The 56,460-nt window shown below is 71.3% G+C and carries 50 protein-coding genes and 1 pseudogene (2 of these 51 running past the window's edge); 23 read left to right on the forward strand and 28 right to left on the reverse strand.

Translation table 11 applies throughout. The annotated features are described in order from the left end of the window. Positions 1-651, reverse strand: the 5' portion of a protein-coding gene (hpnD, locus tag NE235_RS18740; RefSeq protein ID WP_252804648.1) for a presqualene diphosphate synthase HpnD. 207 nt of this gene lie to the left of the window's left edge; 651 of the gene's 858 nt are visible here — the first part of the coding sequence; its start codon is at positions 649-651; its stop codon lies beyond the left edge, outside the window. A 4-nt stretch (positions 652-655) separates the two neighbouring features. Further along, a complete protein-coding gene (gene hpnC / locus NE235_RS18745; protein WP_308206105.1) occupies positions 656-1,546 on the reverse strand; it encodes a squalene synthase HpnC in 891 nt (296 codons plus the stop codon). A gap of 203 nt (positions 1,547-1,749) precedes the next feature. On the opposite strand from hpnC, the gene NE235_RS18750 reads away from it, so the two are divergent. After that, positions 1,750-2,892, forward strand: coding sequence for an MGDG synthase family glycosyltransferase (locus NE235_RS18750; protein WP_252804652.1), 1,143 nt, complete (start codon positions 1,750-1,752; stop codon positions 2,890-2,892). On the opposite strand, the gene NE235_RS18755 is transcribed toward NE235_RS18750, so the two are convergent. Beyond that, positions 2,849-3,739, reverse strand: a complete 891-nt coding sequence (locus tag NE235_RS18755; RefSeq protein ID WP_252804654.1) for a DMT family transporter — start codon at positions 3,737-3,739, stop codon at positions 2,849-2,851. The genes NE235_RS18750 and NE235_RS18755 overlap by 44 nt on opposite strands. Beyond that, entirely contained in the window at positions 3,736-4,614 is an 879-nt protein-coding gene (locus NE235_RS18760) for a DMT family transporter (protein ID WP_252804656.1), read from the reverse strand. Before NE235_RS18760 ends, NE235_RS18755 begins: the two co-directional genes overlap by 4 nt. A 242-nt stretch (positions 4,615-4,856) precedes the next feature. On the opposite strand from NE235_RS18760, the gene NE235_RS18765 reads away from it, so the two are divergent. Next, entirely contained in the window at positions 4,857-5,072 is a 216-nt protein-coding gene (locus tag NE235_RS18765; RefSeq protein ID WP_252804658.1) for a hypothetical protein, read from the forward strand. 40 nt (positions 5,073-5,112) lie between these two features. Here the strand turns inward: NE235_RS18765 and NE235_RS18770 are convergent, their stop codons facing one another. Beyond that, entirely contained in the window at positions 5,113-5,967 is an 855-nt protein-coding gene (locus NE235_RS18770) for a GNAT family N-acetyltransferase (RefSeq protein WP_252804661.1), read from the reverse strand. A 399-nt stretch (positions 5,968-6,366) separates the two neighbouring features. Here NE235_RS18770 and NE235_RS18775 point away from each other — a divergent pair, with 399 nt between their 5' ends. Then, complete coding sequence (locus NE235_RS18775; protein WP_252804663.1) at positions 6,367-7,095, forward strand: SDR family NAD(P)-dependent oxidoreductase; 729 nt, start codon at positions 6,367-6,369, stop codon at positions 7,093-7,095. A 47-nt stretch (positions 7,096-7,142) separates the two neighbouring features. Further along, the gene (locus tag NE235_RS18780) at positions 7,143-7,952 is read left to right on the forward strand and encodes a M15 family metallopeptidase (RefSeq protein WP_252804665.1); all 810 of its coding nucleotides are present in this window, start codon (positions 7,143-7,145) and stop codon (positions 7,950-7,952) included. Between the two features lie 10 nt (positions 7,953-7,962). Here NE235_RS18780 and NE235_RS18785 read toward each other — a convergent pair whose 3' ends face one another. Together NE235_RS18785 and NE235_RS18790 are read right to left on the reverse strand one after the other, a co-directional pair. Then, on the reverse strand, positions 7,963-8,886 hold the full coding sequence (locus tag NE235_RS18785) for an MBL fold metallo-hydrolase (RefSeq protein ID WP_252804667.1): 924 nt from the start codon (positions 8,884-8,886) through the stop codon (positions 7,963-7,965). A gap of 44 nt (positions 8,887-8,930) precedes the next feature. Beyond that, on the reverse strand, positions 8,931-10,181 hold the full coding sequence (locus NE235_RS18790; protein WP_252804668.1) for a CynX/NimT family MFS transporter: 1,251 nt from the start codon (positions 10,179-10,181) through the stop codon (positions 8,931-8,933). Positions 10,182-10,204: 23 nt separating this feature from the next. On the opposite strand from NE235_RS18790, the gene NE235_RS18795 reads away from it, so the two are divergent. After that, positions 10,205-10,876, forward strand: coding sequence for a FadR/GntR family transcriptional regulator (locus NE235_RS18795; protein ID WP_252804670.1), 672 nt, complete (start codon positions 10,205-10,207; stop codon positions 10,874-10,876). 23 nt (positions 10,877-10,899) lie between these two features. Here NE235_RS18795 and NE235_RS38700 read toward each other — a convergent pair. From NE235_RS38700 to NE235_RS38260, 3 genes and pseudogenes are all read right to left on the reverse strand, one after another. Beyond that, positions 10,900-11,091, reverse strand: a pseudogene (locus NE235_RS38700) (epoxide hydrolase N-terminal domain-containing protein); the annotation flags it as partial. 194 nt (positions 11,092-11,285) lie between these two features. Then, complete coding sequence (locus NE235_RS38255; protein ID WP_252804672.1) at positions 11,286-11,576, reverse strand: ArsR family transcriptional regulator; 291 nt, start codon at positions 11,574-11,576, stop codon at positions 11,286-11,288. Next, on the reverse strand, positions 11,573-12,253 hold the full coding sequence (locus NE235_RS38260; protein ID WP_252804674.1) for a hypothetical protein: 681 nt from the start codon (positions 12,251-12,253) through the stop codon (positions 11,573-11,575). Before NE235_RS38260 ends, NE235_RS38255 begins: the two co-directional genes overlap by 4 nt. 59 nt (positions 12,254-12,312) lie before the next feature. Between NE235_RS38260 and NE235_RS18810 the strand changes: the two genes are divergently transcribed. The 3 genes from NE235_RS18810 (at position 12,313) to NE235_RS18820 (ending at position 15,308) form a co-directional block, all read left to right on the forward strand. Then, positions 12,313-13,512 (forward strand): MFS transporter, encoded by a 1,200-nt coding sequence (locus tag NE235_RS18810; protein ID WP_252804676.1) that lies wholly within the window; start codon positions 12,313-12,315, stop codon positions 13,510-13,512. Between the two features lie 65 nt (positions 13,513-13,577). Continuing rightward, positions 13,578-14,528, forward strand: coding sequence for a DNA polymerase domain-containing protein (locus NE235_RS18815; protein ID WP_252804678.1), 951 nt, complete (start codon positions 13,578-13,580; stop codon positions 14,526-14,528). An 84-nt stretch (positions 14,529-14,612) separates the two neighbouring features. Then, positions 14,613-15,308 carry a nucleoside triphosphate pyrophosphohydrolase gene (locus NE235_RS18820; RefSeq protein ID WP_252804680.1) on the forward strand — a complete coding sequence of 232 codons (696 nt, stop codon included), beginning with the start codon at positions 14,613-14,615 and terminating at the stop codon, positions 15,306-15,308. A gap of 9 nt (positions 15,309-15,317) precedes the next feature. Here NE235_RS18820 and NE235_RS18825 read toward each other — a convergent pair whose 3' ends face one another. Beyond that, the gene (locus NE235_RS18825; protein ID WP_252804682.1) at positions 15,318-15,815 is read right to left on the reverse strand and encodes an LURP-one-related/scramblase family protein; all 498 of its coding nucleotides are present in this window, start codon (positions 15,813-15,815) and stop codon (positions 15,318-15,320) included. A gap of 105 nt (positions 15,816-15,920) precedes the next feature. Between NE235_RS18825 and NE235_RS18830 the strand changes: the two genes are divergently transcribed. Next, positions 15,921-17,963, forward strand: a complete 2,043-nt coding sequence (locus NE235_RS18830) for a translocation/assembly module TamB domain-containing protein (RefSeq protein ID WP_252804684.1) — start codon at positions 15,921-15,923, stop codon at positions 17,961-17,963. A gap of 62 nt (positions 17,964-18,025) precedes the next feature. Here the strand turns inward: NE235_RS18830 and NE235_RS18835 are convergent, their stop codons facing one another. Together NE235_RS18835 and NE235_RS18840 are read right to left on the reverse strand one after the other, a co-directional pair. Then, the gene (locus NE235_RS18835) at positions 18,026-18,982 is read right to left on the reverse strand and encodes a hypothetical protein (protein ID WP_252804686.1); all 957 of its coding nucleotides are present in this window, start codon (positions 18,980-18,982) and stop codon (positions 18,026-18,028) included. 124 nt (positions 18,983-19,106) lie between these two features. Further along, positions 19,107-20,048 (reverse strand): hypothetical protein, encoded by a 942-nt coding sequence (locus NE235_RS18840; RefSeq protein WP_252804688.1) that lies wholly within the window; start codon positions 20,046-20,048, stop codon positions 19,107-19,109. 165 nt (positions 20,049-20,213) lie between these two features. On the opposite strand from NE235_RS18840, the gene NE235_RS18845 reads away from it, so the two are divergent. After that, entirely contained in the window at positions 20,214-21,209 is a 996-nt protein-coding gene (locus tag NE235_RS18845) for an aldo/keto reductase (RefSeq protein ID WP_252804690.1), read from the forward strand. A 127-nt stretch (positions 21,210-21,336) separates the two neighbouring features. Here the strand turns inward: NE235_RS18845 and NE235_RS18850 are convergent, their stop codons facing one another. Further along, positions 21,337-22,275: a hypothetical protein gene (locus NE235_RS18850; RefSeq protein ID WP_252804692.1), complete on the reverse strand. Its 939-nt coding sequence runs from the start codon at positions 22,273-22,275 to the stop codon at positions 21,337-21,339. Between the two features lie 328 nt (positions 22,276-22,603). Between NE235_RS18850 and NE235_RS18855 the strand changes: the two genes are divergently transcribed. Then, positions 22,604-24,337 carry an ABC transporter ATP-binding protein gene (locus NE235_RS18855; RefSeq protein ID WP_252804694.1) on the forward strand — a complete coding sequence of 578 codons (1,734 nt, stop codon included), beginning with the start codon at positions 22,604-22,606 and terminating at the stop codon, positions 24,335-24,337. Positions 24,338-24,414: 77 nt separating this feature from the next. Beyond that, positions 24,415-26,313, forward strand: a complete 1,899-nt coding sequence (locus NE235_RS18860) for an ABC transporter ATP-binding protein (protein WP_252804814.1) — start codon at positions 24,415-24,417, stop codon at positions 26,311-26,313. Positions 26,314-26,331: 18 nt separating this feature from the next. On the opposite strand, the gene NE235_RS18865 is transcribed toward NE235_RS18860, so the two are convergent. Continuing rightward, positions 26,332-27,255, reverse strand: coding sequence for an NADP-dependent oxidoreductase (locus NE235_RS18865; protein WP_252804696.1), 924 nt, complete (start codon positions 27,253-27,255; stop codon positions 26,332-26,334). Between the two features lie 158 nt (positions 27,256-27,413). Here NE235_RS18865 and NE235_RS37515 point away from each other — a divergent pair, with 158 nt between their 5' ends. Further along, positions 27,414-28,277, forward strand: coding sequence for a helix-turn-helix transcriptional regulator (locus NE235_RS37515; protein WP_289848826.1), 864 nt, complete (start codon positions 27,414-27,416; stop codon positions 28,275-28,277). Positions 28,278-28,295: 18 nt separating this feature from the next. Here NE235_RS37515 and NE235_RS18880 read toward each other — a convergent pair whose 3' ends face one another. Next, the gene (locus NE235_RS18880; protein WP_252804697.1) at positions 28,296-28,943 is read right to left on the reverse strand and encodes a GNAT family N-acetyltransferase; all 648 of its coding nucleotides are present in this window, start codon (positions 28,941-28,943) and stop codon (positions 28,296-28,298) included. A 229-nt stretch (positions 28,944-29,172) separates the two neighbouring features. Here NE235_RS18880 and NE235_RS18885 point away from each other — a divergent pair, with 229 nt between their 5' ends. Beyond that, positions 29,173-30,402: a cytochrome P450 gene (locus tag NE235_RS18885; protein WP_252804699.1), complete on the forward strand. Its 1,230-nt coding sequence runs from the start codon at positions 29,173-29,175 to the stop codon at positions 30,400-30,402. 19 nt (positions 30,403-30,421) lie between these two features. Here the strand turns inward: NE235_RS18885 and NE235_RS18890 are convergent, their stop codons facing one another. Next, entirely contained in the window at positions 30,422-31,390 is a 969-nt protein-coding gene (locus NE235_RS18890; RefSeq protein ID WP_252804701.1) for a hypothetical protein, read from the reverse strand. Between the two features lie 65 nt (positions 31,391-31,455). On the opposite strand from NE235_RS18890, the gene NE235_RS38265 reads away from it, so the two are divergent. Together NE235_RS38265 and NE235_RS18900 are read left to right on the forward strand one after the other, a co-directional pair. Continuing rightward, entirely contained in the window at positions 31,456-32,358 is a 903-nt protein-coding gene (locus tag NE235_RS38265) for a carbohydrate kinase family protein (protein ID WP_252804703.1), read from the forward strand. 66 nt (positions 32,359-32,424) lie between these two features. Beyond that, on the forward strand, positions 32,425-33,567 hold the full coding sequence (locus NE235_RS18900; protein WP_252804705.1) for a hypothetical protein: 1,143 nt from the start codon (positions 32,425-32,427) through the stop codon (positions 33,565-33,567). A gap of 99 nt (positions 33,568-33,666) precedes the next feature. On the opposite strand, the gene NE235_RS18905 is transcribed toward NE235_RS18900, so the two are convergent. Beyond that, positions 33,667-34,524 (reverse strand): GON domain-containing protein, encoded by an 858-nt coding sequence (locus NE235_RS18905; RefSeq protein WP_252804707.1) that lies wholly within the window; start codon positions 34,522-34,524, stop codon positions 33,667-33,669. Positions 34,525-35,191: 667 nt separating this feature from the next. Here NE235_RS18905 and NE235_RS18910 point away from each other — a divergent pair. The 3 genes from NE235_RS18910 to NE235_RS18920 all read left to right on the forward strand — a co-directional run bounded on the left by NE235_RS18910 (position 35,192) and on the right by NE235_RS18920 (position 40,289). Continuing rightward, positions 35,192-35,965: a dienelactone hydrolase family protein gene (locus NE235_RS18910; RefSeq protein ID WP_252804709.1), complete on the forward strand. Its 774-nt coding sequence runs from the start codon at positions 35,192-35,194 to the stop codon at positions 35,963-35,965. Positions 35,966-36,066: 101 nt separating this feature from the next. Continuing rightward, positions 36,067-38,166: a protein kinase domain-containing protein gene (locus NE235_RS38270; RefSeq protein ID WP_252804710.1), complete on the forward strand. Its 2,100-nt coding sequence runs from the start codon at positions 36,067-36,069 to the stop codon at positions 38,164-38,166. Further along, the gene (locus NE235_RS18920) at positions 38,166-40,289 is read left to right on the forward strand and encodes a serine/threonine-protein kinase (RefSeq protein ID WP_252804712.1); all 2,124 of its coding nucleotides are present in this window, start codon (positions 38,166-38,168) and stop codon (positions 40,287-40,289) included. Before NE235_RS38270 ends, NE235_RS18920 begins: the two co-directional genes overlap by 1 nt. 41 nt (positions 40,290-40,330) lie before the next feature. Here the strand turns inward: NE235_RS18920 and NE235_RS18925 are convergent, their stop codons facing one another. The 4 genes from NE235_RS18925 to NE235_RS18940 all read right to left on the reverse strand — a co-directional run bounded on the left by NE235_RS18925 (position 40,331) and on the right by NE235_RS18940 (position 42,426). Continuing rightward, on the reverse strand, positions 40,331-40,888 hold the full coding sequence (locus NE235_RS18925; protein WP_252804715.1) for a dihydrofolate reductase family protein: 558 nt from the start codon (positions 40,886-40,888) through the stop codon (positions 40,331-40,333). 226 nt (positions 40,889-41,114) lie between these two features. Further along, a complete protein-coding gene (locus NE235_RS18930) occupies positions 41,115-41,714 on the reverse strand; it encodes a DUF6879 family protein (RefSeq protein WP_252804717.1) in 600 nt (199 codons plus the stop codon). Next, positions 41,714-42,115 carry a hypothetical protein gene (locus tag NE235_RS18935; RefSeq protein ID WP_252804719.1) on the reverse strand — a complete coding sequence of 134 codons (402 nt, stop codon included), beginning with the start codon at positions 42,113-42,115 and terminating at the stop codon, positions 41,714-41,716. Before NE235_RS18935 ends, NE235_RS18930 begins: the two co-directional genes overlap by 1 nt. 2 nt (positions 42,116-42,117) lie before the next feature. After that, positions 42,118-42,426 (reverse strand): hypothetical protein, encoded by a 309-nt coding sequence (locus tag NE235_RS18940; RefSeq protein WP_252804721.1) that lies wholly within the window; start codon positions 42,424-42,426, stop codon positions 42,118-42,120. 144 nt (positions 42,427-42,570) lie between these two features. Here NE235_RS18940 and NE235_RS18945 point away from each other — a divergent pair, with 144 nt between their 5' ends. The 3 genes from NE235_RS18945 to NE235_RS18950 all read left to right on the forward strand — a co-directional run bounded on the left by NE235_RS18945 (position 42,571) and on the right by NE235_RS18950 (position 44,345). Next, positions 42,571-43,398, forward strand: a complete 828-nt coding sequence (locus tag NE235_RS18945; protein WP_252804723.1) for a helix-turn-helix domain-containing protein — start codon at positions 42,571-42,573, stop codon at positions 43,396-43,398. Positions 43,399-43,400: 2 nt separating this feature from the next. Further along, complete coding sequence (locus NE235_RS38705) at positions 43,401-43,595, forward strand: DUF397 domain-containing protein (RefSeq protein WP_406567596.1); 195 nt, start codon at positions 43,401-43,403, stop codon at positions 43,593-43,595. 459 nt (positions 43,596-44,054) lie between these two features. Beyond that, complete coding sequence (locus tag NE235_RS18950) at positions 44,055-44,345, forward strand: hypothetical protein (protein WP_252804724.1); 291 nt, start codon at positions 44,055-44,057, stop codon at positions 44,343-44,345. Between the two features lie 10 nt (positions 44,346-44,355). Here the strand turns inward: NE235_RS18950 and NE235_RS18955 are convergent, their stop codons facing one another. Both NE235_RS18955 and NE235_RS18960 read right to left on the reverse strand, forming a co-directional pair. After that, positions 44,356-45,849: an FAD-dependent monooxygenase gene (locus NE235_RS18955; protein ID WP_252804726.1), complete on the reverse strand. Its 1,494-nt coding sequence runs from the start codon at positions 45,847-45,849 to the stop codon at positions 44,356-44,358. A 128-nt stretch (positions 45,850-45,977) separates the two neighbouring features. Further along, complete coding sequence (locus tag NE235_RS18960; RefSeq protein ID WP_252804727.1) at positions 45,978-46,631, reverse strand: TetR/AcrR family transcriptional regulator; 654 nt, start codon at positions 46,629-46,631, stop codon at positions 45,978-45,980. A 183-nt stretch (positions 46,632-46,814) separates the two neighbouring features. Here NE235_RS18960 and NE235_RS18965 point away from each other — a divergent pair, with 183 nt between their 5' ends. Beyond that, positions 46,815-47,351 carry a dihydrofolate reductase family protein gene (locus NE235_RS18965; protein WP_252804729.1) on the forward strand — a complete coding sequence of 179 codons (537 nt, stop codon included), beginning with the start codon at positions 46,815-46,817 and terminating at the stop codon, positions 47,349-47,351. A 55-nt stretch (positions 47,352-47,406) separates the two neighbouring features. Here NE235_RS18965 and NE235_RS18970 read toward each other — a convergent pair whose 3' ends face one another. The 4 genes from NE235_RS18970 to NE235_RS18985 form a co-directional block, all read right to left on the reverse strand. Further along, on the reverse strand, positions 47,407-49,458 hold the full coding sequence (locus NE235_RS18970) for an alpha-L-rhamnosidase-related protein (protein ID WP_252804732.1): 2,052 nt from the start codon (positions 49,456-49,458) through the stop codon (positions 47,407-47,409). A gap of 125 nt (positions 49,459-49,583) precedes the next feature. Continuing rightward, a complete protein-coding gene (locus tag NE235_RS18975; protein ID WP_252804734.1) occupies positions 49,584-52,586 on the reverse strand; it encodes a glycosyl hydrolase in 3,003 nt (1,000 codons plus the stop codon). A gap of 48 nt (positions 52,587-52,634) precedes the next feature. Next, positions 52,635-54,041, reverse strand: a complete 1,407-nt coding sequence (locus NE235_RS18980) for an L-fucose/L-arabinose isomerase family protein (RefSeq protein ID WP_252804735.1) — start codon at positions 54,039-54,041, stop codon at positions 52,635-52,637. Between the two features lie 71 nt (positions 54,042-54,112). Then, positions 54,113-56,460: the 3' portion of a family 78 glycoside hydrolase catalytic domain gene (locus NE235_RS18985; protein WP_289848828.1), read on the reverse strand. It continues 838 nt past the right edge of the window; 2,348 of the gene's 3,186 nt are visible here — the last part of the coding sequence; its start codon lies off the right edge, out of view — the gene reads right to left on this strand; the stop codon is at positions 54,113-54,115.

The following is a 56,460-nucleotide window of genomic DNA, read 5'->3' on the forward strand; positions in this document are numbered from 1 at the left end:
GGCCCGGTCGGCCTCGAACCGCAGCAGGGCCGCCAGCCGGTCCGGCGGGTCGGTGAAGGCGCCGTCGCCGTCGAGGCCGAGCGTGCACCCGAACCGGTCCAGGTCCTCGGCCGGGAGGTAGATCCGCCCGATCAGGCGGTCCTCCCGTACGTCCCGCAGGATGTTGGTGAGCTGCAGGGCGATGCCGAGGGAGTCGGCCAGCGGCGCGGCGGCCTCGACGTCGTCGGCGCCGAAGACGCCGAGCGAGAGGCGCCCCACCGACCCGGCGACGCTGCGGCAGTACGTGACGACGTCCTCCGCGCGGGCGTACGTCGTGCCGCGCACGTCGGAGGCGCACCCGTCGATGAGCTCGTCGAACGCCGTCAGGGGGATGGGCAGGCGGCGGGCGGCATCCCGGAGGGCGACCAGCACGGGGTCGCCGGGGTCGGGCGCGCGGCGGTGCAGGGCGGCGCGCTCCTCCTCCAGGCGCGCGAGCCGCCGGTGGGCGGGCCCGTCGCCGTCCCCGATGTCGTCGATCCGGCGGGCGAAGGCGTAGACGGCGCTGAGCGCGCGGCGCTTCGGCCCCGGCAGCAGCCGGATGCCGTAGGAGAAGTTGCGGGCCTGTGTGCGGACGATCTGCTCACAGCTTCGATAGGCGTCGGATACGCTCACCGGCTCACCTTCCTGTCGCGAGGACGCGCAGCCACGTCGTCAGCAGCCGCGTCCGCCGGGGGCGGACGGCCCGGCCGAGGACGTCGTGGTCCGCGGCCACGAGCGCGGTGATCGTGGCGCGGCCGCCCGCGATGTAGCCGGCCACGGCGACCCGCGCCGGGCCGGTCAGCTCCGAGACCAGGCCGGTCCCGGCGTCCAGGAGCGCGCCGGCCCGGGTCGTCTGCAGGGCGATCGTGCGGCGGAGCCGGTCCGGGGTGGTCGCGCGGGCGAAGTCGTCGTCCGTGCAGCCGAACCGGCGCAGGTCGGCGCCGGGCAGGTAGACACGGCCCCGCGTGTAGTCCTCGCCGACGTCCTGGCAGTGCTCGATCACCTGCAGCGCCGAGCAGACCTGGTCGGAGAGGGCGCAGCGCCGCCGGTCGGCGACGCCGAACACGTGCAGGACGATGTGGCCCACGGGGTTCGCGGACAGCTCGCAGTAGCCGAGCAGGTCCTCGAAGCTCTCGTAGCGGGTGACGGCCTGGTCGCGCCGCCCGGCCCGGATCAGCCGCCGGAACGGCTCGTCGGGGATGGCGAACTCGCTGACGGTCCGCTTCAGCGCCCCGACGGCCGGCACCCGCGCGGCGCGCCCGGCGTAGAGACGTGCCAGGTCGTCCTCGACGACGTCCAGCAGGCGGAGCCGGTCGGCCGGCGGGGCCTCGTCTCCGATGTCGTCGATGAACCGGGCGAAGCCGTACACCGCCATCAGGTGTCGGCGGTACCCGCGCGGCAGCAGCCGCGACGCCACCGGGAAATTCTCCCGGCGCGCTTTGTATATGACACCCTCTGCCGATGACACGGCTTCACGATTTCCCTGGGGAGGCGACGTAAACGACTGGGCGGCCGATAACAGCCGCACCAAACCTCATATCGACGATGATTTGACTGTTCAGGGATCCGTCGGTTGCTCTCATCAGGGAGAACTCATACTGACGACCACTGACGACGCCGCCGTCGGCATGTGGAAAAGGCCCGCCAACAAGGACCCACGGAACCATGATGAAACGCGCCGATAAATACCGCGGACACCTTCTCGGAATCGGATCCGGCGCCGGTCGCCGGGTGCTGATCCTCAGCGCCGGGATGGGCGCCGGTCATGACGCCGTCGCCGTCGAACTCGCCGGCCGTCTCGCCGCCGCCGGCCACACCGCCGACGTCGCCGACGTCCTCGGCCTGCTCCCGCTGGGCCTCGGGCGCGCCCTGCGGGGCTGGTACGGCTGGATGATGCGACGGGCCCCCTGGTCGTACGCCCTGATCTACCGGGTGTTCTTCGTTCCGGGCCGGGCCCGCGCGGCATCCGGCGGGCGCGGGCCGGCGTCGCTCGCGTCCCCGCTGACCGTGCTGGCCGCCGCGCGGGTCCACCGCCTGCTGCGGCGGCACCCCCCGGACCTGGTCGTCTCGACGTTCCACCTCGCCGCGCAGGCGGCCGGGCACCTGCGCCGCACGGGACGGTCGCGGGTCCCCAGCGTGGTGCTGCTCACCGACTTCGCCGCCCACCGGCTGTGGCTGCACCCGGGCACCGACCGCTACCTGTGCCCCTGCCCGGAGACGGCGCGCGACGTCGCGGCCGTCTCGGGCCGTCCCGCGCTCTGCCACGCTCCGCTCACCCGCCCGGCCTTCCGCGAGGCCCGGGCCGGCGCGGCGGCGGTCCGCGCGCGGCTCGGCACCCGGCCGGGGGGCCGCCTGGTCCTGGTCTCGGCGGGTTCGTGGGGCGTCGGCGAGGTCGAGGAGACCGCGCGGGTGCTCGCGCGCTCCGGCCGGTACGTGCCCGTCGTCCTGTGCGGCCGCAACGAGGCGCTCCGCGCCCGGCTCGGTGCCACCGAGGGGGCCGTCGCGCTCGGCTGGCGTACGGACCTGCCCGAGCTGATGTCCGCCGCCCACGCCCTGGTCGACAACGCGGCGGGGCTGACGTGCCGGGAGGCGTTCGCGGCGCGGCTGCCCGTCGTGTCGTACCGGCCGATCCCGGGCCACGGCCGGGACGGCGTCCTGGCGATGGCCCGCGCCGGGCTCGGCGTCCACGCCGGCGACGCGGGGCGGCTGCTCACCGAACTGGACCGGCTCGCGGACCCCGTCGTACGGGCCCGGCTGGTCGCCCGCGCGGCGGCGCTGTTCGACGCTCCCCCGGCCGAGGACCTGCTCTTCGGGCCGCACGCCGTGCGCGTCAGTGACCCAGACGGGTCTCGCTCTCCGGACCGGGCGGGTTGACCTGCGGCTCGTCGCGAACCGGCGGGGACTGGGCCAGCAGCCTGCTGCCGTACAGGAGCAGGCCGACGCCGAGGAGTTCCAGGACCACCCACCCGCCGAGCCGGATCTCCTCGCCGAACAGACCGACCCCGTACGCGATGCTGGAGACGGGATCGGAGACGTTGAGCGCGGGCTGCACGGCGACGAGGGTGCCGCTGTGCAGGGCGTTCTGCAGGAGGAAGAGGCTGCCCAGCCCGGCGGCGACCATCGCCCACACCGCCCAGGAGGTCAGCAGCGCGACGGGGCCCGCGGGCAGGACCTTGGTCGCCTCCTTCATCAGCGCGGCCGTGAACGCGAATCCCAGGCCCGAGGCGACGCCCAGCAGCGCCGCGCGGCTCGCCCCGCGGGTCACCTTCGCCACCGAGACGAGGTAGGCGGCCAGCCCGAGGGTGACGAGCGTGGCGACCGCCCACTCGATCCGGTCCGGGTGCCGGTGACCGGGAGACGGGGCGGCGGAGGCCAGGAGGGCGGCCAGCCCGACGGTCAGCGCGGCGACCGCCCGCCAGGACTCCGTACCGAGCCGGATTCGGAAGAGTCCCGCCAGCAGCAGCATCGTGATCGGCAGTTCGGTGACGAGGATCGGCTGCACCAGGGACAGCTCCCCGGTGGTCAGCGCGGCGGCCTGGAACAGGAACCCGAACATCAGCGCGACGATGCCGCCGAGCCAGTCCGGGCGCCGGACGAGGTCCATGATCAGCGCCAGCCGGAACGCCTCCTCCTCGGGCGCCGCCCGCGCCGCGTGCCGCTGCAGCACGGACGCGAGGGCGTTGCTCGCCGCGGCGAGGAGCGCGAACACGACGGAGATCATCCCGGCCCGCCGTCCTGCCGCGCGGCCGACGGTCCCGGCTTGTCAAGGAAGGACGAGCGGCCGAGCACGCCGATGCCGGTGACGATCATCAGCAGGCCGAGGACCTCCGCCACGACCGCGGCCCCGGTGAACCGGAGGTGCTCGGCGAAGACGGAGATGCCCAGGATGATGCCGATGATCGGCTCGACCGCCGTCATCGCCGGCAGCGAGATGCCGATCGGCGCGGCGTCGAACGCGCTCTGCGCCAGCAGCAGGGACAGCACGGCGATCACGATCAGGGCGTACGGCTGCCAGCTCCGCAGGGCGACCGTCGCCCCCTCCCCCAGCTCGAGCAGCGAGCTCCGGGTCAGCGCGTCCTGAACGCCGAACAGCATCCCCGCCGCCGCCGCGAACAGCATCGCCTTGGTCCGCAGGGAACGCGGACGCGCGGCCAGCACGAGCCCGGCCGCGATCACCACCACGGCGCCGGCCACGAGCCAGCGGAACGACGCCGGTCCCGTGGTCCGTCCCCCGTGCGGCTGCCCGAAGGCCAGAAAGATCACCGCTCCCCCCGTGACGAGCGCCCCGCCCAGCCATACCTCCCGGCTGAGCGGCTCCTTGTAGACCCCGTGGGCGATGACGAGCGCGAAGATCAGGTTCGTCGCCAGCAGCGGCTCGACCCTGCCCAGGTCGGCCTCGTCGAGCGCCACCGCACTCAGAATCTGCCCGCAGATCATCGCGGCGATGCCCAGCAGCCACACCGGCTGGCGGATGAGGTGGGCGAGCAGCTTGAACCGCAGCATCTCGTCCAGCGGCTCGCGGTACGCCACGTGCTGCTGGGCGACGAATCCGATGCCGAGGAAGCAGGCCGCCGCGAGAGCGAGGAACGTCTTCATCGGCCGCCCCCCGAACCCACGTAGGGGTGGTACCCGCGCGCCTCGTCCCCTACCGGCCGACCTGGGAGCCCACCCCTCGCCCCGCCCCGCTCGACGCCCAGCCCCGCTCCGAACGAGGCGGCCGAGGCCGCCGCGGGCGCCGTGGATCGTCGTCGCCGATGGCACTGCAATCTTCGGCGCAAGACTCGCCTGCCGTCTTAACCACTCGACATCGGCTCGGATCTCGCCGCAAAGTAGTACGCATGCGCATCGCGTTAACGGGGATCGGAATCATCGGCGCGGGTCTGTTCATCTACTGGATCACGGGGCCGTACGGCGCCGTGGCGTTCACGTTCTTCGGCCTGTGGGCCATGCTGCTGACGCTGTCGGCCGCGTTCGTCTCGGGGGAAGCGCTGACGGACGAGGTACCGAGCGAGGCGCCCGCCGGAGAGGGGAGCCGCGTGACCGGCGGGTCGTGACGGGGGCCGCCGCGCCTCCGCGAGCCGGAGGCGCGGTCCCTCAGGAACCGCGCCGCGACGTTCCGAAGGAGATCACCAGGTAGTCGTCCAGGGGCTGGAAGCCGATGCGCCGGTGGATCGCGTTGATCCCCGGATTGGCCAGGTCGGCGAAGACGACGACCTCCTCCGCCCCCGCCTCGACGGCGGCCCGGCCGACCGCGGCCGTCACGGCGGCGCCGTACCCGTGGCGCCGGTGCTCCGGCGGGGTGTAGACGGGGGCGATCCGGACCGTCCCGGCGACCATCCGGGTCCGGCCGGCGAGCGCCACCGGCACCCCGTCACGCTCCCACACCGTCAGCCCGCCGTACGCGATGCGGTCGTCGACCGCGGCTCCGTGGTCTCCGGGCCGCTCGCGGATCTCCCGCTCGGCGTCCTGATACCACCCGAGGAGCAGGTCACGGTCGGCGGGCCCGGCGAGACGGGCACGACCGGGCACTTCCGGAGTCCGGACCTCCTCCAGCCGGTAGAGCCGCCGGCGTTCCCAGATCTTGAAGTCGGAGCCGGTCTCGAGGCGCCAGCGGTCGGCGAAGATCTCGGCGAGTTCATGGCGGCCCGTGACGCCCGGCAGGCGCCGCCCGTCCGCGGCCAGGGTCTTCGCCAGCTCGATGACGGCCTGGTCCGGCATCGCGCTGAGCAGCAGCGGGAACGGTGGCGTGTGCACGAACGCCCCGGCCACGCACCCGGTGGAGATGAACGATCCCATCACCGCGGGCGCGTTCCCGTACGCGGTGAGCCCCCGCGCCCGCAGGGACTCGAGCACGGTGACCAGAACCGTGTTCTCGACGGGCCGGGACCGCAGGAAGTGCCCCGCGGTCGCGTCATATTGCGCGATATCTCCGGTCGTAATCCAGCCCATGGGCTCCATACTGCCCAGTATTCGACCGGGAACGCAGGTCAACCGGCGATTGTGACCAACGCGTCACGCTCGACAACGGCGAATCCGCAATCAGCGAGGGTGGCATAAATGGCGCATATCATGCAGCCTGGATATATGACCGGCCTTGACCAGGCCGCAGCGCTGTCGGCGCGCGATCGGGCTCTGGTTGGCGTCAAGGGTGGTGCCGACTTGTTGGGAGGCATCCACTGAGGCGCGAATCATAATCATCTCGCCTTAGTAGATGACTGCGGAAACAGGGCGCCCTCGGTGGCGCCCGGCCTGTCCCAGATGGTGCGGTGTGTCCCTCCACCGATCACGAAACCTGAGCCGGCGGCGAACGCCGGGGTCAGTCGCACACGCTCGGGGAACGGTTGAGGCATGCGGCTGAGCGGGGCGCGGGTGCTGATCACCGGGGCGTCCTCGGGGATCGGGGCGGCGACCGCGCGGGAGATGGCGCGGGCCGGGGCCCGGCTCGTCCTGGCGGGGCGGGACCGGCGGCGGCTCGACGCCGTGGCCGCCGAGACCGGGGGGCGGGTGATCGCGGTCGACCTGACCTGGGACGTCGCCCGGCTGGCCTCGCGCGCCGGGCCGGTCGACGTCCTGGTGAGCAACGCCGGCGCGGGGTGGGCCGGGCCGCTGACCCGCATGCCGGGCAAGGCCGTCGACCGGTTGGCCGCGGTCAATCTCACCGCGCCGATTCAGCTGACCCGGCTCCTGCTGCCCGGCATGGTCGAGCGGGGCTGCGGCCACGTCGTGTTCGTGTCGTCCATCGCCGGCGCCGTCGGCGTACGGGAGGAGGCGGTGTACTCCGCGACCAAGGCCGGGCTGATCGTCTTCGCGGAGGGCCTCCGCCAGGAGGTACGCGGCGTGGGGGTGTCGGTGGTGCTGCCGGGCGTCGTGGACACGCCGTTCTTCGCCCGGCGCGGCCGGCCGTACGCCCGCCGGTGGCCCCGGCCGGTCCCGCCCGAGCGGGTCGCGCGGGCCGTCGTCGCCGCGGTCGAACGGGACCGCGCGGAGTGCTACGTGCCGTGCTGGCTCCGCCTGCCCTCCCGCCTGCGGGGCGCGGCGCCGGGCGTGTTCCGTTCGCTCAGTGGCCGGTTCGGCTGAGCGATGGGAGGGTTCCGTCTGGCGCGCCGACCTGATAGGCCAGAGGGATGCTGAGATCCGCCACCGTTCTGCGCCGCCTGACCGTCGCGCTCGCGGCGCTGCTGGCCGTGTCCGTCGCGTCCCCGGCGGCGCAGGCGCGTACGGAGCCGAAGGCTCCCAAGCAGTTCGTCGCGCTGAGCGACGTCGACTCGACGATCATTCAGGAGATGCGCTACCCGACGAGGCACAACTTCGTCGGGCGGCCGATCAACGGGTACCGCCAGCCGATCTGCATCCTGACCAGGACGGCGGCCCGTGCCCTGCACGATGTGCAGCGGAAGCTGCTGCGCCGGGGCTACTCGCTGAAGGTGTACGACTGCTACCGCCCGCAGCGGGCGGTGAACGACTTCGTGAAGTGGGCCGAGGATCCGAAGGCCACCCAGATGAAGGCCGAGTTCTATCCGCGTGTCGACAAGTCGCGGCTGTTCGCGGACGGCTACATCGCCGAGAAGTCCGGCCACAGCCGGGGCAGCACGATGGACCTCACCGTCGTGAAGCTGCCCGCGCGGCCGACGCTGCCGTACCACCCTGGGCAGCGGCTCGTGCCCTGCTACGCGCCGCGGTCCGAGCGGTTCCCGGACAACTCGATCGACATGGGCACCGGGTTCGACTGCTTCGACACGCTCGCGCACACTCTCGACCCGCGGATCAAGGGCGCGCAGCACGCGAACCGGCTGCTGCTGAAGCACGCCATGGAGGCCGCCGGGTTCGTGAACCTCGCCGAGGAGTGGTGGCACTACACCTACAAGCCCGAGACGTTCCCGAACACGTACTTCGACTTCCCGGTCTCGCGCGCCTCGCTGTCCGGACGGAGGTGAGCCGCGCCGCTCAGACGGCGCAGCGGAGCGGGCCGCCGTTGTAGTCGATGGCGTCGGTGAAGGCGGCGATCAGATCGAGGTCGCCGCCTTCCGCGTCCGCGTACGCGCGGTGCAGGTTGAGGACGAGCCGTTCCCGGTCCGGCCACCCGGCGAACGGCCCGAGGTCGCACGCGCGGGCGGCCTGCAGCGGGGTGAGCCCCTCCGCCCGGCCGCGCCGCGCGGTGTCGAGGATGAGCCGGTAGTACGCCTCGTGCGCGGCGAGGACGGGCGCGAGGTCGCCGGTGATGAGCGCCCCGTGGCCGGGCACGACCGTACGGGCGCCGAAGGCGGCCAGCCAGTCCAGGGAGCGCAGCGCCCCCTCGACGGACCCCATCAGGACCAGGGGCGTCACGTCGTGGAAGATCAGGTCGCCGGTGAACAGCACCTGCTCGTCCGGCAGCCACGCGACCACGTCCCCGGGCGTGTGGGCGGGGTGGCCCGGGTGCCGGAGTTCGATCCGCCGCTCGCCCGCGTACAGGGTCAGGGCGTCGTCGAGGACGACCGTCGGCGGCCGGATGTCCGTGACGCCCCAGTCGGGGGACGGCGACCAGATCGGCGGGGTGGACCGCAGGATGAAGTCCGCCAGGAGTTCCTCACGGGTCGCCCGGTGCCCGACGATCACGGCGGAGCCGGGGAGCAGCGCGTTGCCGTAGGCGTGGTCGCCGTGGAAGTGGGTGTTCACCGCCATCCGCACGGGAGCCCCGCCGATCGCCGCGCCGAGCGCCGCGAGGAACCGCCGGGTGCGCTCGGCCGTCGCGCAGGTGTCCACGAGGATCACCCCGTCGGTCCCTTGCACGGCCCCGGCGTTGTTGATCCACCAGGAGCCGTCCGGCTGCAGCCAGGCGTGCACGCCCGGCGCCACCTCGGTCAGTCGCGGCTCCGCGCCGTCGGCCATCGTCTCCTCCTCGCTCCGCGTCCGGCCGATCCTAACGAGCGGGGTCAGCCGATCCGGCGGTCACGGCCCGCGAGGAGGCCGGCGGCGAGCTGCAGCACCATGAGGACGACCATGAGCGCCAGCGGCGTCCGCCAGCCGCCGCTGTGCTGGTAGAGCACCCCGACGAGGATCGGCACCGGGATCGAGATGAGGTAGCCGGTGCTCTGCGCGAAGGCCGACAGCCGGGTCACCGTCGGGCCGTCATGGCCCCGCATCCCGATCATGGCCAGGGCCAGCGGGAAGGCGGTGTTGGACAGGCCGAGCAGCAGTGCCCACAGCCAGGCCGCGCCGGCCGGAGCGGCCCACAGCCCGGCGAATCCGGCCAGACCGCACACGGCGAGCCCCGCCGCCAGGCCGCTCTGGCTCCGCAGGCGGCCCGCGAGCGCGGACAGCGGATAGGCCAGGGGCACGCTGAGCAGGGAGGTGACCGCGAAGAGCAGGCCCGCGGCCTCCGCCGACAGCCCGGCGTCGCGGAACATCTGCGGCAGCCAGCCGATGATGACGTACGCGCCGCCGGCCTGCAGGCCGAAGAACACCGCGAGCGCCCAGGCGGTGGGGCTGCGGGAGATGCGCACACCGGGCGCGGCCTCCGGCGCGCCGAGTGCGAGGCCCGGCGCGGGAACGGCCGGCTCGCCGCGCCGCCGGCCGAGGAGGAACCAGGCGGGAACGGCGAGGACGGCGAGGACCGTCCAGGAGCCCAGACCGGCCTCCCACCGCCCGCCGAGCGCCCGGGCCAGCGGGACCGTTCCGGCCGCGGCGGCGCAGGCGCCGACGTTGAGGGCCATGGAGTACACGCCGGTCATCGCGCCGACCCGGTCGGGGAACCGCTGCTTGACCACCACCGGCAGCAGCACGTTCGTCACCGCGATGCCGGCCAGCGCGACGGCGCTGAGCACGATGAAGACGGCCGTACCCGACGCGAAGGGCCGCACGACCTGGCCGAGCGTGAGCGCCACGGCCCCGATGGCGATGACCCCATCCGCGCCGTACCGGCGGGCCAGCCGTGGCGCCGCGAATCCGACGAGCGCGAAGCACACCTCAGGCAGTGAGGTGAGCAGCCCGGCGACGGTGCCGCTCATCCCGAGCGCGGAGCGCACCTCCTCGAGCACGGGTCCCAGGCTGGTGACGGCGGGGCGCAGGTTGAGCGCGGCGAGGACCAGGGCCACGATCGCCAGGCCGCGTCCGGGGAGCGGCGACGCGGCGAGGCCCTGCGACGGTTCGCCACAATGCGGACGAACCGCCTCATGATTCGACATAGCGCTAATCGTAGAATCATAGGATGAATCTCGCACCAGTCCCCCGACGGGGCGCGCTCTCGGACGAGGTGATCGCCCGGCTGCGGCAGCAGATCACCTCCGGCGCCTGGCCGGTCGGTTCGCGCATCCCCACCGAACCGGAGCTGGTGGAGCAGCTGGGCGTCGCCCGCAACACCGTCCGGGAGGCCGTACGGGCGCTGGCGCACAACGGGATGCTGGACATCCGCCAGGGCTCCGGCACCTACGTCGTCGCGACCAGCGAGCTGTCCGGCGTGATGCAGCGCCGCTTCGCCGAGGTCGGCGGGCGCGACGTCATCGAGGTACGGGGCGCCCTGGAGGCAGCCGCGGCGGGGATGGCCGCCCTACGGCGCACGGACGAGGACCTGCGGCGCCTCGACACGCTCCTGGCCCGGCGGGAGAAGGCCTGGGCGTCCGGCGACCGGGACGCCTTCGTCGACGCGGACGCGGCCTTCCACCTGGCGGTCGTCGCCGCGTCCCACAACGAGGTGCTGGCCGAGCTGTACGCCGACCTCGGCCAGGTCATCCGGGACTCCCTGCGCGAGCACTTCGGCGCCGAACTCTCGCCCGAGGGCTACATGGACCACTCCCGCCTGCTCGACGCCATCCGGGCGGAGGACGCCGCCACGGCCACCGCCGAGGCCGCCTCCCACACCGCCCACCGCTCCGACCCCTGACCCCGGCTACCTGCGCGAGCTCGTCACGTAGCCACGGGCAGCATCTCGACGAAGCTGCTCGGCCAGCCGTGCGTCAGGACCAGCGGGAGCGGTTCCGGCCCGCCCTCGGGGCGCACGCCGCGTACGTGCACGAAGTGGACCCGCCGGCCGGCGACCTCGGCGAGGTGGTGGGGGAAGGAGTTCAGCGCCGTCCCGGCGGCGCGCCAGTCGAACGCGTCAGCCCAGTCGGCGCCTCGCCGACCCGGCCGCGTACGGCGGTGACCCCGCCGACGCCTTCGACGTCGTGATCCCCTCGCTGCCCGGCTTCCTGTTCTCCGAACTCCCGGACGGCCCCTACACCCGCAGGTGACCGCCGACCTGCGCGCCTTCTTCCGCCCCCTGCGGACCGGGACCTGACACCCCGCCGCCGTCATCGGGGCGCCTGGGCGCGGATGAGGACCTCGCCGGCGGCGGTGCGGTCGTAGAGAACGGCTCGTCCGGCGCGCCTGCGCCGGACGAGCCGGGCGTCCAGCAGGATCCGCAGGTGGCGGCCGACCGAGCCGAGTCCCTGTCCGGTCAGGGCGACCAGCTGTGTCGTGGTCTTGGGGGTGTCCAGGAGGACGAGGACCCGCGCCCGAGCGGGTCCGAGCAGCGCCCCCAACGCGTCGGGCACCGGGACCGGCTCCAGGTCGGCCAGCACGCCGGAGCACGGGTAGATCACGGCATGGCGCTCGGACCTCCGGGAGACCCAGCCGACGCCGGGCGTGACCGGGACGAACAGCAGCCGCGTCCCGAACAGGTCCTGGGGGGGCGATCCTGCCGGTTGATCTGCAGGCGGCCCTCCCCCAGCCAGCGCATCCCCGGGCGCATCGCGTCGAAGGCGGCGGCCCATCCGGCCCGGCCGAGCTGTGCGGTCCGCGCGACGACGTCGGCCTCGATGACGCGCCGGCGCCGGGCCCAGTCCGGCCGGACCAGCTCCGTCCACGACCACTCGAGCAGGTCCGCGAAACGCCCGGCCAGGTCCGTCCGGCGGAGTTTCGCCGGGACGGGGCCCTGGAGCGCCACCTCGAGATCTCGCTGGACCTGGTCGGCGGGCGCCTGACGGATCGGTACCAGTTCGTCGTGGAAGGCCGAATGCGCGGCGCCGGAGGGCGGGGGGACCACGAAGTCGGCGATCCAGCCGGGGCGCAGCGCCGACCGCACCAGCAGCGCGGTGACCGGGTCGGCGGCCAGGTGGGCCCGGTAGGCGGGCAGATGCGCGTCGAGCCACGCCCGCTCGCCAGGGTGCGCGGCCTCGTTCTTGTGCAGGGAGAGGAGGCTCGCGGTGGTCTCGGCCAGCGCCGAGACGACGAACCGGCTCTCCGCCAGCGTGTCCGTGCCGAGCCGCCACCAGCCCACGTTTCGCCTCCCCGCGAAACATTAACGGGCCCAGCCCGCCGGGCGTGAGACTCCCGATCATGCCGACCACCTACCGAGGGCTCTTCCGCACGCCCGAGTTCGCTCCGCTGTTCGCGACCGCGTCGATCCAGGTCGCCGCGTCCACGGTGAGCGGCCTGGCCCTGGGCACGCTCGTCTACGCGGCGACGCGCTCCCCGCTGTTGTCCGCGCTCAGCATGTTCGGCCCGTCACTGGCCCAGGTGATCGGGGCGACGGCGCTGCTGTCGGCGGCCGACCGGCTGCCGCCCCGCGCCGCGACGACGGGCCTGGCGCTGGCCTTCGGGGCGGGCACCGCCGTCCTGGCCGTCCCGGGCCTGCCGCTGTGGGCCGTCTTCGCCGTGATCATGCTGCTGGGGCTGGTGGGTTCGGTGGGCGGCGGGGTCCGGTACGGGCTGCTCAGCGAGATCGTCCCCGGTGAGGGCTACCTGCTCGGCCGTTCGGTGCTGAACATGTCGGTCGGGACCATGCAGATCTGCGGGTACGCCGTGGGCGGCGGGCTGGTGACGGCCCTGTCCCCGCGCGGCACGCTGCTGACCGGCGCCGCCCTGTACCTCGTCACGGCGGCCGTCGCCCGGTCCGGCCTCACCGCCCGCCCGCCACGGGCGGCGGGGCGACCGTCGATCACCGCGACGTGGCGGACGAACGCGCGGCTGTGGTCCTCGCCGCCCCGCCGGTACGTCTACCTCGCCCTGTGGGTGCCGAACGGCCTGATCGTCGGCTGCGAGTCGCTGTTCGTCCCGTACGCGCCGCGGCACGCGGGACTGCTGTTCGCGTTCGCGGCCGGGGGGATGCTGCTCGGTGACACGCTGACCGGCCGGTTCGTTCCGCCGGGGTGGCGGCGGCGGCTCGACGCGCCGCTGCGCCTGCTGCTCGCCGCCCCGTACCTCGTCTTCGCCGCGCACCCCGGCCTCGGCGTCGCCGTGGCCGCGGTCGCGCTCGCCTCCATCGGATACTCGGCCACCCTGCTGCTGCAGGACCGCCTCATGGCCCTGACGCCGAAGGACGTCCACGGGCAGGCGCTGGGCCTGCACTCCGCCGGCATGCTCACCCTGCAGGGCGTCGGCGCTGCCCTCGCCGGAGCGGTCGCCCAGCACGTCTCCCCCGCGACGGCGATGGCCGTGATGGCGGTGGCCTCCGTGACGGTGACGATCCTGCTCGCCCCCGGGCTGCGCCGTGAGCCGACGCCCGTATCGGAGGGCTCTCCGGAGCCGGTCGCCTGACGCCGGCATGGCGGCTCCCGGCGCGGGCATGGACGACTCCGCCCGGGACGGCGGAGGATGGTGCGATGAGCGGAGACGGCGAGCAGCGGGACGGGGTGGCGCTGACCAACCTGGACCAGCCCCTCTTCGAGGGGGCGGACGCGACCAAGCGGGAGCTGGTGGACTACCTCGACGCGGTCGCCGACCGGATCATCCCGCACCTGCGGGAACGTCCGCTGTCGGTGATCCGGGCACTGCGCGGCCAGCGGCCGTTCATGCAGAAAAACCTCCCGAAGTACGCCCCGTCGTGGATCCCGTCCGTCCGGGTGTGGGCGGAGGCGTCCCATCGCGAGGTGACGTACGCGGTCTGCGACGACCGCCGGACGCTGCTGTGGTTCGCCAACCAGCGCGCCGTCGAGTACCACCCGGCGCTCCTGCGCGGCGATCAGGTCACCCACCTCGTGCTCGACCTCGACCCGCCGGACGCCGGGGCGTTCGGCCTCGCCGTGCGCGCGGCCCGCCTCGTCCGCGAGGTCCTCACGGACGCCGGCCTCACCGGCGTGGTCAAGACCAGCGGCGCCAAGGGCGTTCACGTGTTCGTCCCGGTCGACGGGCGGGTGACCGCGGAGGAGGCCGCCGCGGCGACCCGGGCGATCGGGGCGCGCGCCGAACGCCTGGACCCGGCCCTCGCCACCACGGCCTTCATCCGGGAGGACCGCGGCGGGAAGGTGTTCATCGACTCGACCCGCGCGGGCGGCGCGACCGTGGTGGCCGTCTACAGCCCGCGCGTACGGCCGGGGGTGCCCGTCTCGTTCCCCGTCGCGTGGGAGGACCTGGACGAGGTGACGCCGGCGGACTTCACCATGCGGACCGCGCCCCGCCTGCTCGCCGACGGCGACCCGTGGTCCGCGTGGATGCCCGCTCCGCAGCCGCTCGATCCAGGCCTGGTCGCCGAGGGCCGTACGATCCCGGTCGCCCGGGTCCAGGCGATGCACGAGGGAAAGCGCCGGGCCCGCGCCCGCCGTTCCGGCGCGTGACCGCCGCCCGCCAGGCCGGTAGCGCTGTGCCCCGGGCCCGGCGTTCCGGCGCCTGACGGCCGCCCGCCGGGCCAGACTGGGTCCATGAGTGATGCCGACCAGCCGTACGGTGACCCGTCCGCCGGGGACTCCGGTGTTCCGTCCTCCCTCGACCGGGTTCTCGCGGACGTCGCCGCCGAACGCGCGGCGCAGGACGCGATGTGGGGGGTGCAGGACCTCCCCGACGGTACCGGGACCGAGCACGTGGCGGCGGCCGACGCCGCCAAGCGCGACTGCCGGGAGGCGTGGGCCGGCGCCCGGCTGACCTGGCGGCACATCCTCGCCGAGGAGTTCTGCGAGGCGCTGGCGGAGGACGACCCGCAGGCCCTGCGCACGGAGCTGATCCAGACCGCCGCCGTCGCGGTGAAGTGGGTGCAGGCGATCGACCGTCGTGAGGGAGGCCTGACCCACCGGACCCCGGACGGGCCGGGCCGGCTGGAGAAGCTCGTACGGGACCGGGTGCCGGATCTCATCCGCGCCGACGGCCGCGACCCGGACGTGCGGGCCGCCGGGGACGGGGAGTACCTCATGCTGCTGCGGGCGAAGCTGTACGAGGAGGCCGGGGAGTTCGCGGCGTCCGGAGACGCCGAGGAGCTCGCCGACCTCCTGGAAGTGGTCTACGCCCTCGCCGCCGCGCGCGGCGTCACGGCCGGCGAGCTGGAGCGGCTCCGTGCCGCCAAGGCCGCCCGCAACGGGGCGTTCGAGCGGCGTCACGTGCTCCGCCGTCCCGAGCGACGCTGAGGGCGCCGTTCAGTCGCCCTCGTCCCGGTGCCGGTCGTCCTCGGCGAGCTCGTCGACCGCGACGGCGACGGCGAGGACGAGCGGGACGTCGGGGTGGTCCACCTCGATGCCGTACGTGTCGCGGATGCGGAACCACTTGCGGGAGGTCTGCGCGACGACGCCCTGGTCGGACTCGATCCGGTAGTTCTTCTCGATGAGGTCGCCGGTCGCGGTCCACTCCTGCCCGTCGGCGAGCTCGACCACCATCTTGTGGCGGAGCGGGCTGAACAGCTTCTTGTGCACCTTCGCGACGGTATCCCCGTCGCGTTCGACGAGCATGGTGTCGCGGATGCTGACCATCTTCTTGCGGATGACGGCGAGGACCTCCCCGCCCGGCCCCTTCAGCTCGAACGTCTGGCGCAGCCGCAGCGCCTTACCGTCGACGAGGAACACGCGGTCGCCCGCCTCGTCCTCGATCCAGAAGTCGTCGCCGATGCTGAACATGCGTTCGCGCATCATGAACTTCACGGTGCCTCCTCGGTCGGTCCCTCGCCGGGAGGATCCCCGCCTCGCTGCCGGTCACTCACTCGGAATCGGGTGGCTTTTCCGGTGATACGCCCGGAGAATGGGCCCGTGTCGCTTGATCATTTGACCGAGGCCGAGAAGCTCGTCTGGCGGATGTCCCGCACCGGGGACTGGGCGGACCTGCGCGCCGGCGATCCCGGCGCGGACGACGTGGCCGGTGGCACGTCGTGGGGCCCGGAGCGCACGGTCGACGCGGAGGTGATCCGGGCGCTGCTGCTCGGCGCCGCCGGCGCGGAACCGGGGCACCATCCGGCGCTGCGGCTCCGCGGCGCGCGGGTGACCGGGCGGCTGGACCTGATGGGCGCGTCGGTCGAGTACGCGCTGGTGTGCGAGGGCTGCCACTTCGAGGAGCCGCTGCGGTTCGTCGAGGCGAGCACGAGGACGGTGCGGATCACCGGCAGCCGACTGCCGGCCTTCAACGGCGCCCGGCTGCGCCTCGACGGCATCCTGAATCTCCAGCAGAGCCGGATCGAACGCGGCGTGCGCCTCGACCGGGCGAAGGTCACCGGCGAGGTGTTCCTCCGCGGCGCGACCGTGGGCGCGGACGACGCCGGGGTCGCGCTCGCGGCCGACGGGATGACCGTCGACGGCAACGTCGAATGCGACGAGGGCTTCACGGCCGACGGCGCCGTACGGTTGCGCGGCGCCCGGCTCACCGGCTCGATGTCCCTGATCCGCGCCCGGCTGAGCTGCCCCGGCGGCCGGGCCCTCGACGGGAGCAACCTGACCATCGACGGCTGGCTCGCCGTGCGGGCGGCGACGGTGACCGGGCGGTTCGGGCTGCAGAACGCGCGGATCGCCGGCTGGATCGATCTGGCGGCCGCCCGGTTGAGCAATCCCGGCGGGGATGCCTTCACCGCGGGCGGCCTGGCCGTCGACGGGGGCGTGTGGTGCCATCGCGGCTTCTCCGCCGAGGGCGCGGTACGGCTCGTCGGCGCCCGCCTCGGCGGCAACCTCACGCTCACCGGCGCGCGGCTGGACACCCCGGGTGGCACCGCGTTGAACGTCGCGCGGGCCTCGATGGCCGATCTGGACGCCGACGGGCTCACGGCGCGCGGCGTGGTCATCATGGCCGGCGCGGAGATCGCCCGCCGGGTCACCCTCAGGGACGCCCGGCTCGGCGACGGCCCGGACGACACCGCTCTGGACGCCGACGGCGTCACCACGGGGACGCTCGTGATGCGCGGGCTGGAGGCCCGGGGCGCGGTGCTGATCCGCACCGCGCGGATCAGCGGCCGGATGACGCTGGCCGACGCCCGGCTGAGCGCGTCCGGCATCGCGCTGCGGCTGTCCCGCACCGAGATCGGCGCGGACGTGTTCTGCCACCGCATGACGGTCGAGGGCCGGGTGAAGCTGACGGGCGCCCGGATCGGCCGGGAACTGATACTCGACCGCGTACGGTTCGTTCCTCCCGGCGACGGCGTCGCCCTGGACGCCCGCACGATCACCGTCGGCGAGCTGACACTGACCGGCCCGGTCGAGGGCGCCGTCCAGCTCGACCACGCCCGCGTGGGGGTGCTGCGCGACGATCCGGACCACTGGCCGTCCGCGCTGAGCCTCGACGGGTTCACGTACGACGCCCTGGAGCCGCGCCTGTCCGCCGCCGAACGGCTGACGTGGCTGTCCCGGGACCCCGGTGGCTGCCCGCCGCAGCCGTACGAGCAGCTGGCCGCCTTCTACGCCCGCATCGGCCAGCCGGGCCAGGCCCGCCGGGTGCTGTACGCCCGCGAACTGCACCAGCGGCGCACGATGTCGCGTGTCGGCCGCGTGTGGAGCTTCCTCCAGGACGCCGCGGTCGGCTATGGCTACCGATCCTGGCGGGCCGTGGCCTGGCTCGCCCTCCTGCTGATGGTGGGGAGCGTCGTCTACGGGTTCGCACCTCCCGCACCGCTGAAGGCCGGTGAGGCCCCGCACTTCAACCCCGTCATGTACACCCTCGACCTGCTGCTCCCCATCGTCGACCTGGGCCAGCAGAACGCCTTCAACCCGGCGGGCGCGCAGCAGTGGTTCTCCTACATCCTGGTCGCCGCCGGCTGGGTCCTCGCCACCACGATCGCCGCCGGCGCCGCCCGCGTCATCACCCGCCGCTGACCCGCCTATGGGAGAGGCGTGCCGAACCTCGCCGCGGAGGCCGGGAACACCGCGCTCGCCGGTCAGAACGTGAAGTGGGCCGGGTCCGCCGAGGACCAGCCGCCTTCATGGACGGTCGTCACCGCTGGTGAGAGGTCCGCCACGAACGGGGTCACGTAGAGGGCCTGGTAGGCGGAGAAGTCCGAATCGTGCTGCGCGGTCGAGTACGTGTACGCCTGTGCCGTCACTTCGAAGGGCCTGCCGTGATAATCGACGATCTGGGTGGCGGGCTTGCCGTCCACGAGCAGCTCGAACTGATAGCGGTACCGGCAGTGGTACTTCGTCGTACGCGCGGTGAGGACGAAGGTGGTCGGCTCCCCTGGAGCCAGGTCGTATTCGTGGTCCGGGAAGTAGTTGCCGACGAACTCGGGCCCGGCGCCCTTGTCGACGACGTTCTGGGCGACGGGGTTGGGCTTGTCGAGATCGAACCCGATCTTCGCGCTGTGCGATTCGCCTGCGGTGGGAGAGAAGAAGAGCGTTCCCGTCAAGCGGGCTTCGCATTGCGCGAGCGCTCTGATGTCGGTGATGCGGACGAGGTTCTTCCGGTTTCCCGTCACCGCCAGCGTGGCGGTCTCCACGTTGACGTTCGCGGCGCCTAACGCGCGCAGGCGCTCATCGCCGGCCTCGCTGTAGACGTTCGTCCCAGCGGCGTTCAGCCGGTCCACCACGGCGGCGTTGATCACGGTGCCGGTGGCCATCGACGCCGCGCTCTCGAGGTGCTCGATGCCGATACGGTTGATCATCATGGCCGGCGCCTTGGGCTCGAGTTTCAGGCCGGTGGAGGTGGCGGGCGTCGAACCGCCACCGTCCGTGAGACCGACGACCTTCAGGATCGCCGCCCCGAGGACCGTGACGGCGATGGGCCCGATGAGTGCCGTCTTGGTCCAGGCCGACAGGCTTTTGAACCAGCTCTTCTGCTTGTCCGAAGCCCGGCCCGCGTCTGCCTTACGAGCGGGCGCCCCTTTCTTCTTCACCGTCATCTTCCCTCCTCCGGCTCCGCCTCGATGGTGCGCCGCCCGCCTCCCCGTAACAAGACGCTCACCGGCGTCGCGGTGGCTGCGTCGTCAGCGCAACGGTGAACTCCCCCGCGGCACGCAGGGCTTTTCAGTAGGTGAAGGTCGCCGGGTCGGCCGCGGACCAGCCTTGTGCTCGGCCGTTCATCAGCAGTGGTGACACGTAGAGCGCCCGGTAGGAGGAGAATTCGGTCCGCTCCCGCGCACGCGAGTAGGCGAATGCCTGAGCGGTCACCTCGAAGGGCCTGCCGTGATCGTCTACGACCTGCGTGGCCGGCTTACCGTTCACCAGCAGGTCGAACTGGTAGCGGTACCGGCAGTAATGCTTCGTCGTGCGGGCGGTGAGCACGAAGGTGGCCGGCTCCCCCGGAGCGAGGTCGTACTCATGGTCCGGGAAGTAGGTGCCCGTGAATCTTGGTGGGGTCTCCTCGGTGGGATCGTCGACGACGTTCTGGGCGAACGGATTCGGCTTGTCGAGGTCGAACCCGATCTTGGCGCTGTACGTCGAACCGGCGGTCGGGGAGAAGAACAGTGTCCCGGTGAGGGGGGCCTGGCATTGTGCGAGCGCCCTGATGTTGGTGACGCGTACCAGACTTCCCCGGTTGCCGGTCACCGCCAACGTGGTCATCGATACGTTGACGTTCGCGGCTCCTAACGCGCGCAGGCGCTGGTCGCCGGCCGGGCTGTAGACGTCCCTGTTGTAACCGTTCTGCTGATTGAGCCGGGCTACCTGAGCCGCGTTCATCACGGTGCCGGTGGCCATCGACGCCTCGCTCTCGACGTGCTCGATGCCGAGGCGATTGATCAGTACGGGTGGGGCCTTGAGGTCGGGCTTCGGACCGGCCGCCGGACCACCGCCGTCCGCGAGGCCCACGATCTTCAGGATCGCCGCTCCGACGACGGTGGCCACCACTGGCCCGACGAGTGCGGTCTTGCTCCACGTGGACAGCCCCTTGAACCACCCTGCGCGCTTCTCCGAGGTTCCACCGGCCTTGGTGCCGACGGCGGTCACACGCTTCTTCGCCGGAGTCATCGCTCCCCTCCCGGCCCCGCGTCCGCAGACGCTTTACGCATCTCTCAGTAACAAGACGCTCACTTTAAGGCAATCGACGCACGCCAGAAGTAACGACTTGGAAACGGTGAGTGAGGGCACAAGCGCACTTGCGTTGGAGTGGGCTCTAGGTGATTCAGTGCGTGGATGGACTACGTACATCTGGGACGGACGGGACTCAAGGTCAGCCGGCTGGTGCTCGGCACGATGAACTTCGGGCCGCAGACCGACGAACCCCACAGTCACGAGATCATGGACGCCGCGCTCGACGCGGGCATCAACTTCTTCGACACGGCCAACGTCTACGGCTGGGGCGAGAACAAGGGCCGTACCGAGGAGATCATCGGCACCTGGTTCGCCAAGGGCGGCGGCCGGCGGGACAAGACGGTCCTGGCGACCAAGGTGTACGGGAACATGGGCGCGGACGGCGAGGTGTGGCCGAACCACGACAAGCTCTCCGCGGTCAACATCCGCCGCGCCGTCGAGGCGTCCCTGCGCCGGCTCGGCACGGACCACATCGACGTCTACCAGTTCCACCACATCGACCGGGCGACGCCGTGGGAGGAGATCTGGCAGGCGATGGACGTCCTCGTCCAGCAGGGCAAGATCCTGTACGTCGGGTCGTCCAACTTCCCGGGCTGGGGCATCGCCCGGGCGAACGAGCAGGCGGCCCGGCGCGGCTCCCTCGGCCTCGTCAGCGAGCAGTGCCTGTACAACCTGATGGAGCGGCGGGCGGAGATGGAGGTCATCCCGGCCGCCGAGGCGTACGGGCTCGGCGTGATCCCGTGGTCGCCGCTGCACGGTGGGCTGCTCGGCGGGGCGATCCGTAAGGAGCGCGCGGGCGGCGCGGCCCGTTCGACGTCCGGGCGGTCCGCGGAGGCGCTGGCCGACCCGGCGCAGCGGGAGCGGATCCAGGCGTACGAGGACCTGTGCGAGCAGCACGGCTTTGAACCCGGTGACGTGGGCCTGGCCTGGCTGCTGACCCGTCCGGGCGTGACCGGGCCGATCGTGGGGCCGCGCACACGCGAGCAGCTCGACTCGGCACTGCGGGCCCTCACGCTGAAGCTGTCGGAGGAGTTCCTGAAGTCCCTGGACGAGATCTTCCCGGGACCCGGCCCGGCGCCGGAGGCGTTCGCCTGGTAGGGCCGCGAGGCAGGGTGATGGGCCTCCCGTTGCCGGGGTGTGGTGCGCCGCCCCGTCCCGGCAACGGGAGGCTCGCTCCTTCCCACGGCGGCGTGCTGGATCGGGGCGTGCGTGCGCGGCGGGGCCGTCAGAACACGTATGACGCCGGATCGGCCGCGGACCAGCCGGTGGCCTTACCGTTCGTCAGCATCGGCGATATATAGAGCGCTCGATAGGCGGAGAACGTGTACGCGCCTCGCGCGGTCGAAAGTTCGTAGGCCGGTGCCGTGATCGTCAAGGGCTCGCCGTGGTCGGGGACGATCTGCGTGGCGGGCTTACCGTTCACGAGGAGTTCGAACCGGTAGCGGTACCGGCAGTAGTACCTGGTCGTGGTCGCGGTGAGAACGAAAGTGGCCGGCTCGCCCAGCGCCAGGTCGTATTCGTGGTCGAGGAAGTACGAGCCGGTGAACTTCGGCGCCCCTTCATCGCCGCCACCGGTGACGTTCTGGGCCGACGGAGCGGGCCTGTCGAGGTTGAATCCGATCTTCGCCGTGTACGCCCCGCCTTCGGTCGGGGCGAAGAACAGCGTTCCGGTGAGCGGGCTCTGGCACTGAGCGAGCACCCGGATATCGGTGATCCGCACTCCCCCTTTGCGATTTCCCGTCACCGCGAGCGTCGTGGTGGCCACGCCGACGTTGGCCGCGCCTAACGCCCGCAGGCGCTGGTCGCCGGCCTCGTCGAACGCGTCTCCCCTGATGATCCCGTTCTCCTTGTTGAGCCGGTCCACCTCGGCGGCGCCGACCACCGTGGCGGTGGCCATCGATGCCTCGGCGGGAAGATGCTCCATGCGCAGGCGATTGATCATCACGGCCGGGCTGTGGGGGTCGGGTTTCGGACTCGCCGGCGAACCGCCGCCGTCCGCGAGTCCTACGATCTTCAGAATCGCCGCTCCGAGGACCGCCGCGGCCACCGGTCCGACGATCGCCGTCTTCGTCCAGGCGGACAGGCCCTTATACCAGGGCTTACGTTCCTTGAGAGCCGGGGTTCCGCCGGGTTTGCCGGCGGAGCGCCGCTTCCTGAATGTCATCTTCCTGGCGGTCACCGTTCTTCCCCTCCGGCCGGGCATCGGCAGGGACGGCCGATGCCTTCCCAGTAGACGCGCGCCCGATGACGACGGCAGGTACTGAGCCGGTCACAGACGCGTAACGGATCGCGTGGGCCGGGCTCGCCTCCGCCCACGGCCGATGCTCCGGCCCCTGCCGGCGACCGTCCCTGGCCGATGGATCCGGCGGGCCGGTGAATTGGCCCTGACGTCGCGTCAGGCCGGTATTTTTCCGGTTGCACGTGCTCGAAGTGGTTTGTCACCGTAGAGCCCCTGCGCCTTCTGCCGCCGTCCCCTGCCGAGAGAGTTCCGTGTGCTGATCCGACTCCTTCGCGCCCACTTGCGCCCCTACCGCCGGCCACTCGCCCTGGTGGTGGCGCTGCAGTTGGTGCAGACACTCGCCAATCTGTACCTGCCGACCCTGAACGCCGACATCATCGACCAGGGGGTGGTGAAGGGCGACACCGGTTACATCATGAAGACCGGCGGCGTCATGCTCGCCGTGTCCCTGGTGCAGATCGTCTGCTCGATCGGTGCCGTCTACTTCGGCGCCCGTACGGCGATGGCCGTCGGCCGTGACATCAGGTCCGCCGTCTTCACGCGGGTGCAGTCGTTCTCGGCCCGCGAGGTGGGCAGGTTCGGCACGCCCTCGCTGATCACGCGGACCACGAACGACGTGCAGCAGGTCCAGATGCTGGCCCTGATGACCTTCACCATCATGATCGCGGCTCCGATCATGGGCATCGGCGGCATCGTGCTGGCGCTGAACCAGAACCTCTCGCTGTCCTCGCTGCTACTGGTCGTCGTCCCGGTGCTCGGCGTGGTGATCCTGCTGATCATCTCGCGGATGCGGTCGCTGTTCCGGCGCATGCAGGAGCGCATCGACACCATCAACCGGGTGCTGCGCGAGCAGATCACCGGTGTGCGGGTCATCCGCGCGTTCGTCCGGGACGTCCCCGAGCAGCGGCGCTTCGACACGGCCAACGCCGAACTGCTCGACGTGTCGCTGGGGACCGGCCGGCTGATGGCGCTGATGTTCCCCTTCGTGATGCTCATCATGAACGTCTCCAGCGTGGCCGTCCTGTGGTTCGGCGGCCATCTGATCGACGGCGGGTCGATGGAGGTCGGCGCGCTGACGGCGTACCTCAGCTACCTGATGCAGATCCTGATGGCCGTCATGATGGCGACGTTCATGTTCATGATGGTGCCGCGCGCGGAGGTGTGCGCGGAGCGCATCCAGGAGGTCCTGGAGACCGAGTCCAGCGTGGTCCCGCCGGCGGACCCGGTGCGGGCCCTGGGCGTGCACGGTCACCTGGAGCTGCGGGACGTCGAGTTCCGCTACCCGGGCGCGGAGGCGCCCGTGCTGTCCGGGGTCGACCTGGTCGCCCGGCCCGGTGAGGTCACGGCGATCATCGGCTCCACCGGCAGCGGCAAGACGACGCTGCTCAATCTCATCCCCCGGCTGATGGACGTGACCGGCGGCTCGGTGCTCGTCGACGGCGTCGACGTGCGGGAGCTGGACCCGGTGACGCTCTCGGACGCGGTCGGGTTCGTTCCCCAGCGGCCGTACCTCTTCTCCGGGACGGTCGCCTCCAACCTGCGGTACGGCAAGCCGGACGCCACCGACGAGGACCTCTGGCACGCCCTGGAGATCGCCCAGGCCAGGGACTTCGTGGAGCGGATGGACGGCGGCCTGGACGCCAAGATCGACCAGGGCGGCACGAACGTCTCCGGCGGTCAGCGTCAGCGTCTCGCCATCGCCCGCGCGCTCGTCCGCCGGCCGGAGATCTACCTGTTCGACGACTCGTTCTCCGCGCTGGACTACGCGACCGACGCGGCCCTGCGGGGGGCGCTGACCGCCGAGACCGCCGAGGCGACCGTCGTGATCGTGGCGCAGCGGGTCTCCACGATCCGGCACGCCACCCGCATCATCGTCCTCGACGGGGGCCGCGTCGTCGGCGCCGGCACCCACCACGAGCTGATGGACACCAACGAAACGTACCGGGAGATCGTGCTCTCCCAGCTCACCGAGCAGGAGGCGGCGTGACGTCCCCGACAGGCGAACGCGCGGTACCCCGCCGCGGACCGGGACCGTCCGGCCCGGCCCACGGGCCGGCGCGGTTCATGGCCGGGCAGTCGACCGAGAAGTCGCTGAACTTCCGCGGGTCGAGCCGGCGGCTGCTGCGGATGCTGCGGCCGGAGCGGCCGCTGATCGCCGCGACCCTCCTGCTGGCCGTCGCGAGCGTCGCGACGACCGTGGTGGGCCCGAAGATCCTCGGGCGCGCCACCGACCTGGTCTTCGCCGGGATCACCGGCCGCAGGTTCCCCACCGGGAGGACCAAGGCCGAGGTGGTCGACCGGCTGCGGAGCACGGGTCACGGCACCCTCGCGGACATGCTGAACTCGATGGACTTCGTGCCCGGCCACGGCATCGACTTCGGCAAGGTCGGCATGGTGCTGCTGATCGCGCTGGCGCTGTTCGCGGTCGCCGCGGTCCTCGGCGTGGTGCAGGGGCGCCTGACGACGACGATCGTGCAGCGGTCGATGTTCCGGCTGCGCGAGCAGGCGGAGCTGAAGCTGGCGCGGCTGCCGCTGAGCTACTTCGACCGCCAGCCGCACGGTGAGGTGCTCAGCCGGGTCACCAACGACATCGACAACCTCGCCCAGACGCTGCAGCAGACGCTCAGCCAGATGCTGACCTCGCTGCTCACCATCGTCGGCGTGCTGACCATGATGATCGTCATCTCACCGCTGCTGGCGCTGATCGCGCTGGTGACCGTGCCGGTCTCGGTGCTGGTCGCGGGGAGGGTCGGCAAGAGGGCGCAGCCCCAGTTCATCAGGCAGTGGGCGACGACGGGCCGGCTGAACGGCCACATCGAGGAGATGTACACCGGGCACTCCCTCGTCAAGGTCTTCGGCCGGCAGGAGGAGTCCCTGGAGACGTTCCGGGAGCACAACGACACGCTGTACGCCTCCAGCTTCCGGGCGCAGTTCATCTCCGGCCTGATCCAGCCGGCGATGATGTTCATCGGGAACCTGAACTACGTCCTCGTCGCGGTCGTCGGCGGCCTGCGGGTGGCGTCGGGCTCGCTGTCCCTGGGCGACGTGCAGGCGTTCGTGCAGTACTCCCGGCAGTTCACCCAGCCGATCACGCAGGTGGCCAGCATGGCGAACCTGCTGCAGTCGGGCGTCGCCTCCGCCGAGCGCGTCTTCGCGCTGCTGGACGCGGACGAGCAGGAGCCGGACCCGCAGACGCCCGTACGGCCCGAGGAGGTACGCGGGCGGGTGGTCTTCGAGAACGTCTCCTTCCGCTACAACCCCGACACGCCGCTCATCGAGGACCTGTCCCTGTCCGTCGAGCCCGGTCAGACGGTCGCCATCGTCGGCCCGACCGGCGCGGGCAAGACCACGCTGGTCAACCTCCTGATGCGGTTCTACGAGGTCACGGGCGGCCGGATCCTGCTCGACGGCGTGGACGTCGCCGCGATGACCCGCGAGGAGCTGCGGTCCAAGACGGGCATGGTGCTGCAGGACGCCTGGCTGTTCGGCGGCACGATCGCCGAGAACATCGCGTACGGGAAGGCGGACGCCACCGACGAGGAGGTCGTGGAGGCGGCGCGGGCCACCTACGTCGACCGGTTCGTGCGGCACCTGCCCGACGGGTACGACACGGTGATCGACGACGAGGGCGGCAACGTCAGCGCGGGCGAGAAGCAGCTGATCACGATCGCCCGGGCGTTCCTCGCCCGGCCCACGATCCTCATCCTGGACGAGGCGACCAGCTCGGTCGACACCCGGACCGAGGTGCTGATCCAGCGGGCGATGAACTCCCTGCGCAAGGGACGGACCAGCTTCGTGATCGCGCACCGGCTGTCGACGATCCGGGACGCGGACCTGATCCTCGTCATGGAGTCCGGCAGCATCGTCGAGCAGGGCACCCACGACGAGCTCTTGAAGGCCGAGGGCGCCTACGCCCGCCTGTACCAGGCGCAGTTCGCCCAGGCCGTCGCCGAGGTCGACTGACGGAACCCCGGCCGTGCCTCACGGCACCAGGACGATCTTGCCTCGCGTGTGGCGCCTCTCCAGCTCGCGGAAGGCGTCCCGGACCTGGTCGAGCGGGTACGTGCGGGCGATCGGGATCTCCAGCTCGCCCTTGTCGACCAGCGCGGCCAGTTCGGCGACCACCTCGATGGTGGCCGCCTGCGCGTTCCCGTCGGTCTTGACGCCGTGCTTCGCGGCGGCGGCCAAGTCCTTGATGGTGTCGATCCGCTCCGGGGCGACGCCGAGCTCGAGCGCGAGGTCGACGTAGCCGGAGCCGAACGCGTCGATGAACGCGTCGACCCGGCCGCCGGGAGCCGCGGCCCGGATCCGGTCGGCGACGCCCTCGCCGTACGTGACGGGGATCGCCCCGTGGGCGGTGAGCCACTCGTGGTTGGCCTCGCTCGCCAGGCCGATCACCGTCGCGCCGGCACGGCGGGCGAGCTGGACCGCGATCGTCCCCACTCCCCCGGCCGCGGCGGAGATCACGACCGTGTCGCCGGGGCCGGCGGCGACGGCGCGCACCGCCGCGTACGCCGTCGTGCCCGCGACGTACAGCGACCCGCCCTGCTCCCACGAGACGTTCGCCGGCCGGGGCGTCAGGTTGCCCGCCTCGACGAGGACGAACTCAGCGTGGCTCGCCCGGTCGTCGGTGAACCCGATGACCTCGTCCCCTGCCGCGAGACCGGTGACGCCCGCGCCGAGTTCCTCGACGATCCCGGCCAGGTCGCTGCCCTCCCCGGAGGGGAACGTCGCGGGCCACTTCTCGTGCAGCGCCCCGGTACGGATCGACACCTCGCCCGGGTTGATCGCCGCCGCCCTGACCCGTACGAGGACCTGGCCGGGTCCGGGGACCGGCCGGTCGACCTCCTCGACCCGCAGCACCTCGATGGGGCCGTACTCGTCGAACCGCACCGCCTTGGACATCGCACACTCCTGATCTGAGACGCCGGCCGCCGTCTTCGGCCGGACACCGATCAGGCTGCCAACGAGGCGCGGCGGTGACGAGCGGAGCGGTTTCCCTAGGATCGGCGATCCTTGGCTGAGCGTCCGGACCCGGGCGGAACCTCGGCGATGATGGCGGCATGCAGATGGACCGCCGGCAGCTCGCCGACTTCCTGCGCCGCTCACGGGAACGCCTGCGCCCTCAGGAGGTCGGCCTTCCCACCGGGCCGCGCCGCCGTACACCCGGGCTGCGGCGTGAGGAGCTCTCCCAGCTCGCGGGGATGTCCGCCGACTACTACATGCGCCTGGAGCAGGCCCGCAGCCCGCAGCCGTCCCCGCAGATCCTCGCCTCACTGGCGCACGCCCTGCGGCTGACCGAGGACGAGCGCGACCACCTCTACCTGCTGGCGGGGCACCGGCCGCCCGCCGGCCGGCTCGCGGGGGACCATGTCCGGCCCGGCCTGCTGTACCTGCTGGACCAGCTCAAGGAGACGCCGGCCCACATCACCAACGACCTCGGTGACCTGCTGGCCCGCAACACGATGGCCGAGGCGCTCCTCGGCTGCATCTGCTCGGTCCGGGAGCAGGACCGCAACTTCGTGTGGCGCTGGTTCACCGACCCCACGATCCGGTCGATCTATCCGGCCGAGGAGCGCGAGCAGCAGAGCCGTGCCTACGTCGCCGACCTGCGGGCCTCCCTAGTGCGGCGGGGCAGCGACGCGGCGTCGACCCGGCTGGTCGCCCGGCTGCGCGAGGTCAGTTCCGAGTTCGCCGCGCTGTGGGAGCTGCACGAGGTCGCCGTGAAGCGTACGAGCCGGCTGCGCGTCGACCACCCCGCCATCGGCCCGATCGAGCTGGAGTGCGAGGTGCTGCTGAGCCCGGCCGAGGACCAGCGGCTCACGATCTTCACGCCGCCGCCGGGCACGTCCAACATCGATCATCTCAGCCTGCTGCGCGTCCTCGGCCACGACGACTTCACCCCGGCCACCCCCGAACGCCGCTGACGGCCGGCCGGCCGCTGTTCACCCGTCCAGGCCGAAGAGGGGCAGGCAGGGCGCCAGGCCCTCGATCGTGACGGGCACCGTCCGCCGGGCCTGCCAGGCCGCGCGGTCGAGGCGTACCCGGCGCACCACCATGGGCCGCCCGCGGACGACGCGGCGTTCGATCCCGTCCTCGCGGTACCCGAGCTTGCGGGACACCGCGAAGGACGCCTCGTTGTCGGCGAAGGCGGCGGACACGGCGTACTCCGCGCCCAGGCCCTCGAAGGCCAGGCCGAGCACGGCGGCGCGCATCTCCGTGCCGATCCCCCGCCCCTGGTACCGGCGGCCCACCCAGGAGCCGGTCGAGACCTCACGGAGGACCGGGAAGTCCGTTCCCATCAGCCCCTGCGTCCCCACGATCGTGCCGTCGAGGTCGGCCACGAGGTTCAGCGTCCACGCCGACGGCCGCCAGTCCGCCCAGCACGACCAGTGGAACTGCAGGAGCCCGCGTGCCCGTTCGGCCGGCGGCGCGTCCGTCCAGGGCACGGCGAACGGCTGCGTCTCCGGGTCGTGAACGCCCTCGGCCGCCAGATCGGCGAGCGCGGTCAGGTCTTCGAGCGCCGGCAGCCGTAGTACTAACCGCGGGGTGCGGAGCCGCAGGCCGAACAGGGGCCAGTGTGGTGATGCCATGGGGGCGATTGTGCAGAGGGTCTCCGCTCGCCGCATCCTCTTTTCCCGCACCTCGCCGAACGCCGTTCAGATAAGCAGTCATCCGGACATTCCGTAAAAACGTCAGTCAACTTGGACAGATATGGCCATTGTGACTGAGGCGGGTCTAAGATCGCCGTCCTACGTGCGGCCGGTCACTCTCCGAGTCGACCGGCCCACAGGTGTTGATCATGGTCGAAGGGAGCGCAACGTGACCGCGCCGGAGCCGGAGTTCACAGACCCGCATTCCGGGGCGGTGCCACTGCACGGGCGGCGCTTCGTCGAGGACACCGACGAGCTGTACCGGGAGATGCGGCGCGACCACGGGCCGGTCGTCCCCGTCCTCCTCGAGAGCGGCGAGCCGGCGTGGCTGGTCATCGGCTACCGCGAGGCGCACCGGGTGCTCACCGACGCGCAGTTGTTCGCCCGCGATCCGTACCGCTGCCACGGCCCGGACTACGTGCCACCGCAGGTCCTGGGCTACCTGCCCGGCATCCTGATGTTCCTGGACGGGCCCGCGCACGCGCGCCGGGCCGGCGCGGTCAGCGCCGCGCTCGCCGAGGTGGACCAGTTCGAGATGCGCAGCGAGTGCGAGCGGTTCGCCGACCGGCTGATCGACACGTTCGCCGCCGCCGGCGAGGCCGATCTGATCGAGCAGTACGCCTATCACCTGCCGGCCCTCGTCACGGGCAGCCTGCTCGGCGTGCCCGACGCGCAGCTGACGGCGCTCTCCCGGGACATGAAGATGATGAACGACGGCCAGGAGGAGGCCATCGAGGCGTACGGCCGGTACGTCGTGACGATGACGGGCCTGCTCGCGAGCAAGCGCGAGTGGCCCGGAGCGGACGTGATCTCCCGGCTGCTCGCGTACGCGGTCGATACCACCGACGAGGAGCTGATGCAGGATCTGCTGATCGTGCTCTCCGGCGGTCAGGAGAACACCGCCCACTGGATCGGCAACACTCTCCGCCTCATGCTGACCGACGACCGCTTCTCGCTGACCCTCTCGGGCGGGCGCCGCAGCGTCGGCCAGGCGCTGAACGAGGTGATGTGGGAGGCCTGCCCGGTGAAGACCGCCCCCGCCCGCTGGGCGGTCCGGGACGCGGTCCTCGGCGGCCGGACGATCCGTGCCGGTGACGTGGTCGTCGTCGGGCCGGCCGGTGCCAACGCCGACCCGCGGATCCGGCCCGACGCGCACCGCGACCCGAGCGGCAACCACGCCCACCTCGGTTTCGGCACCGGCGAGTACGGCTGCCCGCATCCGGCTCCGGAGATCGCTCAGGTGATGGCGCAGACCGCCGTCGAGGTGCTCCTGGACCGGCTGCCGGACGTGCGGCTGGCGGTGCCGGAGGACGCGCTCGCGTGGCGGCCGGCCTTCCACGTCCGCGGCCTGACGGCGCTTCCGGTGCGGTTCAGCCCCGCGCACGTCGCCGGCGGCTGAGCGGAGGACCGGTCCGCGGTCAGCTCCCGGTGGCGCTGATCGGGTCCACCCCGCTGGCCACGACGGACGGCAGGCCGGTCGAGGGGACGTGGGTCGCGAACGTCCACAGCCACTCGCCGGTGAAGCGGTGGTAGTAGCGCTTCGGGCCGAGGCCGTAGAAGTCCCGCCCGGGCCGATACCACACGTTCGGCCGCGCCGCCGTGTAGCGCAGCGCCTGGACCACGGCGCTCAGAACGAGTGCGCCGCCGTCGGCCGTCTTCAACGCGTACACCGGCTGCGGCCGGGCCGCCCACTGCGTACGGCCCTGCCACCGGCCGCGGCTGGTGAGCTCCAGGACGGACTTGGCCCAGTTCCTGCCGAGCGTGGAGGTCAAGGGGCCGGAGGCGAACGCCTCCGGGGACTTCTTGCGGTCCGCGGTGTAGGTGAGGTAGGTGGCGAGCCGGGTGCCGACACCGAGGGCCGGCCCGGTCGTCACCGCGGTCGCCGAGCCGTCCGCGCCGCGCGCGATCGCCGGCAGCTTCTGCCCCTTCGCCACCCAGGCGCCGACGGCGGACTTGTACGTGCCCCCGCCCGTGTCGACGAACACGAGGAACTCGGTCCCGCTCTCGCCCTTCACCCGGGCGGAGACCGCGAACCAGGCCGGGCTCACGTTGTGCGGGATGAAGAACCGAGCGCCCTCGTAGTGGAAGGGCTTGATCTTCTTGGCCTGCTTCGCCCGGATGCGCTTGTTGCCGGCCAGGTCGATCTCGAGCATCGGCCCGGTCTCGTTCTGCCGCAGCAGCGCGTCGGAGACCTTACTGTTCGCCTCGTTGTTGACCTTCTCATGATCGGCGAAGATCGCCCGCGCCTGCGCCTCGGTCACCGCGGTGGCCCCGGGCGAGCTGCTCGACGTGGACGAGTGCCGGGGGGTCGGTGTGGTCTCTCCGCCGCACCCCGCGGCGGTCAGCACACTGAGGGCGACAGACCCGAGGACGGTCCCTTTTCGCACTTGAGGCTCCGTAAAAATAAGGTAAAACGATCAAGAGCATACTGAACGTACGGGGAGGCACGCAGGTGGGTCCGGTACAGGAGGCGTACGACGTCGTCGTGGTCGGCGGCAGCGGGGTGGACACGATCGTGCGCGTCGGCTCCCTGCCGGTGCCGCTCGCCGACTCGGTCGGCGTCCCCCCGATCGAGGAGTGGCCCGGTCAGACCGGCGGGAACGTCGCCCTCGGCGCCCGGGCGCTCGGTCTCACGGTCGCGTTGCTCGACTACATCGGGGACGACTGGATCGGCGCGCAGGTACGCGAGCGGCTGGCCGAGGGGGACGTGGAGTTCGCCCCGCTGATCTCCCCCGCCGGCACCCGCCGCGCCGTGAACCTGGTGGACGCGACCGGCCGCCGGATGTCGTTCTACGACGGCCGCGACCCGGCGGACCTGCGGATGCCACGGGAGCACTACCTGCCCTGGATGAGCCGGGCCCGCCACGTCCACCTGGCCATCATGAACTTCGCGCGTTCCCTGTACGACGACCTCGCCGGGCTCGGCGTCCCGATCTCGACGGACCTGCACGACTGGGACGGCCTGAACGACCACCAGCGGGAGTTCGCACTCCGCTCCGACCTGGTGTTCTTCAGCGCCGCGGGCGTGGGTGAGGGCTTTCCCGCGCTGATGCGGGAGATCCTGCGCGAGGGGCGCGCGGAGACCGTGGTGGCCACGGCCGGCGCGGACGGCGCGTACCTCCTGACCCGTGACGGCGGCGCGACCCCGCGGCATGTCCCGGCGGCGGTGCCGCCCGCGCCGGTCGTGGACTCCAACGGCGCGGGCGACGCGTTCGTCTGCGGGTTCCTTTACGGGCGGCTCGCCGGCCGGGACGTGGAGGAGTGCGCCCGCCTCGGCACGGTCGCGGGCGCCTACGCGTGCACGGCCCCGGGTTCGACCGCTCTCATCCCGGCCGATGCGCTCCTGACGGCCTGACCGGCTCGCGAGATCGTCCGCGTACGGCGGGCGGACTGTCGGGGGCCGCTGCCACAATCGCGCGGCATGGCGAAGAGGACGGTACGCCGCCTGGCCGATCTGCTGGTCGGGCTGGGCATGGTGACGGAGGACAGGGCCGCCGCGGTGCTGGCCGACATCGGGTCGTGGCGGAAGGAGCACCTGGACGAGGAGCTCGACGAACGCGACGTGTTCGGCTGGCTTCCCGAGTTCGGCGTCGCCGTCCCGGTGCACATCGAGGATGTCGACTTCGTGGCCGACTACTACCGGTACCTCCTGGAGGAGGAGGTGACGCCCTGCACGGGCGGCGCGGTGGTCCTCTCCGACGTCGTACTGCTGCGCGACGAGGACGGCTACGAGTACCTCCACTTCCTGCGCAACGGCGAGCCGGTCTGGTGGCAGGTCGAGCACGAGTCCGAGGACTACGCGGACACGGCGGCCCTGTCAGGGCAGTTCGGTGATCTGGATCCGGGCGGCGACGATCCGCGCAGGTTCTACCAGCTGCGCCCGGAGAAGGTCGGCGCGCAGGACGACCTCTACGTCCTGGCCTCCCCCGACCAGGCCAGGGCGCTGCACGAGGAGTTCGGCCTGAACTTCTACGACCTGGACGCGGCGCCGCCGCCGCACGGCGAGCCGCCGACGGCACAGCCCGGTACGCCCGAGTGGTACGCCCAGGAGGACCGCCGGCACCTGACCGCACCGGCCCGGGCGTTCCTCGACCGGTGGCGGTCCGGCATGGCCGGCGCGCTCGACGAGTGGCGGGCCCGGTTCCTGCCGGCGGACTTCCCCTTCGACTTCTCCCTCGCCTCCCTGGGCGCACTGGAGGCGCTCGTCCGTGACCGGTACACCGGCTGGTCGGCGGTCCAGGCGGCCGCCGGCGAGCCGTTCGTCGAGGGAGCGGTCCGCTACGTCGGCGAGACGCTGATCCGGACCGGGCCCGGGCACTGGACCTACCGGGACACGGCGGACCCGTTGTACGGCGGCGTTCCGTCGGTCTGCTCCGACACCCCGGCCGCCTTCCGGGGCATCGTCGTCCCGCTGTACGCGCTGAGCCGCGCCGCCGAGGACCGCGAGCCCGGCGTCCTCGCCGCGTCGGCCGAGGACCTGCGCGACGCGGCCGTCCGGTACGCCAAGGCGCTGCGAGCGCTCGACGCGATCCGGCGGCCCGGCGCCGGACCGGCGGAGGGCTGACCCACCGGGAACGCCGCCCGGTCGTCGTGGTCGTTCCCGTGGGGGTGCCGGGCCGGCGTCGACCCGGCCCGGCATGAAGGCGCACGCCGCGAAGGCGTGTCAGGCCACGGCGTGGATCCGGCCGGCGATGTCCGACGCCGCCACCGGACGGCCGTTGTGCCGGACGATGACGAGGACACGCCCGCGTTCCCGTCGCACCTGCGTGGTGAGGCCGGACGGGCCGCCCAGGTGGAGGCAGAGCCGGCGGCGGGCGGGGAGCACGCCGTTCTGCGCGCAGCTGACCCTGAGGTGGTGCATGCCCGGGCCCGCGTTGAACGGGTTGTACAGCGCCGGGGCCGGCGTGACCCAGCCGCAGTAGCCCCCGCCGTGCAGGTTGACGACCTGGCCGTTCGCGCTCGGGGCCGCCGACCCGGAGGCGTTGAACCCGCCGGCGGCGAACGCGTTGTCGACCCGGAACGGCGTGTCCTGCAGGTCGACGTTGCCGACCCCGTTCGGCTGCGCGGTGCACGACATCGCGACCGCGTACGGCATGCCGGTCACGGTCGTCCCGCCATGCCGCAGCGAGCCGGTCGACGTCGCGAAGGTCAGGTCGCCGATGTCGACGGTCAGCGACTTCGGGTCGACGCGGACCTTGGTGAACGCCGTCCGGACGCTCGTGCCGGGTGAGGCGCCGCCGGCGGTGTACTGCGAGAAATTTACGGCCTGCCCGGTCCTGGCGAGGTCGATGTACTCGGCGGGCGCCGTGGCCATGTGATGGCAGTACGCCGTGAAGATATTGCCGTTATTGTACAGCAGGTAGGTCCCGTCCCGCGCGATCGGAATCGCCTGGTGCACGTCCTGGCAGCTGTTGAACAGCTGGATGGGAGCGGCGGCGTGAGCCGGCGCCCCGCCGGCCACCGGGAGGGCGGCACAAAGCGCCGCCAGCAGAGCCGTTTTCCGAATCGAGGATACAGCCATTGACTTTCCCTTGTTCGCGAGCGAGTGGACGACTGCGATCAGAAGGTTAACGCCCGCTTAACAGCCGGCCGATCGATGCACAGAATGTTCCGCATTCCGGAGTGTCGGGCGAGATGCGACGACAAGCGACAACGTCGGCTGGATCGAGAAGTACGGCGAGGCCATCCACGCGCGATTCGGTAACGCCGCGGAATTCACGGAGAGGTTCTCCGTCCCGGTCCGCATCCATCTCACCCGCGTCCGCGGCATTTACATCGACCGTGCCCGCCGGCTCCGCGACCCCATCCGACTCAACCGCCGAAGTGTGCGGCTCAGTGCCGAGGATCCCTGTTCTCGGAACGACGGCGATCCTCGGCGCTGAGGACGCGAGCGTGCCGTCGCGCGGCGGCCGGATACCTCCGCACCAGGAAGTCGAGGCGCAGAAGCTCCCGCGCCTCCGACGGCGACCGCGCCCGATTCGGTGCGATGGTCCACCTCCGGTCCGGAACTGTCTGGCGGGGCCGGGTTCGGGCTGGTAGCCTCCCGGGGGCCGTGACATCACGCAAGGAGGTGAGACCCATGAACGCTGTATCGATGTGGGTGCTCCCCTCGTCTTCATGGTCGGGCGATTGACATAGGGATCGCCGGGAGCGCCGCAGCCACAAGGCCCTCCCGAAAGGCAACACCTATGCATTCTGTGCGTTTCACCGCGGAGACATCGTCCAACGGTGTCCTCGAACGCGACTTCACCGTCGGCGAGGTCACCGGCGTGCTCTGGTCCCCCGTATCCGGCTCCGATCACGCGCCCGTGGTGCTGATGGGGCACGGTGGCGGTCTGCACAAGAAGACGCCGGGACTCGTGGCCCGCGCCCACGACACCGTGACCAGGTGGGGTTTCACCGTGGTCGCCATCGACGCGCCTGGACACGGCGATCGTCCGCGTACGGCGGAGGACGAGCAGGCCCGCGCCGACATTCAGCAGGCGGTGGCGGCAGGCGAGATCGACCGCTTCGAGTCGGTCAGCGTCCGCTACAGCACCTCACTGGCGGAGCGTGCCGTACCGGAATGGCAGGCGACCCTGGACGCCCTTCAGGAACTGCCCGAGATCGGCTCCGAAGCGCCGATCGGCTACGGCGGCGGCATGTCGTTGGGCACCGCGATCGGGATTCCGCTGACGGCGGTCGAGCCCAGGATCACCGCCGCGATCTTCGGTGGCGGGTTCTTCGCGCACCGGGGACTGATCGAGGCGGCGAGACGGATCACCGTCCCGGTCCAGTTCCTGCTCCCGTGGGACGAGGAGTACGTCGACCGCCGATCCGTCCTCGCCTTGTTCGACGCCTTCGCCTCGGAGGACAAGACGTTGCTCGCCAACCCTGGCACCCATCGCCGCATGCGCTGGGTCGGAGTCGACGACGGGTTCCTGGCCCGGCGGCTCGGCCGCGCCGGCACGTCATCGGCCTGACCTGACGGGTATCGGCGTATGTACATCCCCGGGCCATCGTTGGCCGAGAGCACCGGCACTAAACTCTGCAGACACGTGTGTTCTTCTGAGCGGAGGTGCGTGTGCAGTCGCTCCAGCCGGGGGATCTCGAGCACGTCGGCCAGTACCGGCTCCTCGCCCGCCTCGGCGCGGGCGGGATGGGGGTCGTCTATCTCGCCCGGTCGCCGGGTGCCCGCTTGGCGGCTCTCAAGCTCATCCGGCGGGAGTTCGCCGCTGACGGGGATTTCCGGGAGCGGTTCCGCCGCGAGATCGCCGCCGCGCGCAGAGTCAGCGGCCTTTACACGGCTCCGGTGCTGGACTCCGACGTCGATGCGCCACAGCCTTGGTTCGCCGCCGGTTACGTCCCCGCGCCCGCGCTGGACGAGGCCCTCGCGGCCCTCGGGGTGATGCCCGAGCCCGCCGTCCGTGCCTTGGGCGCGGGACTGACCGAGGCGCTGCAGGCCATCCACGGGGCTGGGCTGGTGCACCGCGACCTCAAGCCCGGAAACATCCTGCTGGCCGAGGACGGCCCTAAGATCATCGACTTCGGAATCGCCAAGGTCACCGACGCCACGCAGCTCACCGGCACCGGCGACATGGTCGGCACGCTGGCGTACATGGCACCCGAGCAGATCGCGGGAGGCGGCCATGCCGGGCCGGCGGCGGACGTGTTCTCGCTGGCCGGTGTGCTGGTCTATGCGGCCACGGGTGCCAAGCCGTTCGGCGAGCGGGACTCGACCGCGCTGCTCTATGAGGTCATGTACGGCGAGCCGCGGCTCGACGAGGTGCCCGAGTCGCTGCGCGGATTGCTGGCCGCCTGCCTGCGCAAGGAGCCGGCGCGGCGCCCCGGGTTGGCGACCGTACTAGCGGCCTTGACCCCCGCCGATCCACGGGCGCTGATCTCTCCCGCGCTGCGCCGGGAGGTGGCGGCCAGGGAGACCGAGGCGAACAGGGTGTCCTCCGAGCCGGTCGTGGCTCCCCCACCGCTGCCGCGGATCGACGACACGGATGCGGGCGCTCCCGGGCGGCGCCGGGTCCTGGGCCTGGTCGCCGCGGTCGCTGTGGCCGGTATCGGCGCGGGTACGACGGCCTGGTCGCTGACCCGGGGGAACTCCAAGGCCGCCAAGCCCGCCCCACGTGGGACCGCTCTCGCCACGGCGCCTCCGCCCGCGTGGACCTTCACCCCGCCCAAGCCCTTCTCGACCAGCACGAGTCTGCTGGTGGCGGGCGGTGTCGTTCTGTGGGGCGGGGACGACGGGACCTATGGGGTGGATGCGGGCTCGGGGCGGCGGCGGTGGGCGCCGGACATCGCCCTGGCTTCGAGCGATGCCGTCCATGGATCGACGCTCATCACCGACGGCGAGGGCAAGGACGATGAGGATCGGTCGCTCATTCTGATCGACGTTCCGACCGGCAGGACCACGAAGTTCCCGATGCCCCACGGCACCCTCCTCCTATCCGTCTTCGGCGTGGCCGGTGACACGCTCCTCCTGGAAACGGAGAGCACCTCGGATGACAGCGTCGACCCGACCGTCTGGGCCGTGGACCTGGCCAGCGGAAAGATTCTGTGGCGACGCCCCATCAGCGACGTGGACGTCTGCGGAGCCGTCGACGGGACCAGCCTGTACCTCAACAGCAAACCCACCCTCATCGCGCTCGACGCCGCCACGGGCCGCGAGCGCTGGGTCTACACCTGGCTCAAGGGCGGCGGCACCCGGAACTGGGAGACTCTGGATATCGCGGTCGCCGGCGGCAAGGTGTTCGCCAACTTCGCCGACACCCTTCAGGCGATCGACACCACCGATGGGACGCCCGTCTGGTCGCAGCACACCGACGAGGTCTTCTCCACCGTCCTCCCCGCCGGCGCGAACGTGATCTTCAGGAATGAGGTCCTCCGTGCCTATGACCAGGCGACCGGGGCCGCCAGGTGGTCGCTGGCGGCCCCGGAGACCCTCAGCAGCTGGTCGGGGCACAGCGCCGTGTCCGGCAGTCTCCTCGTGGCCGCGTTCGACGGCTCTACGGGTTCGGCGCACGGCATCTTCGCCGCCAGGACCGACGGCCGGGCGCTGTGGGCACACTGGGGCCCGGCCTCCAGGGGTGATGATTGGGAAGTGGCCATGTCCGGGTCGTCGGTGTTCGCGACCGACCATCGGCGGCTCTACTGCTTCCGGGCAGGTTCGTGATGGCCGCGCTGGAGCCCGACGATCCTCACCACATCGGCCGGTACAGCCTGCTGCGGCGCCTGGGCGAGGGCGGCATGGGGCTGGTCTACCTGGGCGCGTCCCCGGCGGGCCGGGCGGTGGCCATCAAGGTCGTACGACCCGAACTCGCCGGAGACCTCGATTTTCGCGCCAGGTTCCGGGCCGAGGTCGAGGCCGCCCAGAGGGTCAGCGGCGCGTTCACCAGTCCGGTGGTCGACGCCGAGCCCGACGGCACGGTCCCATGGCTGGCGACCGCGTACGTCAACGGCCTCAGTCTCAAGGAGACGATCGACCGGTACGGGCCCATGCCCGAGCCGCTGCTGCGCACGCTCGGCGCCGGACTGGGCGAGGCCCTGATCGCGATCCACGAGGCGGGCCTGCTGCACCGCGACCTCAAACCGGCCAACATCCTGCTGGCCAAGGACGGCCCCAGAGTCATCGACTTCGGCATCAGCAAGGCCGCCGACACCGTCACGCTCACCGCCGAGGGCCAGGTCATCGGCTCCCCCGGCTACATGTCCCCCGAGCAGATCCGCGGCACGCGACTCACCACGGCCGCCGACGTGTTCGCCTTCGGCGCCGTGCTGGCCTTCGCCGCCACCGGCCGCCCGCCGTACGGCAGGGGCGCGGTCCCCACGATCATCCATCGGACCCTGCACGAAGAACCCGACCTGCACGGCGTACCGGCCTCCCTGGCGCAGATGGTGACCGCCTGCCTCAGCCGTGATCCCGACCGGCGCCCGCCCGCCAAGCTGCTGCTACCGCTGCTGGCCGCCCGGCCGGCCACGCCCTGCTGGCTCCCCGACGCCATCGGCGACGAGTTGCAGCAGCGGGAGGACACCCTCGTCCTGGACCTGCGGGCCCTCGCCAAAGCCCGCACCCGCCGGCGGCTGCTGGCCGGCGGAGCCGCCACCGCGGGACTCGCCGTCATCGGCGGCGGAACCGCGGCGGCACTCGCCACGGCCCAAGGCGGAAAGGGGCACCGGCCCGTCCTTCCGAAGCTCCTGTGGCGTACCGCGATCAGAGGCGAGGAGGACTCCGGCCTCGCCGTCCTCTCCCGGGCGATCATCTGCTCCGCCGACCGGGACAGCGTCGTCCGCTGTTACTCACTGGCCACCGGGCAGCAGCTCTGGTCCGGCGAGTTCGGCTACGCGACCACCGGGCCGACACTGATCTACGCCCTGGCGCGCTCCGGCGGCACGCTCACCGCCATGGACGAATCCCGCACGGTCAGGTGGACCTACGAACCGCCGGCAGGCTTCGGAACGTCCGTCCTGGTGGGTCCGACCAACGGCGCGCTGGCCCTCACCGACCAGAGGAAAACGATCATCGGCCTGGACGCCGTCACCGGCGGCCAACGCTGGATTCACCGGTGGCCGGCGGGGACGTCCTATGTCGCTCTCGACGGCATCCAGGGCCGCACCATCATCGCCGCGGGAGTCCAGGGTGAAGGCGGCCCGGCCCTCGCGCTCGACGCCACAACAGGTGCGGTCCGGTGGTCCAATCCGCACTCGACAGGGGCCGTGCTGCCGGGCAGCGGGAACCTCATCTTCGACAACCCCTCACACACCACGCTTGACGCGCTGTCGATCGACACCGGCCAGAAGGTCTGGAGCGCCGACCTCCCCAACGCCGCGGCGCGCCCCGGCGACGACAACGGCGAGCTCTCACTCCAGATCACCGTGGCCAACGGGCTGGTCTGCACCGGCGGGCCGACCATCTACGCCCTGGACGCGGCCACCGGCCGGATCCGGTGGACCTACACGCCGACCTCACCCGGCAGAGGGGAACGAACCCTCCTGGTCAACGGGAGATACGCCTACATCCTGGACAATCCACAACTCGTCGCCCTCGACGCGCGCACCGGCCGACGCCTCTGGTCCGTCAACACCCCCGCGGCCCACACCGCCGGGCTGGTCGCCGCCGGCGGGCTGATCTGCACCGGCGTGGGCACGGGACTCTACGGCTGGAACCCCGAGACAGGGAAACTCGTCTGGAACCACTCCACGGCCGCCGATCCCGCCGCCCGATGGAGACTGGTCGCTCGCGGCCCCATCCTCGCTGCCGCGAGCAACGACACGCTGCTCGCCTTCCATCTCGGCTGAGCCCACGACGACGCCGACGAGCCCGGCGGGACGCCCGCCCGTCAGGCGGTCGCCGCCGGGGCGTAGGTCAGGTGAATGACGCCGTTCTCGAACGCCTCCTGGCCGGTGAGGGCCAGTGAGGTGCGCCGGGTCCCCTGGGGGAAGAGCTCGGCCCCGGACCCGAGGACGACCGGGTAGACCAGGAGGTGCAGCTCGTCCACCAGGCCGTCGGCCAGGAGCGCGCGCACGAGGGTGCCGCTGCCGCTGATGTAGATGCCGCCCGCGACCTCGTCCTTCAGCTTGCGGATCGCCTGCGGGTCGTAGGCGCCGAGCACGGTGGAGTTTCGCCATTCGTCGGCGGAGGCCAGGGTGGACGACACGACGTACTTGGGGGTGTCGTTGAAGAACGGTGCGCCCGGGTCCTCCGCGGCGGTACGGGTCGACCAGGCCGGGGCGAACATCTGGAACGTCGTGCGGCCGAGCAGGATGGCGGAGCTGGACTCGGTCATCCCACCGATCGCCCGCGCCATCCCCTCGGTGAAGCCGTAGTCCGCCGTCCAGCTCGGATTCTCGAACACCCCGTCCAGGCTGACGAACTCGTGCACGCTGATCGCGCCCATGGTGGTCCCCTCTTTTCGGCTGTCATCGGCTGCACAGATGACACCACGGCCGTCCGACAATTCGTGAGCCACGTCGTTCAGGATCGGCCGGCCGCAGGCTCCTGACCATGCACGCCGGCCTCACGGAGCACGCTCGCCGCCTGTACGGCGATGAATGCCGGCCGACGCCCACGTACGGCCTTGAGCGCGAGCCGACGCCCTCGAAGCGAGAACCTGAACTCCCGTGTCAGAGAGCCGGAGGCGGAAGAGCTGCGATCTCCCGCTCGAAGTAATCGAGCAGGGGTTCGGCGGCCAGATACAGGTCGGCGAGTTCCGTCCGGGCCCCTGTGATCGCTCTGGGGTCGTCGATACGGCGAGCGCCGTACGCCGTTCCCTCCGCGTCGTACGAGACCTCGAACAGGACGCGATCACCGAGGATCACGATCTCCGGCAGCAGACGGTCGGCCTCGAGATGACGCACCGCGGATGCGTCGACCACCCGGAGATCCTCGCCCGCCTCGGCGAGGAGCCGAAAGTACTGCATCTCCCACTGGAGGTACGGCGTGACCGGGTGCTCCACCACCCGGAGACGCCGCGACTGGACCCCGAGCCGCCGGTCATCGGCCACCTTCGCTCTCACCGCGTCGCGTTCCCGCTCGTTGAGCTCCAGGGCACGAGCCCAGTCACCCTCCGCGAACGCCTCCCAGCTCGGAACCCCCGGTTCCCGGAAGGTCTGACGCCGTTCCAGCTTCCAGAAGACAATCCCCTCGTACGCCTCGTCGAAGGCGTCCGAGTAGGAGGCCAGGCACAGTTCGGTCCCCGGCAGGTCGGCGATCCGGTCGAGCATCAGGCATCGCCCCTCCGGACGCGGCGTCGAGCCGCACCCGGTGAGCCGTCAAGGTAGGTGTGGAGTTCTTCGGCGGTCATCTCGTCGAACCGCGCCATCGCCACCTCCAGGAAGCGGAGCTGGTCCGGGTCCGTGGTCGCGGCACAGACCGGACCGCGAGCCCACCTCCACAGCGGAAGACCGCCGGTGTCCAGCACCGAAGACCACCCCGGTGGCGCCGGCGTCTCGGGGTGCGTCCGCTGCCGGCGCTGCAGGCTCATCCGCGCGGCGGCCGGATACTTCCGGACCAGGAAGTCGAGGTGCAGGAGCTCCCGCGCCTCCGACGGCGAGCACGCCGCCAAGGAGTCGACGAGGGCGCGGAGCGCGGGAAGCGAGCGCATGAGCCGCTGTTCGGGGGTCATCGTCACATCCCGCTGCGGCGGAGCGGAATGCAGACGACCTTGCTGATCGACCGGACCAGCTCCTGGACGTCGTCGACGTCCAGGAGCCGAGACGAGTCGTCGATGCGGCCGATCGGCGCGCCCCACGACCAGTGCCACCTGAGGTCGCCCTGCGCGTCCGGCCTGCAGGCGATCCGCTCGCTGAGGTGATTGCTTGCACCGTGGATGAGGATTTCCGCCCCGTACTGCTCGGCCCTCAACCCGGCCGCCTGGCATTCCTGGGTGAGCCACTTCGCGTATGCGCGAATGTCCTCTGATGTGTACCGATTCATCCTCGACTCCCGTCGATAAGCCGTTTGGATTCCCGGTGACCAGAATCACAGGATCGGTTACGGTGAGCTACGACCCGACGAACCCCTTTGCGGCACCCGCGGCAGTGACCGTGATCAATGAGTGCCGAAACCAGGAGACACCCGATGTCGCTTCAGCGCGAGAACGACCGTGATCCTCTTCTTGAGACCTTCTCGGATGAACTACGCTTTCGCCGAGAGGACGCAGACCTATCTCGCAACAAGCTGGCCGAAGCGCTGGGATGCACTCCGCAGTGGATCGGGAAGGTCGAATCCTGCGAGAAGCCACCTTCCGAGGCGTTCGCCCAAGACCTCGACACGTTCTTCGGTACGGCCGGGATGTTCCATCGGCAGTGGGAGAAGATCAAGAAGTATCGTCGTAACAGGCTCCTCCTGCCCTGTGTGCCAAGGTTCATCGAACTTGAAGCACAGGCGGGTCTGATACGAGCGTTCACCCCTCAAGTCGTCCCCGGCCTACTGCAAACCGAGGACTACGCGCGTGTACTCATGGACATAGGCCAGAACCCGAGCGCACTCGATGAGATGGTGGCCGGCCGGATGGAGCGCCAGGCTTCGGTGTTCGACCGCGAGACTCCGGCTCAGGCGTGGTTCGTCCTCGATGAGGCGGTCCTGCATCGCGCCGTCGGTGGCCGGGATGTCATGCGGGCTCAGCTCATCAAACTTCGGGATATGACCAGCCGGACGAACGTCCATGTACGGATACTGCCGTTCGAGTCCATCACCTACGCCGGCCTAGAGGGGATGTTCGTCACTTTGACCCTCCACGACAGCACAGAGATCGCTTACCATGAAGGGCCGAGCGTGAGTCACCTCACACAGGACCCGGCGGTAGTGAACGAGTACCACATGCGTTTCGATCTCGTCATGGGTGAGTCCCATCCGCGAACTGATTCCTTTGCAATGATCAGCAAGGCTTTGGACGACCTGGGGTAGTGATGCTCGACAACCTTGTCCGCGCGCAGTGGCGCAAGAGCACCTATAGCAGTCAGGGAGTGGACTGCGTAGAGGTAGCCGACAACGTGAGCACGCAATCAGAGAACAGCTTGGTCTGCGAATCCCAGCCACCCGCTCGGTCTGCGATCCGGCCTGATACAGGGACACGACAGACACCCTCACAGATCACGCCATAGGTGACGCGCCGTCTTCCACAGCTGTCTGCACAGGCGACTGGCCAGGCGCCGGAGGTGCCGGCTTGTTTCTCAAGGACGTCCATGTCTCCCGCCCCGGCGGGCGAACCGTGGAGTCAAGGCAGTTCACTTTTACCCGCTTCCATTACGCGCGCCACTGAATGGGCAACGGACGTTCTGCGCGTCCACCAAAATTGGCGACACCTCTGAACTCCACTCTGAGTCCGCTCGCCGCCCGTCGGACGACCCGACGGGCTTCCGTCGTATCCCTTCGCGGGAGTCCCTCGCCGAACTGCTGGCGCGTAACGAATAAGGACGATCACGACATCGCGCGCCGGCGCGGCCGGTTCCGGCCGTGGGGGCGTGCGGACATTGCCTCGCACTGCATCCGGCCCGCATACTCCTGCTTACCGTCCGAAGCTACGCATAACGGAGCGTAGACGGCGTGAGCGAGGTGGCCTGATGAGGATCAGCAGAGGAGTGGCGGCCGGGGCTGCGGCGTGTCTGGCGGCTACGGCGCCGGGGTTAGTGGGAGCCGCGCCGGCCGCGCACGCGGTCGGGCTGGATCAGGTCTGCGCGCTCAGTGAGGTCGTCACCTACAGCCCGCCGCTGACCACCAGTCCGCAGACGGTGACGTTCACCTCCGACCCGGCGAAGTCGACGGGCACCGGGCTGGAACCGGACCTGACCGCCTGTGGCAGCACCGGTGTCTCCCAGCTCACCGACGTCGGGACCGTGACCATCGGCATCTGACGGTGATGGGTCAGTTCGTGCCGAGCCAGTGGTGCACGGCGTGGCGCACCGGATCAGGCTCTGTCGCGTCACCCGCCCACGCGACGTACCCGTCGGGTCGTACGAGCACGGCGGCCGGCCAGTCGGGGCGCGCCGCCTCGGCGTAGTCCACCACCCGCACCTGCGCGGGCAGGCCCATCGGGGCCACCACCGGGCGCCGGGCGAACAGCACGAAGTTGCCGTCGCGGAACAGCTCGTACAACGGTGTGGCCGCTCCGTCCCGGCTTCGGAGCCGGCCGGGAGGCAGCCGCCGGCCCTCAAGCGGATGTCCTTCCGCGTCGTGCGGCGCGTACTCGATCGCGACGCCGGAGTACGCCCGTGCCAGCCGTGTCTGGACGGGCGGCAGCGGCAGCGCCACGTGGTAGGCCGCCCAGCGCAGCAGGCGGCGCGGCGTCGTCCGCGCGGTGTTCAGCCGGAACTGCCGTCCGCTCAGCCGCAGCACCTCACTGCCGACCGGGTGGCGTTCGCGGTGGTAGGAGTCGAGCAGCCAGTCGGGTGCGCCGCCCCGCACGGCGGCGGCCAGCTTCCAGCCGAGGTTGAAGGCGTCCTGAAAACCGGTGTTGAGGCCCTGGGCGCCCGCGGGGGAATGGGTGTGGGCGGCGTCGCCGGCGAGGAGGATCCGCCCGGCTCGGTAGGACGGAGCCTGCCGGCTCTCGCTGCGGTACCGGCTCGACCAGTACAGGTCGCGCGGGCGCAGATCGCGGCCGGTGATCCGGATGATGCTCTCCCGCACCTCCGCCAGGCTCACCGGCTCCGATACGGGGACTTCGGCACGGGAGTAGTCGTACAGCACCACCCGGCACGAGCCGTCGCGGAAGGGGAAGACGAGGAAGAGCCCGGCGTCGGTGTTCTCGCCGTGGGCGTCGGTCATCGGCAGGTCGTCGATGAACACGTCGGCGAGCGCGACCGAGCCCGGGTTTGGGGCGCCGGGGAACGGTATGCCCGCGCTCTCGCGGACGGTGCTTCGCAGGCCGTCACAGCCGACGACGTACGCCGCCCGCTCGACCGTGCCGTCGGCCAGCGTGACCAGGGCCTCGTCGTCGTTCTGGTCGACTCCGGTGACCGTGGCGGAGCGTACGATCTCCGCGCCGAGTTCGATCGCACGCTCCTCCAGCAGCCGCTCGATCTCGCTCTGCGGCAGGTCGAGCTGGTAGGGGAAGTCCGAGTCCAGACGGTCGAAGCCGATCACGGCGCCCCTGGGCCCGACGGGGAACGACCGGACGGGCAGGCCGGTGTCGAGGAACCGGTCGGCGATGCCCCGGAGCGCGAGCATCTCCATGCTGCGGGCGTGCAGGCAGATGGCGCGCGAGTCGGCCGTCCGGGCCGGACGCCGTTCGAGCACGCGGCAGGGGACGCCGGCGAGGGCGAGTTCTGCGGCGAGGGCGAGGCCGGTGGGCCCCGCCCCAACGATGATCACCCGATCTGACGGCACCGTGTCACCGTCTTCGCCCCGGTTCAACACCATGATCCACTCCTATCAGGCCATCGCCCGACAAGAGCCATAAAGTAGAACTTTTCCGGCAATTGCATCATCCGCATCGCCCGGAGACGACCGGCCCACCCAGTCGATAACAACGGCCGTGAGCGGGGGTGTCAGTCGGAGGGGCGGTAGGCGGCGGAGAAGACGCGGACGGCGGCGTCGGCGTAGTGGTCCAGTTCAGCGGGAGTGAACCGGGTGTCGTCGCCGCAGAACATGACCCTGTTGACCGGGATCGACACGATGAGCCAGGCGAAGTGGTTCGCCGCCAGCATCGGGTCGTCCACGCGAAGCAGACCGCGGTCGGTCAGCTGTTCGAAGGCCGAGGCCAACATGACGTGGACGCGGTCGACGCCGGCCCGGAAGTAGGCCTCGCCGAGCCGGGGGAAGCGGCCCGCCTCGGCGATGACCAGGCGGCGCAGCCGCAGGAGCGACGGCTGCGCGAGGGCGTGCACGAAGTTGCGCGCGACCGTTCTCAATGCCGTCTCCACGTCGTCGGTGCCCGCCAGCTCGGCCAAGGCATCCTGGAACAGCTGGTCGATGCCGCGGCAGCGATCGAGCACGATCTGCTCGAACAGCTTCTCCTTGTTCCCGAAGTGCTTGTAGATCGTCTGCTTCGACGCTCCCGCGGCCGACGCGATCTCGTCGGTCTTCGCGCCGACGTAGCCGTCGCGCAGGAACACGTCCATCGCCGCGTCCATGATCCGGCGCTGCGTCCGCGTGACGGCGTCCTCTCCGGCATCAACGCGCGAAGGGTCGGTTGTCGGCATCGTCGCTCCTCCTGTATCCGGCGTTGACTTCTCCAATACCAGTACCGTACCGTACGGTTCACCGCCCGGTACCGTACCGTACGGTTCACCCCGTTACGGTGCGGCACCGGGCGCCCTCAGGGGATCCCCGGCCCCTGCCGTTCCAGCCGTCCGGCTGGACTTCATCGACGTGAGGAGAGCCTGATGCGTAAGATCATCTCGAGCCTGTTCGTGTCGCTCGACGGTGTGGCAGAGGCGCCGGACACCTGGCACTTCCCCTACTTCAACGAGGAGATGGGCAACGCCGTCGGCGCGGCCATGGCCGGCTCGGACGCGATGCTGCTGGGCCGCGTTCAGTACGAGGAGTTCGCCGCCCACTGGCCGACCAGCGACGACGACTTCGCCGACTTCATGAACAACCAGAAGAAGTACGTCGTCACCAACACCCTCACCGAGGCGAGTTGGAACAACACCGAGATCATCAGCGGTGACGTGCTGGACCGGCTCCGGGCGCTCAAGGCCTCAGAGGGCAAGGACATCGCCATCACCGGCAGCCTCACCCTCGTCCGGTCCCTGCTCAGCGCCGGGCTCCTGGACCGGCTGCAGTTGTTCGTCCACCCGATCATCGTCGGCAAGGGTGCCCGCTGGTTCGACGGCCTCACCTCCATCGAGCTGCGCCTGTCCACGGCCGAGACCTTCAGCACCGGCGTGATCAACCAGATCTACACCCGGGCCGAATGACCACCGGCCACCGGGCGCTTCGCCCGCCTCTCCGAGGAGAGGCGGGCGGCTCGCCTCACTGGCCCCCCAGCGCCTTTGTCTTGATCGTGTAGTGGCCGACGGTCAGGCCCTCGAGGTAGACGTACTCGCCGTCGGTGTGCGCGCCGTAGGCCGTGGCCTTGGTGCCGTTCCAGGCGAGGTGCCCGTTGACGAAGACCTGGATCCTCTTGCCGAGGGTCGGGACGCCGGCCCGGCCGGTCGTCCCCTTCGGCGCGGCGAGGTGCGCGCTGAACTCGCCCTTGTGGATCCGCCAGGAGGCGTCCACGGGGCCGTGCTCGGTGGTCAGCCGGCCCCGGGTGAACGTCAGGTCGGCCACGTGCGGGACGAAGTGGAACGTGTCGCCGCCGGGCGTGTCCGGGGCGACGCCGAGGACGTACGAGGTGAGCGCCGGGGTCGGGCCGGTCGCCCAGCCGTGCGCGAGGCTGACGTAGTTACTGCAGAACAGGCACGTGTCCCCCGCCCGGTAGGACTCCCAGAACGTGCTCTGGGTGCCCTCCGGGTTGTTCAGCATGTAGCCCCACTCGCGGCGGATCAGGTCGACGCCGGCCTGGTCGGCGGCCTGGCCGCCCGCCGCGAAGTGCGCGTTGACCTCAAGGGAGCCGGAGAAGACGCCGGGGTTGCCCTTGTTCTCCGGGGCGGTGGAGCCGACGGCGTTCCAGTTGGTGGTGAGCTGGGCGCTGATCCGCCGGGCCTGGTCCGCGTCGGCGAGGCCGTACCAGACCGCGATGGAGTTGCCGTCCTGCGGGTGGATCGTCTGGGTCGGGTAGTACTTGAACGCCCCGGCGGCGTCGTCCCAGAAGTACTTGTCGATGGCGGTCTTCAGCGCCGCCGCCTTGCTCGCGTACGACGCGGTGAGTGCCGCGTCGCCGCGCGCGGCGGCCAGCTCCGACCCGGTGTGCAGCACCCGCCACAGCAGGGCGTTGGCGGTGAAGTTCTCGCCCTTGGTGAGGATGCGGACCGAGTCGCCGGTGCCGGTGATGGACAGCAGGCCGTTCGCGTCGACCTTGGCGAGGCTGTAGTCGACGCCGAGCCGGTAGGCGTCCCAGACGCTCTGCAGCCAGGCCGAGTCTCCGGTGTAGCGGTAGTAGTCGTAGCTCGCCGACAGCGTCCACAGGTGGTAGGTGTCGGAGCCGTACTTGTTCATCATCGGCCCGGAGTACGGCAGCTCACCGGTGGTCTTCTGGTGCTGGAAGATCGTGGTGAGCGCGTTCCGCGCCGAGACCGTGTCGTTGAACGCGGCGTACGCCGTCGGGATCTCGATGCCGAGGTCGCCCGGCCAGACGGTGCGGTCGCGCTTGGCCCCGTCGACGAGGATGGTGTCGCCCACGCCGACGTCGCCGGTGTTGTCCCACAGCGCGGCCGGCGGCTCCCAGACGCGGCCGGTCTTCGGGTCGATCGTGTTGAGCTGGACGGTGTAGGCGCCCGCGTACCAGATGCGGTTCAGCAGCGGGTCGCTGGAGTAGAAGTAGTTGGCGTACTGCGCGGGGTGCTTCATCGCCGGCGCCGCGGTGAAGTGCACGGAGACGCCGTCGAGATCCACGCCGCCGTCCGAGGCGACGAACAGCGTCAGGTAGCGGAAGCCGCCGCGCTGGTACTGCCCGGGCGTGGTGTAGGTCGTCGGGCCGTTCACGTCGGCGAAGAGGTTGCCGTCGGTCTTGCGCGGCCCGCCGGTGGAGGCGTCGGTGTCGACGCCGACGTAGTCGGAGGACTCGCTGAACGCCAGGCCGACCCGCTGCGCGCCGTCGGAGCCGGCGAAGTGCAGCGTGACCAGGCCCCCGACGTCCTTGCCGAAGTCCAGCGTGACGTAGGAGCCGCTGCCGCTGATCCGGGTCGTCTCGCCGCTCAGGACGGCGGACGGGTCGGACACGGTGCCGTTGGTCTTGTAGATCGCCGTGGGTCGTACGGTCCGGGTCTTCGGCGAGAGGTTGTAGGCGTCCCACGGGTGGGCCTCGACCGCCTTCGCGGCGGTGGTCCCGGCGAGGGCCGGCGGGACCGTCAGGGCCGGCACGGCCAGGGTGGCCAGTCCGGCGACGGTGAGGGCGAGACGGTGTCGCTTCCAGGGGCTCACTGCGACCTCGGGTTTCTGGTGGTGCGGAGGGGTGAATCGGAGAGAGCGGGAGAGCCGGGCCGGGCGCGGGGAGACGGAGGATTCCCGCGACCGGCCCGGGGCAGGGGAACCGGCCAGGGGGCGTCCTAGGCGATCACGGCCTGCGCGTACGGGACCAGGGTGACCGGGCCGAGGAGCCCGTACGCCTGGCGCGACGCGACGCCGTAGACCGCCGGGTCGGAGACCCGCAGCCGGTTGTTCAGGGTCGTCGCGACCTCCACCGTGATGGTGTTGGTCCCGGCCCGCAGGTACGGGCCGGCGTCGATGACCGGGTTGATCTGGTCGACGGGCGGCAGCGCACGGCCGTTGACCGTGACCCGGCAGGTGTCGAAGACCTGGCCGAGCCGAAGGTACGCGCCGTACGCGCCGGTCCAGGGCCGGGGCAGCTCGACGGTGGTGGTGTAGCGGCCGATGCCGGAGACGTCCGCCAGTTCGGGGATGTTGGGCCAGGGCTGTAGCGCGTCCAGCGTCAGCCGGTGCAGGACCGTCGTGGTCTCGGTCGCCGACGCGCCGGGCTGCATGTCCTCGACCTCCAGCCGCCAGCTCGCCGGGGTGATCGGCGCCGGGACGTCCGGAATCTCCGTTCGTACCTTCGTGCCGGTCGACAGGGTGGTGGCGTAGGTGCCGCCCTTCGTCGCGCGCGCCATCAGCCTGCCGTCGGCGAGCACGACCTCGGCGGCCTCGGTGGCGATGGCGTGCGTCCGGCCGGGCGCGTCGCCGAGGCTGCCGGGGCTCGCCAGCGCGACGATCATGACCTCGCCGGGCTGCAGGGCGACCCGCAGGGTGACCTTGTCGCCGTCCTCGGTGTAGAGGGCGACGCGCCGTACCTCACCGGACCAGGGGTCGAGGAGGTAGGGCACCGCGTTCTTGTGGTTGCGGGTGAAGGACACCTGGTGGTCGATCGCGGCGACCGGCGGCTTGACGGTCTCGGCGTGCTTGCCGTTGCAAAGGTAGTAGTAGTCGACGTTGTCCTTGTCGTCGTACCGGTGGAAGTTCAGCAGCGTCGAGCCCTGCGCGTACGACACGTCCGGCGTGACGCCGAGGGCGGCGAGCGCGGCCGGGACGTCGGCCGTGGCGGCGACGGCCTTGACCTTCGGCTGCTTGAGCAGGTCGGCCACGACCGACCGCAGCCGGGCGTTCTCGGCGTCGGACCCCACCCCCGGCACGACCGGCGCGGACCAGTCACCGAGCAGCACGATCGGCAGGCCCGCCCTCGTGAACCTCAGCAGCTTCTCGGCGACGCCGAGCTGCAGCGTGCAGTCCATGCTGGAGAAGTGGTCGCCCTCGATGAACACGGCCTTGTACCGCGGGCCGTCGGGGGCGAGCCGGCCGCTGTGGACGTCGGCGTTCGGCAGGTCCAGCAGCGGCGCGCTGATGAACTGGTGGTTCCAGCCCAGCGTGATGCCGGTGGCGGTGAACCAGGACACGCCGATGCCGGTCTTGGAGTACCCGGTCTGCCGGAAGACCGCCACGTCGACGCGCGGGGTGCCGGTCTGCAGCACCTGGTGGACGCGGCTGAGGTAACCGGAGATGTCCTTGACGTGCCGCCAGGTGGGCTGGCGCGGCCCCCACGACTCGGCGTACCCGATCGACCCGCTGTACGGGGTGAAGGCGGCGTAACCGGGCCACTTCACGCCCGGCGCTGTGGCGTAGGAGAAGCCGTGGATGACGCTGCGGTTCAGCCCGGCGGCGTACGCGCCACCGACGGTGAGCAGGAACTTTTTCCACGTCGTGTTGTACGCGCCGCCCTGGTAGGCGCCCATCTCGCCGGACAGGACCGTGCGGCCGGCCATGTCGCGGCCGCCCGCCAGGGTCCGCCAGTCGTCGAGGTTGTGGAACCCGATCGACTCGCCCTCCGGCACGTCGAGGATCGCGGCCGAGGCGATGGCGTCGGTCTGCGCGCCGTACGGCTGGCAGCGGAACTTCAGGCCGATCGAGTGGGCCCAGTCCTGGAGCGCCGTGATGTGATTCTCGTTGAACAGCTGGGAGACGACGTCCCAGTAGTCGTAGCGGATGCGCCGGGTCAGCGCGGCCTCGTACGCGTAGAGCTGGTTGCCGTTGTCCTGCGTGATCGCGGGCAGGTACGGCAGCACCGAGTAGCCCTTTCGCTGCTCGAATTCCCTGGGCAGGTCCGGGGTCCACATCAGCGCCTTGGTCTCGATCTCGATCGAGTCCTCGAACAGCGTGGCGCCCGCCCGCTCGATCAGCCTGCGCACCGACGGGGTGAGGATGTGCTCCTCCCAGTAGCCGGTCACGGCCTTGGTGCCGGCGGCGCTGAAGTGGTCGACGACGTACGCCGCCGGGACGGTGTGCGGGCCGGACTCCGGCGTCTGTGCCGAGCCCCGCTCCCAGTGGCTGATGATCACCCAGGAGCCGCCGGACGGCGCGGTCCAGGACAGCCGCCCGTCGGCGACCTGCCCGGTGAGGTCCTGGACCGAGGCCAGGTCCAGGCCGGTCTCCTTGCGGGTGGAGTTGGCCGTGTTCACCCGCGCGGCCTGCACGAGGAAGAGCCTCTGCGTCTTCGCCGCGGAGGACGGCGCCCGGCTCGGCGCCGGCACCGGGCCGTCGTAGGTCGCGCCGGCCGCGACGGTCACCGAACCGTACGCCAGCTCCTTGACCGCCGCGGGGTCGTCCGGCGTGATCGTGGGCACGGCTGCGGGCCAGGACGGGCCGATCGTGAGGTCGATCGTCACGCCGCGCCGCTGCGCCTGGTCCAGGGCCGCCTCGACGGCGGCGACCCACGCGGGGGTTCCCCAGCCGTGCCCGGCCGGGTCGAGGACCGACTTGTCGGAGACGCTGTGGTGGACGGCGGCGATCTCCGCCCCGCCGAAGCCTGCGTCGGCGATCTGGTCGACCTCGCGGCGGATCTCGTCGGGGTCGACGTCGCCGTCCGGCCACCACCAGCGGAACTTCGGCGCCACGGCCGCGTCGGGCCGGGCGAACCTCCCGGCCGTTCCGGAGTCCGCGGCGCGGGCGACGGCCTCATCGAGAGGCGAGCCCCAGGCGAGGGCCGCGCCCGCGGCGACGGTGCCGGCCGTCAGGAGGAAGCCGCGGCGGCTGAACCCGCCGGCCGGCGATTCGGTCTTCATGGTGAATCCTTTTGGTGCTGCAGGGGTTGTGCGTAGGGGGTCACCGTTTCAGGGGCGTACGTGGATCAGCTCGGCCTCCATCAGGTCCGCGAGGGCGCGCAGGTCGGCGAGCCGGTGGCCGGTGCCGAGGGCCCAGTGGTGCGAGATGCCGGTGGCGCTCCAGGCGTCGGTCCACTCCCCCGGGTCGCAGCCGAAGTCGACGCGCGAGGTCGTGTTGCCGATCTGCAGGAGCGGCCCGTCCACGACCGCGCCCTCGGAGACGACGAACGCGAACCGGCCGTCGCGGCCCTGGCGCAGGCCGAACGCCGTCACCGGGCCGTGCTTGACGTCGAACTCGACGGACACGCCCCAGCCGCGCTTGCCGTGGTAGACGCCGAGCCCGCGCAGCAGCGGCCGGGAGTCGCTGATGGCCAGGTGCGCCGGGCCGTCGTGCCCCATCTCGACGTGGCCGCGCTGGAAGTCCAGCGCCTGCAGCTCGGTGAAGGAGCCGCCCGCGCCGAGCCGGTCCATGATCAGCATCGCGAGGGACGTGCGCAGCTCGTACTCGCCGACGGCCGGGACACCGCGCGCGGTCAGCAGCGACGCGCCGAGGATCATGCCCGCCCCGAGGCGCTCGTGGACCTCGCCGTCCAGGCCCCGGTGGTAGTAGGCGAGGCTGTCGAGCTCGAAGTCCTCGACGAGCCGGTCGAGACCGACCGCGACCCGCGCGGCCCAGGAGAAGTCCTCGTCGTTGACCGAGTCGGCCAGCTCGAAGACCTCCTCGGCCTCCTTCTTCTTGGCCTCCGCCTCGACGCCGGTGACCTTCTCGACCCGGACCCGCAGGTCGTCGAACTCCACGACCTCCATGTGGCCGCCGAAGTTCGCGGGGACGAGGGTCAGGTCGGTGGAGACGTCGAGCATGCCCGGGTACAGGTGGCCCATGAGCCCGTGCCGGCCCCGGCGCAGCGCCGCGCGTACGCCCGCGGCCCGCACCCAGCGGCCGATCCTCGCCCAGGCCCGCTCGTCCTCGACGTACCCCGACACCGAGCGGAACGGGATGCCGCAGCGCAGGAAGGCGTTGGCCATCTCCGGCAGCGGGCAGGCGCCGCAGTAGGCCAGCCACTGGCCGGTGTCGAAGGTCGCGTGCTCCATCGACTCGGTCGGCTGCAGGTTGATCAGCAGGACGGGCGCGCCGCTGCGCTGGGCGATCGGCACGAGCATCGTCGCGGTCATGTAGGTCGTGAGGAACCCGACGATGAGGTCGCAGTCCGCGACCCGCAGCCTCTCCGCGGCGGCGGCGCCCTCCTGCGCGTCGGAGATGAAGCCGACGTCCACGACGTCCGCCCCGAGCGCGCGCATGCGTTCCGAGACGCGCTCGGCGGACCGCTTCAGCTGCGGCAGCAGTTCCGGGAACTGCGGCCAGTACGCGCCGAGCCCGCCCGCGACCAGTCCCACCCGGACCTTCGTGTCGGTCATCTTCCTTCTCCTTCTTCGTGAGGCGGCGGGCCCGCGGTGGCCGGTTCCGCGGGCCCGCCGCCGGTCTTCACTCAGCCGCGGCCGTCGAAGTGCCAGCGGCCGGAGCCGACGTCGAACACGGCGTAGCCGTCCTGGAAGCGGACGGGCTTCGCGCCGTCCGCGGCGACCTCGCTCGCGTCCTTGGCCGGCACCCACACCTCGGCGGTGGTGTTCACCGGCACGGTGACGTCGAGGGAGAAGCGGTTCCCCGTACGCCGCCACGCGGTGGCGATGTCGCCGTAGGCGGAGCGGTAGGTCGCCGACGCGGAGGTCAGCGACCCGCCGGGACGCGGGCGGATGACCGTCTTCCGGTAGCCGGGCGCGGCCGGGGTGATACCGCCGATGTTCTGGTACATCCAGTCGCCGACCGCGCCGAGCCCGTAGTGGTTGAAGGAGTTCATCCCCGGGTCGTTGAAGGTGCCGTCGGGCCTGATGCCGTCCCAGCGCTCCCAGATCGTGGTCGCGCCGTTCTCGATCTCATAGCCCCACGAGGGGAAGGTCTTCTGGCCGAGGATGCGGTACGCCACGTCCGTGTGCCCGGTCGCGGTCAGCACCGGCAGCAGCGGGCCGGTCCCGAGGAACCCGGTGGTCAGGTGACCGTCGTGGGCCTCGATGTTCGCGACCAGCCGGTCCGCGGCCGGGCCGACCTGCGCGTCCGGCAGCAGGCCGTAGGCGAGCGCCAGCGCGTACGAGGTCTGGCTGCCGTTGCCGACGGTGCCGTCCGGCTTCACGAACCTGGCGTCGAACGCGTCCTTTATCCGGCGCAGCAGGGCCCGGTAGGACGCCGCGCCGGCGGTGTCTCCGACGGCGTCCGCCATCTGCGCCATGAGGTCGGTGGAGTGCGCGAAGTAGGCGGTGCCGATGAGGTCTCTCGGGGTGTCGTCGTTCACGTTCAGCCAGTCGCCGTAGCCCTCGTCGGGCCGGATCAGGCCGTTGCTGTGGCTCTCCAGGTAGGAGATCCACTTCTTCATGGCGTCGTAGTGGTCCGAGACGACCCGCAGGTCGCCGTACCGCTGCCACAGCGTGTACGGGACGACGACGCCCGCGTCACCCCAGGCCGCCGTGCCGGTGCCGGTGTTGCCGACGTCGGGCGCGACGTTCGGGAACGACCCGTCGGAGTGCTGCGCGTCGGTCAGGTCCGTGGCGTACTTGGCCAGGAACGTGTCCGCGTCCATGTTGAAGGTGGACGTGGGCGCGAACGCGGCGATGTCGCCGGTCCAGCCCAGGCGCTCGTCGCGCTGCGGGCAGTCGGTGGGGATGCTGAAGAAGTTGCCCCGCTGGCCCCACACGATGTTGTGCTGGATCTGGTTCACCAGCGGGTCGGAGGTGGTCAGCGTGCCGGCCTGCGGCGCGTCGGCGTTCGCGACGACGCCCGCGATCGCGTCCAGGCCGGGCTTGCCGGGGTAGCCGGTGACCTCGACGTACCGGTAGCCGCGGTAGGTGAAGCGCGGCTCGTAGGTCTCGGTGCCGCCGCCCTTGAGGGTGTAGCGGTCGGTGTCGGCGGCTTTCCGCAGGTTCGTGGTGTAGAGCGTGCCGTCGGGGTTCAGCACCTCGCCGTTACGGATCGTCACCGTGGTGCCGGCCGGGCCGGAGACGGTGAGCCGGTTCCAGCCGACCATGTTCTGGCCCAGGTCGAAGATGTACGTGCCGGGCTTCGGCTCGGTCATCTTCTTCGGGTGCAGCACCGTCTGGACGCGGACGGGCGGGGCGGACTGCGCGACCAGGTTCGCCTTGACACCGGTGCCGGTCTCGGCCGGCTGCCAGGAGGAGTCGTCGAAGCCGGGACGGTCCCAGCCGGCCTGCTCGTCGCGGGCGTCGTAGGTCTCCCCCATGTAGATGTCGGAGGCCGCGATCGGGCTGGGCGCGGTCTTCCACGACCCGTCCGTGCCGACGGTCTGGGAGGTGCCGTCGGCGTAGTCGATCCGCAGCTGCCCGAGGAACCAGGGCCGCTTGCCGTACACGTGCGTGCCCGCGAAGCCGATGTTGCCGGAGTACCAGCCGTCGCCGAGCAGCGCGCCGATCGCGTTGTTCCCGCGCCGCAGGAGCGAGGTGACGTCGTACGTCTGGTACTGCACGCGCTTGGTGTAGTCGGTCCAGCCCGGGTTGAAGTGATCGTCGCCGACGCGGCGGCCGTTGAGACGGGCCTCGTAGAGGCCGAGCGCGCTGACGTACAGGCGGGCGGCGGCGACGCGTTTGGTCACCGTGAAGCCGCGCCGCAGGTACGGGACGGGCTGTGACGGCTCGATGACCTGGCTGCCCCACGGTCCCTGGCCGTAGGCGGCGGTGTCCCTGGCGGCGGGCCAGGAGGAGTCGTCGAAGCCGGGCTGCTCCCAGCCGTCCGCGGCGTCCTTGGCCGCCTTGAACGACCCGTCGGTGATGA

The organism is Actinoallomurus spadix (assembly GCF_024055725.1).
In the GTDB taxonomy this organism is placed as follows: domain Bacteria; phylum Actinomycetota; class Actinomycetes; order Streptosporangiales; family Streptosporangiaceae; genus Actinoallomurus; species Actinoallomurus spadix.

Bases quoted from the DNA above. Each gene is read 5' to 3' on its own strand.
- NE235_RS18940 (WP_252804721.1), bottom strand. From the start codon at position 42,426: ATGAATCGGTACACATCAGAGGACATTCGCGCATACGCGAAGTGGCTC.
- NE235_RS37515 (WP_289848826.1), top strand. From the start codon at position 27,414: ATGCAGATGGACCGCCGGCAGCTCGCCGACTTCCTGCGCCGCTCACGG.
- NE235_RS18845 (WP_252804690.1), top strand. From the start codon at position 20,214: ATGGACTACGTACATCTGGGACGGACGGGACTCAAGGTCAGCCGGCTG.
- NE235_RS18965 (WP_252804729.1), top strand. From the start codon at position 46,815: ATGCGTAAGATCATCTCGAGCCTGTTCGTGTCGCTCGACGGTGTGGCA.
- NE235_RS18775 (WP_252804663.1), top strand. From the start codon at position 6,367: ATGCGGCTGAGCGGGGCGCGGGTGCTGATCACCGGGGCGTCCTCGGGG.
- NE235_RS18865 (WP_252804696.1), bottom strand. From the start codon at position 27,255: ATGTCCAAGGCGGTGCGGTTCGACGAGTACGGCCCCATCGAGGTGCTG.
- NE235_RS38705 (WP_406567596.1), top strand. From the start codon at position 43,401: ATGCTCGACAACCTTGTCCGCGCGCAGTGGCGCAAGAGCACCTATAGC.
- NE235_RS18755 (WP_252804654.1), bottom strand. From the start codon at position 3,739: ATGATCTCCGTCGTGTTCGCGCTCCTCGCCGCGGCGAGCAACGCCCTC.
- NE235_RS18790 (WP_252804668.1), bottom strand. From the start codon at position 10,181: ATGTCGAATCATGAGGCGGTTCGTCCGCATTGTGGCGAACCGTCGCAG.
- NE235_RS18975 (WP_252804734.1), bottom strand. From the start codon at position 52,586: ATGAAGACCGAATCGCCGGCCGGCGGGTTCAGCCGCCGCGGCTTCCTC.
- NE235_RS18920 (WP_252804712.1), top strand. From the start codon at position 38,166: ATGGCCGCGCTGGAGCCCGACGATCCTCACCACATCGGCCGGTACAGC.
- NE235_RS18945 (WP_252804723.1), top strand. From the start codon at position 42,571: ATGTCGCTTCAGCGCGAGAACGACCGTGATCCTCTTCTTGAGACCTTC.
- NE235_RS18835 (WP_252804686.1), bottom strand. From the start codon at position 18,982: ATGACGGTGAAGAAGAAAGGGGCGCCCGCTCGTAAGGCAGACGCGGGC.
- NE235_RS18770 (WP_252804661.1), bottom strand. From the start codon at position 5,967: ATGGGCTGGATTACGACCGGAGATATCGCGCAATATGACGCGACCGCG.
- NE235_RS18795 (WP_252804670.1), top strand. From the start codon at position 10,205: ATGAATCTCGCACCAGTCCCCCGACGGGGCGCGCTCTCGGACGAGGTG.
- NE235_RS18760 (WP_252804656.1), bottom strand. From the start codon at position 4,614: ATGAAGACGTTCCTCGCTCTCGCGGCGGCCTGCTTCCTCGGCATCGGA.
- NE235_RS18850 (WP_252804692.1), bottom strand. From the start codon at position 22,275: ATGACATTCAGGAAGCGGCGCTCCGCCGGCAAACCCGGCGGAACCCCG.
- NE235_RS18820 (WP_252804680.1), top strand. From the start codon at position 14,613: ATGAGTGATGCCGACCAGCCGTACGGTGACCCGTCCGCCGGGGACTCC.
- NE235_RS18925 (WP_252804715.1), bottom strand. From the start codon at position 40,888: ATGGGCGCGATCAGCGTGCACGAGTTCGTCAGCCTGGACGGGGTGTTC.
- NE235_RS18960 (WP_252804727.1), bottom strand. From the start codon at position 46,631: ATGCCGACAACCGACCCTTCGCGCGTTGATGCCGGAGAGGACGCCGTC.
- NE235_RS18930 (WP_252804717.1), bottom strand. From the start codon at position 41,714: ATGCTCGACCGGATCGCCGACCTGCCGGGGACCGAACTGTGCCTGGCC.
- NE235_RS18765 (WP_252804658.1), top strand. From the start codon at position 4,857: ATGCGCATCGCGTTAACGGGGATCGGAATCATCGGCGCGGGTCTGTTC.
- NE235_RS18950 (WP_252804724.1), top strand. From the start codon at position 44,055: ATGAGGATCAGCAGAGGAGTGGCGGCCGGGGCTGCGGCGTGTCTGGCG.
- NE235_RS18880 (WP_252804697.1), bottom strand. From the start codon at position 28,943: ATGGCATCACCACACTGGCCCCTGTTCGGCCTGCGGCTCCGCACCCCG.
- NE235_RS18955 (WP_252804726.1), bottom strand. From the start codon at position 45,849: ATGGTGTTGAACCGGGGCGAAGACGGTGACACGGTGCCGTCAGATCGG.
- NE235_RS18905 (WP_252804707.1), bottom strand. From the start codon at position 34,524: ATGGCTGTATCCTCGATTCGGAAAACGGCTCTGCTGGCGGCGCTTTGT.
- NE235_RS18860 (WP_252804814.1), top strand. From the start codon at position 24,415: ATGGCCGGGCAGTCGACCGAGAAGTCGCTGAACTTCCGCGGGTCGAGC.
- NE235_RS18785 (WP_252804667.1), bottom strand. From the start codon at position 8,886: ATGGCCGACGGCGCGGAGCCGCGACTGACCGAGGTGGCGCCGGGCGTG.
- NE235_RS18815 (WP_252804678.1), top strand. From the start codon at position 13,578: ATGAGCGGAGACGGCGAGCAGCGGGACGGGGTGGCGCTGACCAACCTG.
- NE235_RS18935 (WP_252804719.1), bottom strand. From the start codon at position 42,115: ATGACCCCCGAACAGCGGCTCATGCGCTCGCTTCCCGCGCTCCGCGCC.
- NE235_RS18980 (WP_252804735.1), bottom strand. From the start codon at position 54,041: ATGACCGACACGAAGGTCCGGGTGGGACTGGTCGCGGGCGGGCTCGGC.
- NE235_RS18810 (WP_252804676.1), top strand. From the start codon at position 12,313: ATGCCGACCACCTACCGAGGGCTCTTCCGCACGCCCGAGTTCGCTCCG.
- NE235_RS18900 (WP_252804705.1), top strand. From the start codon at position 32,425: ATGGCGAAGAGGACGGTACGCCGCCTGGCCGATCTGCTGGTCGGGCTG.
- NE235_RS18780 (WP_252804665.1), top strand. From the start codon at position 7,143: ATGCTGAGATCCGCCACCGTTCTGCGCCGCCTGACCGTCGCGCTCGCG.
- NE235_RS18910 (WP_252804709.1), top strand. From the start codon at position 35,192: ATGCATTCTGTGCGTTTCACCGCGGAGACATCGTCCAACGGTGTCCTC.
- NE235_RS18840 (WP_252804688.1), bottom strand. From the start codon at position 20,048: ATGACTCCGGCGAAGAAGCGTGTGACCGCCGTCGGCACCAAGGCCGGT.